The organism is Cupriavidus basilensis OR16 (assembly GCF_000243095.1).
GTDB classification, from domain to species: domain Bacteria; phylum Pseudomonadota; class Gammaproteobacteria; order Burkholderiales; family Burkholderiaceae; genus Cupriavidus; species Cupriavidus basilensis_D.
This window is the reverse complement of the sequence record NZ_AHJE01000012.1, coordinates 1-57,109: the sequence shown is the minus strand read 5'-3', so window position 1 is coordinate 57,109 and position 57,109 is coordinate 1. Positions and strand designations below refer to the sequence as shown.

Sequence of the window (57,109 nt, the reverse complement as noted above, 5' to 3'; positions counted from 1 at the left end):
CGCAACACTGGTGATCTGGCGTTCCGCGCCTGCCGCGCCGATGGAGACCTCGCCCGCGGACGTACGCGCCAGGCCGGTGACAGGATCAAAATATTTCGCGGCACCGCGCGAGGCAACCGCGTTGGCCCCGAGTGCCACCGAATCGTTGACCGTGACCGAGGCGTTGTTACCCAAGGCGACGCCCCGCGCGACGTTGGCCGTGGCACCTGTGCCGGCAGCGAGCGTGTTTTCGCCGACGGCGCTGGTGTTGTCACCCACGGCGGTGCCGCCCTGGCCTGCTGACGCCAACGTGCCAACTGCCACGCTGCCAGTTGCCTGTGCGCCATAGCCGATCGCAATCGCGTTGTCGCCCGTGGCCGCGCTGTTGGAGCCGATGGCCACGGTCTGCGGCGCGGACGCGACAGCGTTGCCGCCGATCGCCACGGATTCGGCGCCCGACGCCTGCGCGTTGGCCAGCGTCGAGTTCGCCTTGAAGTACTTGGTCTTGCTATCGGTGTAGCTGTTGGCCTCGTTCAAGGTGTTGGCGGTGGCCGTATTCAGCTGCGCCACGTTCACCGCGTCGGTATCGGCGATGCCAGTGGCCACGTTGTGGATAGTGACCGGGCCGGAGCTGCCGCCCGCGAGCGTGACCGAATTGGTCCGATTTCCGCTTGCATCCACGTCGTATTGCACGACATTGGCGGTCTTGGCGTCGGTGTAGTTGTTGGCTTGGTTCAGCGTGTTGGCGTTGGCGCTATTCAGCTGTGCGACGTTTACCGCGTCGGTGCCAGCGGCGCCGGCCGCCAAGTTGGTGACCTGGCGCTCGCCGCCGACGACACCCATGGACACGGAATTGTCGCGATCGGCGACCGACCCTTGGCCCACGGCGGTGGCGTTGTTGCCGGTGGCAATGGCATCGCCCGGCGAGCGCGGATTGTTGGTAATAACCTCCTTCGGCCCTCCAACAATACCCCCACCACCACCTGAAAGGTCGGCGACGGTAGCGACCGTATTTTCCGCATTCGCGCCGCCGTTGGCGCAGGGGTTCCCCGAACCGTTGCCGAAGTTGGATTGAATAAGGGTCGTGTCCACCCCACGCAGAGCCCATGGGGAGCCGAGGGCTATTTCGCCGAGGGTCGCTGCCCCGCTGCTTTGAGCAAAGCCTACGATAGACGCAGCAGGACTGACCCCCGCCTCCCCCCCTTGATGCGACGTATCGACGAATGCCCCGCCGAGGATCGATTGGTGACCACCTGAGCCGTAAAGCGTATCGAGGCCGGTACGCAGGGTGTCGTAACCGCCGTCGGCGTTCTTGAGACAGAGCGTCGAGGCCTGGGCGCCGCCGGCAAGTAGAAACGCAGCTGTGGCTAGAATGAGTGGGCGCAGGGATTTGCGCCGATTTGTGCGCGCGCGTACACACCGCGACTCCGTTACAATACGGGCAGCCATATTTAATGGTCCTTTAAGCTGGATTGGATATGGTTAGCTCGGGCCTGGTGCGTCAACACCGGGTCCGGGCGTCTTCGATTTCTTAGTGGGTCTCTATTCGTCCTCCGTCGGTCTGGTTCTATTCACTGTATGGATCAAGCTGAATCTGCGGGGATACGGCGGCGACCTACGAAGGCTAGCAAGCCGCCAGCGAGGAGTAGCAATGCCTCGACTAAGCTAAATGCCCCGCCGCCGCCGCCACTGGAATTGCTGCCGCTACTCGTGCCGGCAGGTGCCGTTGCCGACAGAAGCACACTGGTGCCGGCCGAAAGTCCTGAGGCGTTGTCAGTCACGGTCAGACCGAATTGGTAGTCGCCAGCCACCGTGGGGGTGAAGGAGGCAACCGCCGCATTGGCATTCAGCAACGTAACCGTCGGGCCGCTAAGCTGGGTCCAGGCATATGAAACGTTGGTGCTGCTTGACTGGCTGCCATCAAGTGCCACCGTCGTGCCAGTGGTCGCAGACTTTGGAGCGGTTGCCGCCGCCGTAGGGATGATCGCCTGGGCGGCCAGCGTGACCGCCCCGAGAGCATCCAACATGCCGGCGCCGCAGATGGACGTGTTGCAGCTCGCGTCCACGAACGGGCGAGCACTCTTCTGCAGCAGTTGGCCCACCGCTGCCGGCGTGAGAGTTGGGCGCACCGCAAGCATGAGTGCCACAACGCCGGCTACCTGAGGCGTGGAATTGCTTGTTCCTGGGCCTAAAGTTGGAATAGCTTGCACGCAATCCGGTATGGTCAATCGCACCGACGGCTATCACGCCCTTACAACTGCCGGTATTCCCAACAGCGCCACCGTCATTTCCAGCGCCGGCGACGACTACGCTTCCAACTACCACGGCGTCCTGAATCGCAGACTGAATAGTCTGCCCACATGCCCCCGAACTGCTGATACTGACGCTAATGACCCGTGCCGGGTGCGGGTTCCCCGGCGCTCCTGAGACGCCCAGGCCCGCGGCCCACCTAATTCCGTCTGCCATATCGAAATTGCTCGACATGCACTCGTCGAGCACTTTGACTGGCAGGACCATCGAGTTGGGTGCCACGCCAGCAATACCTTGGCCGTTATTGGTTGCCGCTGCGGCGATACCAGCCATGCTCGTTCCGTGATAGGCCATAGTAGCGGTCGCGCCATTCTGCAAGGCGGGATTGACACATTGCGCACCAAAGGCCGGTGGTTGGGTGTTCGTTCCCCGCCCGGCACGCGTGACGAAGCTGTACCCCGGCAGCAACTTGCCCTGCAAGTCGGGATGGGTTGCGTTCACGCCGTTGTCGAGGATCGCGATCACGATGCCATCTCCCTTGCTACTCGACCAGGCGTTCACGGCATTGATCGCGCCCTTCGCGTTGCCAGGGATGGCAGGGTCGTGCAGGTTCCATTGTTTCGGGGCGAAGTTGGGATCGTTCGGAATCCAGCCGCCGTTCAACGTGTTCGTGCGATGGTAGGTTTCCGCTTCGACCCAATCCACGCCGCGGATCGCCCGCAGAGCATCCAGGATGCGGGCGCGCTCCTGGGCACCGATGTTGTCCGGCAGCGAAATCACCCAAGCGTTGCCGGACATCGGGCGGACCATCTTGAGGTCCGCGCCCGCGGCGTTGCGAAACGTCTGGATGACAGCCTCCGCACTACCTACAGGAGTGTACTTAACGGCCACACGTTCCCCGGCGGCAGCCACGCCTGCAATAGAAAGCGCTATGCTCAAACCACCAAGCCATTTCGTCATCACACTCCATCTCCTTCACTGAGTTGTCTATGTGCGGCAAGCAATTCCAGTCCAACATTCGCATTGGGCACGGATACGGCACCCCGTTTCAAGTCGCTGATCACGGATTGGCTACATCCACACCTCTTGGCAAGCTCAACCTGCGTGAAGCCTCCAAGCTTCCGATCTGTCAGTTCTCTCACCATTTTTTTCCAGTCCATAGACCCACAATATCGGAATTACGATATTCACGCAAGCTGAAAAGTGTTTTTCATCCCGTCTAGGGTGTGCGGATGAAGAAAACTAACGAATCCAACTTTGGCCGTACCCCGTTCGGACAGCGACTCCTTCAGGCGAGACAGGCGAAGGGACTTACTCAGAAGCAGGTAGAAGCGCGTGTCGGTATTACCCAGAGCAACCTAGCGTCACTTGAGAGAGAGGGAACAGGGTCGAGCTTTACTGTTGCTCTAGCTATCCTTTACGGCGTCAATCCGATATGGCTTGCTCTTGGAACCGGCCCTACGACTGGAGCGCAACCTATACCCGATTGGCTTGCAAGACTAGCTCCAAATCAGCAAACGTCAATTCAGCGCTTTGCCGAGAGCCTTCTCGTACTGAGCAAGGATGAACAGACCTACGCCCTAGCAATCGTAGAGAGCATTCCCGCGATCCTTGACGCTCAACGAAACATCTCCGGCGCTCAAGGCTAGTCACCAACGCGTCTGTACTCCGCACCGGCGTGCAACAGATGACCCGTCTTCGGGCCAACCATAAGCCTGGTTGGTCCCAGTTCCTCCTGGATCTCCAACACGCCGTCCTTCAGCATCGCTGGGATCGCTTCTGACTCATCACGTCCGAGCAGCATGGCGTTGAAGCTTGGTCGTTTGATGATGAAGACATTTCCGTGCCTCTCAACCGCCATGGTCTCCGCACCTCGGCCAGATACCTTTTGCCATTTCCCATCATACGTATCACTCATGGCCCGGAGTGCACGCTCCCAAGAGCACCAAAGCAATCCCTGCCAATGGTTTCCTGAATTTCCTCAAAGCGTATCCTCACGACTGCCACACAATTCAATCGGCCTGGATGCGACCGCTGCTGATGACCCTCTCCCACTCGGTCATCTGCCCCTTGATAAATTTGGAGGCTTCCGATGGCGTTCCTGCCACGACCGTACCGCCCAGGCTACTCACACGTTCCCGGCTCTCGGATTCGCTCATTGCCTTGCGAATCGCATCCGAAAGACGCTGTACGATCTGCGCTGGTGTGCCGGCAGGAACAAACACGCTGTTCCACTCGTACACCTCATAGCGGGTCACCCCCTCTTCTGCCATGGTCGGTGTGCCCGGCAGGACCGCAACACGTTTGTCGCCAGTCACAGCAAGCGCGCGAAGTTTTCCGGCGCGGATATGGGGCAAGGCGGAGGCAGTGTTGGCAAAGAAGACCGGGACTTGACCAGCAATAACGTCAGCCAAAGCTGGGCCGCCGCCCTTGTATGGAACATGTAGCAGATCGACTCCCATGGACTGCGCAAACATCGCTCCAGCCAGGTGCTGTGCGGTCCCGTTCCCACCTGATGCATAGGCAACTCGACCTGGCTCCTTGCGAGCCAATGACACCACGTCACGCACCGATGTCGCAGCAAAACTAGGATTCACGACCAGGACGTTCGGGAACAAGGCAATCAACGATACCGGCGCGAACGATCCGATTGGGTCATAAGGCAGTCGCTTGTACAGGGCCGGGTTGATCGCAAACGATGATGCATCCAGCAGCAATGTATAGCCGTCCGGCTCCGATTTCGCGACCAGATCCGCGGCAATCCTACCCCCTGCGCCAGAGCGATTGTCGACAACGACCCTTTGCCCCAGTTCCTGGCTGAGAAGAGGCGACAACAGGCGTGCCATTGCATCAGCACCTCCGCCTGGCGGATAGCCCACGACTAACCGGATAGGCTTTTCCGTCGGCCAGGCCGTCGCTTGCGCGTGGCTACCGATCAGGGCACAACAAACAATTGCTACAGATGCACAGAGCGAGATTCGCATACGTCTCCAATCGACTAGTGACTTCTTCCTGACCGAGCGCTCTCCAGCGCGGAAGATGCCGCGCTCCACCCCAGCGCGGTGGTTTGCCCTTCAACGGGTTTCGGTGCGGTATTGAAACTCGTCGGCGTTCCCCAACGCCTGGCGATATTCCACAGGCTGATCCGCCATATCAAACGCAACACGAGATACCGACAATGCCGGATGGTCCTCAGCCAGGCGAAGCAGCTCCGCTTCACGCCTGCCTAGCCTTGTAAAACTCAGATCGTCGATGGCTCGACAGACCGTCACTCCGCAACGTACCGCGTAAAATGGATACAAGAGAGCCGGGAATCGATCGGGATCGAGTGCGGACAATTTTCTGAACTTTTCTTCCGGAAGCCAGATAGTCTCAAGCAATCTGACCATACCTTTCCAGCTTCGCTGTCGCGACAAGTGAACTACCTGCGCTCCCTTTTCCAACCCTAGCTTGCCGGCCACGTCGCTGGATGCGGGCAAGACCTGCCGCGAGATGATGCGAGAATCCGGAAGCTCCGCGTTGTCATCATCCCAGCGAAGGAACCGCGTCATAAAGGCACCATATAGGGCACCTCTCACATAAGTTCCACGGCCCTTCGCCCGCTCGAGCATGCCTTGATCCACCAACACCTGGATCGCCGCACGCACAGTTCCAATCGCGACGCAATAGTGCTGGGCCAGTGCTCTCTCTGGCGCAATCGCTGCACCCGACGCCCACTCACCTTCCAAGATACGCGCCTTCAGCGAACCGGCGATCCTCGCCCAGAGCGGTGTAACGCTAATGGACAACGCATCATCAAACTCAACGGGGGTTACGGTGGAATTAACAGATTTCATTACGCCAGCATCATTCAAATGTTAATTCATACTATTCCTCTATCAAACAATACGTCAAGTAAACTTCCGTAAATTCATTCCAGTCCTATTAAATTAGGACAAGTCCTATTTAGTGCTATTTATTTCTGTATTAAGTTTTAAATATTTAACTTATCTCCGTCGGACTTCCGATGTAGGAACTGTACAGAACAGATAACAAAGATATTCAGCACATATTAGGACGCGTCCTATTGATGTGGCGGCGGAGTTAGGAACAATTGTGAGGCTCATTTGGGCGAGCACCATCCCGACGCTGGCTGCCCGGCAGCGGGCCACCAAGGTCGCCATCGCCGACTGTGCCGCGGTGGCGTTCCGTGACTTTCGACTTTGATCAAACCTACCGCGTACCCGCCTACGCGCCTTACCAGGGCCGCGCTGGCGCATGTGGTAGGAGTTTTCTGAGTGATGACATGACAAATCGTATTGGCTACGCCTTCGTCGCCGGCCTGGTAGGGGCAGCCGTCGGCGGTGCCGTCGTCTTCGCCACGATCTGGACTGGTCCGGTGGCCACGCGGGATCGAGCGATCTCGGAGCTGGAGCGCACGCTGCAGGATCAGGACGCGAACCGTGACGATGCGTGCGCAGTTGAAGATGACTCGGCGCGGGCTGATCAGCCCCAAGCAGAACCGCTACGACCGATCCAAATCCAGCTTGCACTGCCCATCGAGCACGGCGACAGAACATGGCCAAAAATATTGCCGACAACCCGGCCCACCGGCTGCACGAAATCCTGCTCGAATGCAAGAACATCGGCAGCAACGAACCATGCAGTAAAGCGTGGCAGAAGATTCTGAAGTCCACGGACGAGGCCGAGCTGCTCACGCGCCTCGGCAAGCTGCTGGACCTCGCGGGCGAGGTCGTCGTGGTGATGGAGTCCGCCTTCGCCCGCCATGTGGGGCCGCTGCAGCAACTGCGCTCGCAGCTATACAAGGGCGTCGCCGAACAAGCCCTGAACGGACGGTGGAGCAGCTTCCGCTCCCACCTCGATGACAACGCCATCGTTGCGCTGGGCTTCGCCGCGGCACTGTTGGACGAGCGCGAAGCGCTACGCTCGGTCGATGCAGGAAGCCTTCCCATGAGCGGGATGACTTTATGTCCCTACTCCGCGATGTTGTGAATAGAGCGCGGGGCCGGGTAAAAAAATCTGTCCGCAAGAATTGGGAACCCTATAAGTTCATCTTGACTGAAGGTGGTTGGGCGCGGGTGCTGCAAACAGAGATGTAACTGGCCGACCACACTCTCGCGGACATCACAAGAAGGCACTACCGAATAATTCGTTTCGTTGACCCGACACGGGTTGTTCCGGGCAAGGCCAGCCGCAGAGTCTGCTCTTCGCTGAAGGGCAGCAACGGATCGGGCAGAGCCGACGGGGTAGCGGTGGGTCGAGGCCCCTTCCCGGCCATGAAGCGTCGTTCGCCTGCACCGTCATTCGGACATTCGGACGTCTGCTCCGCACCTTCTTCCCGGCATCAGGCCCAACGTCGATAGCCCCTAGCCTTGGTGCTTGGCGCTTTCCTCGACCTGTGCTGCGCGGCATGACTGCGACAGTGCATCGTTGGGGTGGCCGCGTTGAAGCGGTGAACTTCCGGCAGGCACACAATGACAGCATCGAATCGGATTATTCGGCATGCGAGCCGCTTGCCGAAGAAGCACCCAGGTATATGCCGCCCCCCGAATGCATTCGAACAGATCGGCGCAGCCAAGCAATCCGTTACTGCGCCGATCGTTGGAACGGTTGGCGATGCAGTTCGACTGAGGGCCGGCCGGGCCGGCCAACATCATCAGAAGTCGAACCGAATCTCTCCCCTTGGAGCGGAGGGAACCTTTATGAGAAGATTGTGCGCCACAAGCGCCGCGAAAGACATCCGGGTGCCGTGTTGCGCCCGGTGCTTCTCATACTTGCCAAAACCAAACCATAGGCAGGGTTATGCATTGGCGTCTTGTGCGATGTCGTTAGCAGGGTTCGCTTACGCAGCATTCATCAGGAGACTCCATGAATCCGAAGTCAGGATTGCGGTGGTTCACCGCGATTGCATCCCTTTGTCTGACGACGAGCTTCGCGCCGTCGTCGTACGCGGCTTCCGTGGCGCCGGTCGCCGCCGAGAACGGCATGGTCGTTACCGCGCAGCACCTGGCCACCAGGGTTGGAGTCGATGTGCTCAAGCGCGGTGGCAACGCTATCGACGCCGCCGTGGCGGTGGGTTACGCGCTGGCCGTGGTGTATCCGGCTGCGGGCAACCTGGGTGGTGGCGGATTCATGACCATCCAACTGGCCGACGGCCGCAAGACGTTCCTTGACTTCCGGGAGGTTGCGCCAAAGGGTGCCACCGCGAACATGTACCTGGACAAGGACGGCAACGTGATCAAGGGCGCCTCCACCAAGGGGCATCTGGCCGTGGGCGTGCCCGGCACCGTGTCCGGCATGGAGTACGCTCGCCGGAAGTATGGAACGATGAAGCGCGCGGACCTGATTGCCCCTGCCGTCAAGTTCGCCGAGAACGGCTTCACGCTCGAGCAGGGCGACGTGGATATGCTGCTCACCGCAACCAAGGACTTCCAGGAAGACCCTGCCTCCGGCGCAATCTTCCTGAACAAGGGGCAACCGTTCCAGGTGGGCCACAAGCTGGTTCAACGCGACCTGGCCAAGACGCTGCGCGCGATCAGTAACGGGGGAACCGAAGGCTTCTACCAAGGCTGGGTGGGGAAGGCAATCGTCGCCTCCAGCCAGGCTGGGAAGGGCCTGATCACGCAGGCAGATCTTGACGCCTACAAGACGCGCGAGCTGGCGCCGGTCGAATGCGACTATCGCGGCTATCACGTCGTGTCGGCACCTCCGCCGAGCTCGGGCGGCGTGGTCATCTGCGAGATGTTGAACATTATGGAAGGCTACCCGCTCAAGGACCTGGGCTACCACTCCGCGCAGGCCGTGCACTACCAGATCGAAGCCATGCGCCACGCCTATGTGGATCGCAACAGCTACCTGGGCGATCCGGACTTCGTAAAAAACCCGCTGGACCGCCTCCTGGACAAGAACTACGCCGCCAAGATTCGCGCGGCAATCGACCCGAAGAAGGCAGGTGTTTCGAAGGACATCAAGCCCGGCGTGGAGCCGCATGAAGGCAGCAACACCACGCATTACTCGATTGCCGACAAGGATGGCAACGCCGTTTCCGTCACGTACACGCTCAACGACTGGTTTGGCGCGAAGGTCACTGCGGCCACGACGGGCGTGGTCCTGAACGATGAGATGGACGACTTTACCGCCAAGGTCGGCGTGCCGAACCTGTATGGCCTTGTCCAGGGCGAGGCCAACTCCATTGCCCCAGGCAAGCGCCCGCTGTCCTCGATGAGTCCGACCATCGTCACCAAGGACGGCAAGCCGGTGATGGTGGTGGGCACGCCAGGCGGCAGTCGTATCATCACGGCTGTACTGCTGACCATGATCAACGCCATCGACTACAACATGAACGTGCAGGAAGCCGTGGACATGCCGCGCTTTCATCAGCAATGGCTGCCGGACCTGACCAATGTGGAGGACTACGCTTTGTCCCCGGATACGCGCAAGATCCTGGAGGGCATGGGGCATCGCTTCGGCCCGCCACAGCCTGCCAACCACCTGGCGACGATCATCGTCGGCGCACCGGCTCTCGGTGGCAAGCCGGTCGGCAACAACCGCTTCTATGGCGCCAATGACCCGCGCCGCAATACCGGGCTGGCGGCCGGTTATTGATTCGGCATTGCACGTTGGTTGCACGCTTTGGCGGGTAAGAAAGATGCAAACGGCGCGAGACCAGTCGGCTCACGCCGTTTGCTTTTCAGCGCCGCTCATCGCTGGAATCCGTTGATGCCACGCTAAGGGCGCTTTCCTATAGCGGCCATTCGACGCCGCGGCGTCAAATGGCCGAGAAGGGTCGGCCAGGGACGATCGCCGTGGCCCGGCGGGCATCTGACTGAACCCGGTTGAGGATTCATTCACCGCTATGTTCGCTGGCCCGGCAGCCAGTACGCCCTGTGCGCCAGGGCCTGCCTTGCTTTGTGGCCGGTGGGCGCCGCAAAGTGCAAGCGGCTCAGAAAAGAGACAGCCCTGCACGCCCGGTCGGTTATCATGCCCCCCTCTCCGAAGTAGCTCCTTATGATCCACTCCATCATCAACAGGCCGCCCAAACCCGCATGGTTAAAGGGATTGGCTGTGATCGGCATGGGACCTTACCGTCGCTTTTACCGTCAGCCGCGCTGAGCTTTTGCTGGTGCGGGAGATGGAATGATTTGCGGGGCGACGACTCTAGCGACACCATGGTCAATCAACCCAGAGGATACAAAAAGTGGGCAAATCTTGTCCGCCCGCCCCCGCCCAGCTGCGCCCATCCCTTTGACAGGTCCTTCTCTATCTGCTTGGGCGCCGGCTCGAAGATTTGCCTGATGACGGGGATACTCCCCCACTATCCTTTTCCTTAGTTGACTTCTTTGACACCGACACTTTGGTGACTGGTCTTGCATCCCCGTAGAATTTCTTCAACTGTTCCGGTGAAGACTCTTCTCGCATCGTATGCAACGTGCGGACGAAACCATCCCTCGCCCACCAACGACACTCTTCTCACCGGCAATCACCCAAACGCAGGATAGCGCATCACGTTCGAGCATCTGCAGGAAGGCATCGCGACCCACTAACGCACCCGGGGGGCCATGTAGGCTACGGCGGGTTCCATCTCGTCATTCGAGATGTCCGATTTTTATCGCCGACCGACCGGACGGGATGCGATAGGTTGAAGTCCGCAAGTCGCCGTCACCGCGTCAAAATAACTATCGAGTCAGCTTTGTCACTCTGGGTGTTGCCGACAGTAGCAATTGACAACAATTAACGGCTGCGCGATGGGATTCATTGTAACGGTAAGCAACATTGAAGAGTCGCGGCGGGCTTCCTGGAGCCCCGTTTGCCATCGACGAGGACCCCTCAATGCCAACCTACGCTCCGTTCGGCCTCTCAACTCAAATTGAGTCAGATACTTTCTTAGCTGGAAGCGCTTGCGGCCTCGCCCTCAATGGTCTGGAAGAAGTCAAGTGCCGGTTGGTTACGCGGGTGGTCACAATGACATCGTCGCCAGTACGTATTGACTTTGATTTTTTTTACGTCAGAATTAAATAACACTTTAGACAGGTGGACCGCTCCCTGCGCTTGCAAACGAATTCCAGCAAGGCCGCACGCGTGACGAGGGTCCTGCCATTGTCCAAAGCGAACAGACTACATTGAGTTGAATTCAATCGCATGCAGATTTAGACCGGTGACCCGTACGTCGGACGATGTAAGTGGAGACAGGAATGACGACAGCCCGAGCTGGAACCAAAGGAGAAGCCGTTAGGCTCTTGGCGGCAGAAGGGATAGCACGAGTCGAGCTAGATTACGAGTCAGGTTGGCAGGATGCGATTGAACTCGGACGTTTGGGCCAGAAGGTTGGCATCTGCGTGGAGTATCGCGGGCACGAGAACATCGCTGTGAGGTCCCACACTGCACTTATCGCGGGTCAGTTCGCATTGACCGAACTGACAGCCAAGGACTTGGCGACCTTGGAGATAAAGGCAATGAAGCTTGGAGACTACATCCTGGCTGGGCACCTACTGCGGGTGGTCGATACAGTTTGGGCCTGAGCACGGGCAAGCGGTTCCCTCCGCCCGCGTTTTTCACAGCGGCAAAGAAGATGCACGTTTCCAATGGCGGTTGAACCAGACCGCATCGACCTCCCGGACGTAGCGCCCTACCAGCCTCCGGTTCGTGGCACCGCCGTCCTTGGCTTAAGGATCTGCACGGTTCTCATGGAAAACCCCAGCAAGCGCGCGCTCATGGCTTGAACCGCAAGATTCGGCTATGCTGGGGGGCGCAGAGCGCATTCGGAATGCCGTCATGTTGTCCACGAAGTCCATGTACCGTTCCGCAATTTACTTTTGTTCAACGTGCTGGGTAGCTCTCTGCACCAATGCGAGGACGAGATGGCAACGGGAATCGTGAAGTGGTTCAACAATGAAAAGGGCTTTGGCTTCATTACGCCGAATGATGGCGGCAAGGACTTGTTTGCGCATCACACGGAAATCCTGGGCACTGGATTCAAGTCCCTGGAAGAAGGTGCCAGAGTTGAGTTCGAGGTCACGCAAGGCAAAAAGGGTCCGCAGGCTTCCCAGGTTCGCAAGCTCTAACTCCCGCCGCGCCTCTAGAACAAACGAAAGCTCTTCGCCATTGTGAAGGGCTTTCGTCTGCTGCGCTCGACGCCATTGTGGCCCGGCCATCTCTCTTGGTATTCAGAGGCAATGTCGTCATCGACTCCGAAGCCGGCTTGGCTTTGCGTGCCAGCTCGGCGACGTTGACGATTTAGCGCCCAGTTTGCCAGCTAGACATTGGCGCTGACCTGCGCAATGCTAGTCGGTGGAGATTTTTAGTGTCCTCCGCACGCCGAATCGCCGCACGAACGACCTGGAAAGCCTTACTTCCTCAGGCATCGATTTAAGCTCGGCAAGCGAAAAATCGCAGTGATTAAGAAGACCGAGCCGCCCAGCAGTGATGAGTACCGCTTTGGTACAGCCATCTGCGCGTGCGCACGTCAGTATGCTGCCGATAAGGCGAGTCGCGATTTGATGACCACGATACTCTTGAAGCACACCGACGGATCGCACGACAACCGTCTCTCCATATTGCTCAGCACAAGCACAACCTATTACGTTCTCGCCTAATGTAGCGATATGAAAGGCGCGCGTTGCTTGGTTGACGACGTCGTTGGGCAATCCGCAATATTCAAGCACATCTACAATGGCGAGCCAATCATTTTCTCCCGCCGCCCTAATCTGCACGCTTCTCATCATTCCCGGCATCTCCTCGTGTCATATTGCGAGCTGAATATGGGAGGGAACACATAGATGTAACACCCGAACGTGTCGACTTCTAGGCTAACACCTGCGTCAGAAAAATGAAATGCGCGGGGACAATGCGGTACCAGCGTAGGTCAAGTAGTCTCTACTTACCCTATGGATGTCCGCACTCCCGCTCACGCCTCTGGAATCAGAAACTTGTCGCGATTCTTACCGATCCAAGCCGGTGCCCGACCACGTCCGGTCCAAGTCGCCCCCGTCTTTGGGTCTTGATATTTTGGCGGCAGAGATGACTTGGATTTTGCCGAAGCCTTAGCTGCCGCGCCTGCTGCGGGACGGCCACGGCGGCGCTTTGGAGCGATGTCGTCGGCTGTCAACTCATACTGCGCCATCAGGGCTTGAATCTGTTCGATAACGCCAGCGACTTCTGTTGCGCGCACTTCAACAAGCTGAGCCTCAATTTTTTCTTTTTCCGCCAGCAGCTGTTTGTATGTCGCCATTGTCTTTCTCCATTTCTGTAGTAACCAGAGCATCGTACATTATTTCGGAGATTGCAACACGTTCAAACGGTATATCGACGTCCGCACCAATCAATGGATATAGTAGCGCTATCTGGGAGTGGTGCTCCCAGACATGCACGGCCTCTTTATTAAAATCCGGCGGCCCCAACAATTTGTACTCACGTGCGTTGGAAATCTTACCGGTACGCCTAACCAGGTCGAAGCTGGTAATAGGCGTGCTGACGCGTCCGGTGTTGTACTCAACGCGTGTATCGCGCTCGGCCTGCAGCCCTGTCCGCTCCTCGGCGCCGACCACGGCGGCGTCTTGCGCTCGTGCATGCATCGCCGCCAGTTTGGTGAGGAGGCCGCCACCGCCTGCTCACCCTTCTGGCGCAGCGTGCGCTCTTGGTCTATCTCGCGCGGCGCTCGGTGGCGGTGGCGCGCTCCTGCGCCACCGCCACCTGCTCGGGCATGCGTTCCGACTCCGTCGAGGACCGGGTATGCAGTTGCAGGAACTGCCGATCGAGCGCCTCTCCCCGACCATCCACACCGCTTGGCCACGCCACGCGCAACGCCGAGAGCCGCTGGCGCGCCAGTGCGCTTTCGGCTTCGCCCCGCTCGGACCGTTGCACTGCCGCGGCCAGCGTGGTGCGCACCGTCTCCGGTTCGCTGCCTGCCGGCCCTGGGTACAACTCACTCACATCGGAAACGCCAGCGCAGGAGGCCAGCGCGGCGGTGCCTGTCTCAGACTTAATCCCCCTCGTTACCCCGGGCTTCAGGCTCCAATTCCTGTGTCAGGGCCTCGACGCTCGGCAGGCTTTCCTGCAATTCGGCCGGCAGCTCCGCCACCAACTGATACTGGGCGACGCCAATCGGATTTCCCATGCCGCACAGTGCGTATTCGACAACCAGCCGGCTGTGGTCCTGGCATAGCAGTAGCCCGATAGTAGAATTGTTGGCTGCCGTCTTCATCCCGGCATCGACCGCCGACCAGTAGAAGCTGATCTGTCCCGCATACTCCGGCTTGAAGGCACCTGTCTTCAATTCGCATACGATGTAACAGCGCAGCTTACGGCCCGCGCCAAGTCCGACTGCGGCGACGGCAGCTGGGCGGTGAAGTTGTTTGGCGCCTGTGCCGCCCGGTCAGCCAGGCGAGTTTCAATCTGCGCCACAAGTACGGCGCGGGACCAGTCGTGCGCGGTCGCTTGCTGTGCATACCACTGGCGCTGCTCGACGATTTGAGCTTCTGCAGCAGCGTCTGGTTGTGTCCCCAGGGCAATTCACCTTCGTCTGGACGCGCATCCATTTCCTCAGCGCCCCAAACGACGGCGGCCCAGCGCATAGTTCTAGGCATAGCGGCCTGACTCGATCGCGCGACACCGAGACTGTCGCAGACGTGGGCTTGATCCTGGTCACCCCTTAAAGGGAGGGCATTTGAATTTAGCCTCGACGACTGACTGCTGGACTAGGCAGACCGCCTGCTCCGCGGAGATCCCGCCGCCCACCTGCTGCTGCGCGTCGGCCATCTGCTGGTCCTCGCCGTCGGCGCCGAGGCGCTGACCGCCATCCTCGGACCCGCGCACAACGCCAGCGGCGCACGCAAGCGCGATCGGGCTGATCAGTGCGCCTTGGGAAGAACAGTGCGCCTTGGGAAGAAATCCTGGCCTGGCGCGCCCTCTGACTTACTTGCGTGGCACTCGCGCGACCGTCCGGCTTGGCGGCATCGCCAACTTGTCGAGCGAGATCAGGTTGCGCAATCGCCGCGGTCCTGACACGCGTACGGTAAGCGGAGATGACAAGCTAAAGCTGCTAGTAGAGCGCAGCATGTGGCCTACACTGAATTGACCACAAGGAGTCGGACCAGAACCGACAATGACGGCTTCGCTGCGCCCCAATGCTCACCTTTCATCTCATGCTTCTCGGCGGCACTCCCAACGAGATCATTCGGTTTGAAGCTAACGGTAAGTACTCTACCGGCCACTGCGCAAAGGGCCCGTTTGCAGACAGGCGGACACTCCTCGGTGCGGCCGTGACGGCGGAGGGCGCTGCATGAGAGCCCCGCGTTTCTGACCTAGTGGCGCTGCGTAGTAGTAGAGGCTTGGCAGTAGAGATCAGCGTGACCATCGGAGCTATCGCGAGGGACGGCGTCATGCGAGGGATCGTCTTCGCGATGCAGTTGACGCGCCAACTCATGGCGTAGTGACCGAGCCGGCACCGACGCGGTTCGGCGACGCGAAGGGAGTTGGCCGGGGGCCGGGCCAACTACTTGTGACGCCAAGACGCTTCGCACATTGCCCACAGGGCAACGGCCACGACTGATAGGAACAGGGTGTCCTTGCTCATAGGGGTGTCCGTGAGACCTACAGTTGCATCTGTGACATACAGTCCAATGACAAGTAGGGACAAGGTGCCGGCGAGCCGGGCGAAAATCTGCGCGAGGACGTGGCCTATGTCGGCCATCGCATTTGGGTTGGTTTCCATTTTCAAGGGGCGCGAACCATAATGCATTTGCCTTCCGGCAACGCCACCGAGGGGAGTGGCAGTTGAATGCGGCGGCGCAGGCCGCCTGCATCCTCGATGATTAAGTTGATGCCATGGCGGGTTGCTATGGTATTTCCGAGGCTCAGTGCCTCGTCGTGACTGTCGAATTCGAGAATTGCGATGGCTTCGCCCCAAACTTCCAGGACCCAGCCGGCACGAACGGCACAAATGATCAAGTCCCTTCGCATCTCAATTCCTCGCGTGGGAGATACTTGAAGCGTAGGAGAGGCAGGAGATAACTGGCATCGGGCACCGTCCTACCTAGCGGACTGCACCTTTGCATGGTCTTTGGCGTTTTCCCGTGACGCCAGGGGCGCTGGCTCGGCGTCCATCAAATCGGCAGGGAACACGGTCGCGGCCTGATTGCATGAGTCCCATCTGACGACTGAGCACGATACAGAGGCGATCGGGTTGATATTGGACAGGAAAAGAAATGCCCTCAGCGCGAGACGCTGAGGGCACAATTTTCTAGTTTCTATCTTCCCGTTTCACTGCCCCCTCAATGCAATGCATTCTAGTCCGGTGGCTGTGCATGCGGGAGGTAACGTGGAGTAGCCGTCGGCGACGATGCGGAGATTGAGTGAGTGTGTGAGATCATTCCAGCGGCGAGGTGCAGTGCCATGTAGCATCGAATGCTTGGCGCACAACTAGGTCGACCCGACGGCAGACACCTTCATGAAGGAGGGCGGCTGCGATGCTGGAATTGCAGCATGCATCGCTACTAGATCAGGCCTGCGGGACGCTTCACTTAGCCCGTGTCTCACTTTACACGCTTGTCAATTGCCAAATACTGAGAGGCGTGCTCAATTAGGCCTCTCGGCCTCGCATTGCTATCCCCGATAGCAAATCTGCGCTGAACACTCAGCGAAAAAAAAACCACCGACGTTTTCGAGATCTTGGCGGCACTGCGGCTCGCTCTGGCTGATCTAAAACCGAGGAGTTTCCCCTAGATGGCCAGAAAAGGGCTTGAAGATCCGGAATGGGGCGTATTGAATGCATTGGCCCAGCGCAAACATGGAGCGCCTGGCGGTCAAAGACCTCATCGGAGGTTGCCGCCTATGCCGCCGAGCGATAGCGCCTTGATGCAATGGTTGCAATTTACGCTTCCCAGCTGCCGTTCAAAAATATGTGAGGCAAGCATGCTGAGCCCCCATGAAGTAGCGACTCTCATCTTAGTCCAGGGCGCCCCGGATCACACTGAACTAGATCGAGCGGATTTGGAAGCGCTCCGCGAGCATCAACTTGTCAACTTGGAAGAGATCGCTTCGGGACGCCGACCCTGCATCACGCCCAAAGGCGGTGCTGTCCTTGAGGCTATCGCCCGCATACGCTGAGGGTCGAGATCGCAATAGCGGGCCGGCCGAGGTTGCGACCACTTGACCAGCGACAACCACCTCGGCCGACCGGCCAAGATGTTCGTCGGTAAACCGGACACCCTGCTTGACGCTATCCACCACTCGATAGTGGCCTGGGCAACTGACCTTCAATATTCCGAAGACTGAAATGCTCCCCCCGCGGGCAGGTCTAGCATGAGACTGCCTGTCTTCGCCTCGCCGCGTCCTTCTGTCGGCGGGGCGTTTATCTAACGCGCCGACCTGCCGCTTGGGTCCGGCCCAGCAATCTCTGCCTGTTGTAGGACACATTCCCATAGCGACGTCTTCATTCCTGATCTAAAACCGAGGCATCAGCACCAACACCAGCATGGAGACCATCATGCAACCAGGGGTAGAGGCCACGCGCAACATAGAGGGAGACTTAGAAGACCTCGACGGGATAGGGCTATCGAGCGCTCGGGGAAGCGCATTGAGGCACAGGATCAGCGCATTGCGCACTTGAAGAGGGACGGCGTAGATAGCAAAGGCGCTGAGAAGCTGCTAGCCGACATGCGCGACAGCCTCAAAACTCATCATGCACCGCGCACTTGTCGTCAAGACAATCACGTGCCGGCAGTGAAGAACCCGCAATTGCTGGCCTGTTGAGGTGATCCACGCGCTTCGGCTCCGGCGTACTACTTGTGCGTGCATTGTGCGAAACGTCCTGACGACGCGAAGGCCAACCGGACCGCTCAGCATCCAAATTTCGAGTGCAGGAGTTCGCGACCTGCCCTCCTTCAGCGCCCGTGTCTACACGACAGCGAGCGCTTTTTTTGGCGCTGACGCGCCGCCCGAGAACCTCCGGATTCTACTTCGTCGGCTACCGTTGCAGCGCCCGCGCCTCGTATTGCTTGGCAGCGGACGGACTGCCCCCCTTTGGGGTGACCATCTGCCCTTTGCGGATCATGCGCATGGTCTCGATACCACCCAGAATAATGCGGGCGCAGCGAAGATTCCGAAATCCCAGCATCGGCCTGGCTCGGCGTTTGATGGACCGGTGATCCTGCTCGACGAAGTTGTTCAGGTACTTGTTTTGCCGGAGCTTGATGGAGCTTCCCTTTTGACGTTGATGGCCTGCCGGGCTGCCCGATTGGCTCCACTCTTGTCCACCGTGACCGTCTGCGGAACCCCGTTCTGGGCGATGCCCTGCGCGAAGAAGCGCCGGGCAGCGGCCGCGTCACGGCGTGCACACAACAGGAAATCAATGGTCTTGCCGGCCTTGTCCACAGCCCAGTAGAGATACTCCCATTGCCTCTTGACCTAGATGTAGGTTTCGTCCATGCGCCAGCTGATGCTCACCGAACGCGGATGCCTGCGAAATGCCTTTTCGAACGCCGGTAGGAGCTTGATCACCCAGAGATGCACGATGGAATGGTCCACCGGGATACCGCGTTCGGCCATCATTTCCTCCAGATCGCGCGGATCCTATGTGTTCGAACCCTGAGCACGCACCGCAGGCGCACCCGAATCGAGCCCCCCAAAAAGCTACCGGCGCGGCTGCGTCAACGTGGTCCTGGATTGCGGCAACGCCAAGGATTTGCCGAAAAAGCCCTAGCGGTAGACGAGGACGGGGATCGTGCAATGCGTCAGGACCTTCTGCGTTTCACTTCCGACCAGCAGGCCGGCGAGGCCACGACGGCCGTGGGATGCCATGAAAATCACATCGCAACCGTGTCGGGCGGCAGCCTCCACGATATCCATGTACGGTACGGACGAGATCGTCATATCGGTGTCACAGATGACACCCTCCGCCTCTGCTGCGACGACGACCTCATTTACGCGAGCACGCGCATCCGTCTCTGCGTGCTCCTTGAATGTCTTACGTGTCTGGTGACCCGCATCGCTCGATTGCAGGAAGGGATATTCATCCATGCAAGTGAAGGCCGTGATCTTCGCGCCGATTGACTTCGCAAACTCGATTGCAGCGCCGGCAGCCTTCCTGGATAGGTCGGAACCGTCGGTAGGTAGCAGGACGTGCTTGAACATCTGTAGCCTCCTTTTTCGAAGTGCGCGAGTGGTATTCCCTGAGAATAGACCTCTTTCTCGACGCCGAGAGCGGAGCGCATGCGCGTCACTCTCGAATTAGAGCCAAATGGCCGGCTTCGGGCATCCATCAGGTGTCGGCGGGCGGATGCTGCGCTGCGCCTGCAAGCGGTGCTGGATCTGGTCGAACGGCACAGGCGGAAGTGGTCATTGCCGATCGACGCGCGGATCGTCGTGAGCTACGAGGCCGGTCAGGACGCGTTCTAGATCGATCTCGTCGGTTCGCACTTTGCCGTCGAGGTGCACAATGCCGTTTTCGGTGCTCACCCGAATCCGGGCTGATCGAAGTCCGGCAGCAAGAAGCTGCGCTCTCACCTTCATCGAGATCGCGCTGTCGGTTAGTCTCTCCCTATCGCTAGGTACTTCAGGCGGGCTGGGGTTTCCTGTAGGCGGCTGATCGGCGGCGCGCCATCCGCTACGGCAAAAGGCACCTGCAACGCGGCTGCGCGCGGCGCGTTCCATTACTTGACGCTCCACGAAACTGGGGAGTTCCTGAGGTCTTGGGATATGTCACGCGCGGAAATGCTTGCCCGGCTCCACCGCCGCGCCCACTGGCAAGCGGCTACGACAGCCTCCGGCCGGACCTCCCTTCTGCTGTGGCTTCCCGGCCCTCGGCCTTGGCCAGCCCTTAGCAGACTGCTCGCCCGCTTCCGCCTTAGGCGCGCTCACGGCGTCGTTCGCCTTGCCCACGTCGGTGGTGCAGCGCTCATTTGCGGCAACGACCAGCGCCTTCTGCGCCAGCTCGGCGGCATCGTGCCGCGGCGAGTGCCAGGGCGCCATACCGCCGGCGGCCAGCAGCAGTCCGGTCGCCAGCGCAACGACGGCGCGCCATGGGAATTTGGTCGCCAGCATCACCGCACGCCCACGCCCGTAGCATACCGCCCAAGCTGCCGCGCCCAGATGCCAGAGCAGTGCTTATTGCCGGGCATCGAGCAGTCGCAGCCCGCCGAGAACTTTTAGAGCAGCAGTACCTTGAACCGCTTCCTACGCGCCTACCTGCATACCTACTGCGCCCCGTCCTTCTACACAATTGAGAACGAACATCCCTACAAACTGACCGCTGCCGACTTCGCCAGCCGTCGATCGAGCGAGGTGCAGTCATGACTTGCAACACCATCCCCGATGCTACAGACGATGAATCTCGCAGGCCTCTCCTTCTATTGGCCGAGCGAGATGAGCAATTTGTCGATGTATCGCTGCGCCCAGAGAATTGCGTGATCCTGTGCCTCCTGGCTAGTTGCATAGCATCCGAGGTCCTCGGATGCCACAGAAAAATGCGGACCACCTTGCCCCCCACTCTGCACAATTCCGTGAGACTCATACATGCCATCCCCAACCGGCCTCGCGAGACCCTCAATCACGTAGCCTCTGTACGCTTCGATCGACATTACGCTGCTCCCATACAAATTAGTCTGGATACTTTGCGCCGGGCCGGGGGCAGCCTGCACGTTTCAGGAGCCATCCTAGTCGCTCATCGGAGTGTCAAGCAAGTCGCAGCGATGGTACGAAGACAGAAGGCACAGCGCTTGGCATGTTAGTCCCTGCCATTAGGGGGTACACACATGACCGGCGACACCATGTGCCAGATCGAAGGTGACAGCCTGGTGATCTACATCCCCGTGCGCGTGATCGCTATGGCCACTGAAATCGGCCTACCAGAGCTGCTGCTTATCGACGCGATGTTGTGCGAGAGACATCACCGACGAACGCGTGTGGGCCCAGGTCGTCCACACGCGGCTCGAGTAGAAGGAAGACGGCTCAACCCGTATCACCGAGATGTTTGACAAGGCCGTCCTGCGCGCGCTGACGTATGGCGCCGAGGTATCGAAGTCGAGGAGGTCAAGGAGGCTGACGATGAATGACCACTCCATCGAGAAGCCAAACCAAGTGACGATCGCTGGAGCCGGCCCGCATTCGATCTCGCACCGTCGACCGCCGTTCAGATGTCAAATTCAGCGCCGAAGGACCCGTGTGCGGCGCGCCATCGACCACCGTCGAGGGCACGGTCCGGCAACCAACGAGGAAATCACCAAGGCGATGGGCATCGAGCCAGGTGCACACCCCCGTCGTATCTGGCCGGCGCCGTGAAAGATGGCCGCCTCGACACTCGAAGCGGCCGCTACCACCTGGTCACAGACAAGCCAGCCGCAATGCAACCGCTGCAGGAGCCAAATCCTCCGCTGGTACCGGAAGCGATGTGCCAGCGATCACCCTGCGACTGCATCCGCCTGTCTGCCCCCGGTAACCGGAATCGGAAAATATGTCCATCTCATCCCCTTGCCGCAGTTCCTTGGCAGGGGCAGTGTCATGAAAGTTTGCGGTGAGATACAAGTCCGGGCCGCATGCCGGTATCGGTGGGCGGCCCGGACCGGCGTCCTCTTCGTGCTCAGAAGCCGAATTCGCTGGAACGAATTGCCTGGCGAGATGGGTTGCGGCTCTGGAGTCGATCGCTGGCGCCGGCTTTGACCGTCTCCTACGGATCGCTCGAGCGAGACTGCGCCCGATTGGGGAACCAGCAAGACCGCCCCCCTCCGAGTGGGCCCTTCCCGGCTCGCGCTTGTGCCCCGCTCGCCCACCCGGTGCTGGTGCGACGGTCATGGATATGGCGTGTTCAGGATCGTCAACTTCTCCAAGTCGCTTTCCACTTTGCCATCGAGATGCACAACACCGTTCTCAGTCCTCACTCGAATTCCGGTGGACTTGCCCCCTCTCGCGGTGAGGAGTTCAGCTTTTACCCTCGTCGTGATCGCGCCGTCGCTCAGTTTCGTCGTCGATTCCGCTGACGATGCGGGTTTCGCCATGCCTCCAGGGTCACCTATTGGCAATGTCCTATCTCTAGTTGCCTCAGGATGCCCCGGCGTTCCAGGGGGGCTGCCCACGTTCTCCAGCGCGGCGGCATCATCCGAAGCGGCGAGCAATCCGATAATGCAGGCAAGACAGAACTTCTGGACTGGTTTCATCGCTGTCTCCTACTGTACTACGGCAGGCCACATGGCATGCCGCCAACTCACTTCGCGGCACTGTGCTGCCGTTGTGACTTCGTCTATGACGACGACCATTCGCCAAGCACCCGAGTTCCCCGAAAGCTGGATACGATTGAAAGAACATCTCCTACATCAGTAGGAAGCCGCCATGGACTCAACGTCGCAACGCAAGGTACACGTAATCCCACACATGACGGGGTTGGACGTTGTCTATGAAGGTGAGAAGGGTGAAGGCGCTCACTTCCTCAGCCAGGAAGAAGCTATCCATGCTGCCACGGTGATCGCACAGCGGGAGAAACTGGAACTGCTATTACATGGATAACCGGTTACCGGTGGGAACGATCTTGCAGAAGTGCAGGCTCGACTTTCGCAACCAGGGCGAACTGGAATTTGACCTCCAGGAAGTCGGGCACGGTATAGCCTGGGATGGCAAACGTGCCATGCATCACATCGGCTGCACCTTTGTCGCACTCGCGCCCGATCAGCGGACCTCCCTTCTGCGTTTGGTCGACCACATCGAACTGGCGGGCCGCGAATGGCCAGGATGCGCGCCGAACCAGCTCTAATTGCATGTTTCCCGATCCGCCGCTTACCAAGTGCGGACCTTCGTTCGCCAGCGACCTTGAAATTGGTCATCAGTTCTAGTCCAGTCGGGCCTAAAACGAGTGGCTACCCTTGATCCACACCGGCGACTACCCCGGTCGCCTGCGTTTGGTGCCGGTGGCGGGCCTTTCCTCGCAATTGAGCCCGCTAGGTCGGCGGACGCAAAGTATGGCGGCGCCGGCACCGCCGCCCCGGGCGCACCACCGCGGCGTAGCGGCGCTTTGAAAAAGCCGCAAGGATTTTGTAGTCTTAACGCAAAGTAAGCGTGGCATCGTGAAACAGGAAGACATACCCGAATACCCTTTGCTCCGAGTGCCGAGGCTCGATGGAGCTAGTCGACGACAGGCCCGGCTTTATGCGCGGCCAATCGGCCGGTAACGGAGGACGAATGTCGGATAACAGCAATCCATCTCCAACAGCGGAGCCGACGGGTACCGCGGCCCGGTGGCCGACTGCCCTGCTGATGGGCCTGGCTGCTGATGGGCCTGGCGGCTGCCGCTTTGAGCGCTCGCGCGCAGACACCGTCGCCGCTGGCCGAGTGGCAATATTCGGCCGGTGTCCCGTTGATGAAACTGTACGAGGCCAAGGTGCCCGACTGGCAGGTCCAGGTTGGGGCCGCCGCCAGCGTGCGACCGTATTATGAAGGGACCCAGCGCTATCACGTGCTCGCGGGCCCCAGCTTCGATATCCGCTACCGCGACCTGTTCTTTGTTTCCACCGGTGAGGGCATCGGCGTGAACCTGCTGCGCGCGGACCATTGGCGTGCGGGGGTGGCGATAGGCTACAACCTGGGCCGGCGCATGGCCGACGATCCCGGTCGTCTCAACGGACTAGGCAACATCAATTTTGCGGTTGAAACCAAGCTCTTTGGCGAGTATGTGGTGTCGGCGTCATTCCCCTTGGTGGTACGCATCGATGTGCGGCGCAGCCTGGGCGGCACCGACGGCTGGATCGGCGATATCGGCGCCTACCTGCCGCTACCCGGCAGCTCGGAGAGCTTTTTCTGGTTTGCCGGCCCCACCGTCACCTTCGGTGATGCGCGCTACATGAGCCGGTGGTTCGGCGTCACCTCGGCTCAGGCGACGCGCTCTGGCTATCCGCAATACAAGGCCGATGCGGGCCTCAAGTCTTACGGCGTGGGCATCTCCGCGATCTGGTTCTTTCGCGAGCATTGGTTTGTCACCGGCGACGTTGCGGTCGGCCAGCTCGCGGGCTCAGCGGCACACAGCCCGATCACGCAGAAGGCGACCAATACGGTCGTCGATCTTTCGCTGCACTATCAATACTGACGTGCCCTCGACACCCTCGCTGCACCACTACACTACCGCGGCTAGCCGCCAGCCAGCATCGTGAGCCACGCCGGCACCGACGCGAAGGGAGCGGCCCCAGGGCATCAACCTGGCTTCCGGGGCCGCCGGCGCGTTCCGCTAGCCAATAATTTCACGCACTTCATCATGCATCTGCGTCAACGGCTTGCGGATCTTGGCCAGGGCCCGTACAGCTTCCGCCAGCTCTTCCAGCGTCATCGGCTTGGGCAGGAACGCATCGAAGCCTGCCTCCCGCGCCCCGGGCAGGGTCGCCGGCCTGTGCTGGCCCGTGCAGGCGACCACCGGCACGCGCGGCGTACGCGGCGCGCAGAGCCCTCAGCAATTCACAGAGGCATTTATGCCGAATACCCCGATGACCGTTGTCGCTGCCGCTATTGGCGCAGCGACTCTGAGGCGTGAGGCGGTCGAGCCGCACCATCCGCGGGGAAGCTGTCCACCTGGATGACTTTGTAAAGCGCGCGTAGGAAAGCAAGGGCATTTTGGGCCGAGGAGGTCGCGGCGATGTCTTCCAGCGTTTTGAGTTCGCGAATGGCGCCGGCCAGGCGCTGGCTCTCCGTCTCGCCGAGTTCCTGCGCCAGCGCCAGCAAATCATACAAATCGCGCAGGCCCCCTGCCCTTGGCGTTTCGATATCGGGGCACAGTCGGCGGATCACCCGCGTGTCGCCGAGAGCATCAGCGATCGCAATCTTTTCCGAATCGCGCAGTCGGTGGATTGGGCTGAGTCCCTGTAGCGCGATCTTGCCGGCTATCCTCAACACTGGATTCGATACGTTGTCATAAAGCCCATGCAAGGCTTCGCTGGCGAGCCAGATCTGGTGCCGGATGGCGCCGCGCACGATAGGAGCGAGTTCGGCCTCCGGTTGCCCGGCGTAGCGCCACAAGCAGGCGCATGCCATGTAAAGATGAGATAGTGCATCGCCCAGCCGCGACGACAGCAGTTCCAGCCGCTTCAGCTTGCCTCCGAGTACCCCCATGCAAATGTCGGTGGTGAAGGCGAACTTGGCGGCAAGCCGGGCAATCTTGCGCGCCTCGTGCGCGAATCCCGGTGGGACATTGCCCACCCGCGACGCATGGGCCAGACTGCCCCAGAAACAGTGCAACAAGTGACCGCCATGCCCAAGCACAGCGTCGCCGAGCGCAATGACGTTGCGTTGTTCGACTGCCTGGATTTCCTTCAGCACATAGGGATGGCAGCGCACGGCGCCCTGACCGAAGATGATCAGCGCACGCGTGAGGATGTTGGCCCCTTCGACGGTGATGGCGATCGGCGCATGGCGGTACGCGGTAGACAGCAGATTGGACGGGCCGGCACAGATCGCCTTGCCGCCGAGAATGTCCATGCCATGGTTGATCGCGCGGCGACCTGCTTCCGTCAGATGGTATTTCAGGATAGCGCTGGCGACGCTGGGCTGTTCGCCTTGATCGAGCGTGCTGGTTGTTAGCCGCCGCGCAGAATCGGTGGCATACAGGTCGATTGCCATTTCCGCCAACGGTGCGGCGATGCTGGGGAAGCGCTGAATTGGCAGACCAAATTGATTGCGCAGCCGAGCATAGCCGTTGGCGACATACAGCGAAGTTTGCTGTAATGCCGCGCCAATCGCAGGCAGCGATATCCCCCGGCCGGCGGCCAGGCATTCCATCAGCATCCGCCAGCCCCTGCCGATGTTATGACTGCCGCCGATGACCCAGTCAAGCGGAATGAACACATCTTCTCCCTGCACCGGGCCATTCATAAACGCACTGTTCATCGGCCTATGGCGTGCGCCAATATGCAGACCCGGATGCGGCACCGGGATCAGCGCGCAGGTGATGCCCAACTGCTGCGTGCCGGCGGGACGGGTCGGGTCGATGGCGTTGAAGGCAAGGCCAACCAACGTAGCTACCGGCGCCAGCGTGATGTAGCGCTTGGAAAAAGTCAGCGCAAAGCCCTCGGTCATGGCACCGTTCCATTCGCGCTGCGTCAACACCCCGATATCTGGAATTGCGGCGGCGTCCGAGCCGGCATACGCAGAGGTCAGTGCAAAGCACGGCAAATCCGCGCAACGCGCCAGGCGCGGCAGGTAATGGTTCTTCTGTGCCTCGGTACCGTAGCGAACCAGTAGTTCGGACGGGCCGAGCGAGTTCGGCACCATCACAGTAACCGCTGCAGCAATGTTGACGCTGGCGATGCGCGTCACGACCGCGGCATGGGCGGCGTGACTGAATTCGAGTCCGCCGTAGGCGCGCGGAATGATCATGCCGAAGAATCGATGCTCGCGCAGATAGTGCCAGACTTCCACCGGCAGATCGTGCGCCTCGTCAATCGCGAAATCGTCGAGCATCCCGCACAGTTCCGGTACGCGCCGCTGAAGAAATTCCTGCTCCTCCTCAGTCAACTGCTCGGCCGGAATCGCTGCAAGCCTCGCGAAATCGGCCTTACCTTCGAAAAAGCAGCCTTCAAAGCCAACCGTACCGGATTCCAGTGCGGCGCGTTCCGTCTCGCCGATCTTCGGCAAGGCATTGGTGAATGTCGGCATCAGGAGGCTTCCGAGCAGGGATGACAGCATCTAGCTCCGCCATGTTCGAGTATTAGTGCGATCAACTTGCGCCGGCCAGCATCCTAACGTGCGTCTGCCCGAAGTTGTTGAGACGATTCGAGCAACGGCATTGATAGCGCAAAGAGCCCGAACGCCGCACAGCGAATTGTGGCAGGTTTCCGTTGCCGGAGAGGCACGCCGCCCTCCCCCGCCAGCCGGCTGCTCACTCATGCTAGCGGCCAGCCTGTGTTCTCGTTGCGCGCGTGCGCGCGGCCTTGCGAGCCGCTTCGGAGCGGCCGGCTGCCCCCTTGGTTATGGCGGCCTTCTTGGCGGAAGCTGAGCGATCCGCCGCAGTGCGCGTGCTTGCCGCGCGCTTGGATTGAGCGGACAGCGCCTGACGCGAAGCACCGGCCGTGCCCTCCCGCTTGAGTGCCTCAAGCGCAGCGCGGGCGCGCGTAGCCTTGCTTTCTGAACTAGCCCGTCGCGGCGCCACCACTGACTTGGCGCTCGTGGACTTGGTCCCCATCTTTGTAGCGCCCCTCTTCGGTGGCACCTCAACGCCAGCGCGGCGTGCTTCCGATAAACCGATCGCTATGGCCTGCTTGGCCGAGCGCACGCCGTGCTTACCCCGGCGCACGGCTTCGATCTCGTCGTGAACGAAATGTCCGGCCTGGGTAGTCGGCGCCTTGCCCGCCCGCTTATCTGCCCTGGCTTGCGCTATGCTCGATGCTCTTGGCATGGTCGTCTCCATGAGTGCCCGCGGTCATCCGGCATGGGCCAACGCAGATGCGATGTCCGCGGCGCTGATCGAGCCCGCCATCTGCCGGCGGGCTAAAGAAGTCCCACGCAAAAGCCGTTCCAGGCTCGCCACCTGTGCGGCCACTGTCACTAGCAGAGGAGGCTGTAGTGGTTAAGGCAACCTTGGCTGACGCTAACGGCAACTTCACCCTCTCGCCGATTGAGCAGAGCAGCACCGCCGGCAATGTTGACGTGTACAGCCGGCACGATCAGCAAGCAGCTGGCACAGGCGTGTACCCATAGATGAGAGAGCGAATGCGCGGGTAGACCTCAGTGCGCCATCTGGTACCGGAGAAGATGCCGTAGTGGCCGCAGCCGCGAGCCGTCAGGTGATGCTTGCGGGAAGCTTCGATACCTGTACAAAGATCGTGCGCTGCTCGGGTCTGGCCCGGGCCGCAAATGTCGTCGTGCTCACCTTCCACCGTGATCAGCGCACTGGCCCGGATATCGCCCGGGCGCACGTGCTCGCCACACACGCGCCAGGTGCCGCGTGCCAGCCGGCATTCCTGAAAGACCACCCGCACCGTGTCCAGGTAGTATTCGGCAGCCATGTCGAGCACGGCATTGTATTCGTCATAGAAACTTCGATGCATCTGAGCCGCCTCTGTGTTGCCTGCGGCCACGTCGAAGTAATAGTTCAGGTGCGATCTCAGGTGGTGATCCGCTTTCATCGCCATGAAGGCCATGCGCTGACGAAAGCCCGGACAGACCCTGCGGCCCGCGCCAGGGTAGTGGGCCGGCACCGTGTCGATCATTTCTCGTTCAAACCAGTCGAGCGATTTGTTGACGGCTAGCTCGTCGACCGTCGTGGGCTCGCGCTGCGCGTCGACCGGGCCGCCGATCAGCGTGAGGCTCCTCGGTGTGGGCTCGCCACGGCTTGCCATCAGGGAAACCGCGGCGAGCACCGGCACGGTCGATTGGCATATCGAGACGATATGGAGGTCCGGTCCCAGGTAATCGATGAACTCGCGCATGTAGGCGACATAGTCGTCAAGATGAAAGGCGCCCGCGGCGAGCGGGACTTCGCGGCCATCGCGCCAGTCGGTTAGAAAGACGTCGAAGTCTGGCAGCATGACCCGCACCGTGTCGCGCAGCAGCGTGGCGTGGTGGCCGGAGAGCGGCGCGACGAGTAGGACGACCGGCTGGCTATGACGCGTTGCGCGCTCAAAGTGGAGCAGGCGGCAAAACGCCTTGTCCAACACCACGGTTTCGGAGACCGCAACGCGGTGGCCATCGATCAACGTTTTGGCCAAGCCGAACTGTGGTTTGGGATAGCGCTTCCATAGCCGCACCAGCAGTTGAAATCCAGCAGCGAGATGGCGGGTGGGGACGGCTGAGGGCACGTTTTCGAAGGCTTCCAAGAAGCTGGCACTTGCCTGCAGCCAGGGAAGGAAAGGCGCCCACGCAGCACTATGCAGTTCATACAATTGATACATGGCTGTACTCCACTTCAACCGCCATGATTCCAGCGTAGTGTGGGAAGGCCATCTTTTTGAGTGGGTGGAGCCGCAATGTGTTTTCGGAACTTTCTGTTTCCGTTGTAGGAATAGACCTACATTGGAAGCCCGAGGATGATTAGCTCAAGCGCCAGGGGGCGGGTGTCCCCCGCATTCCCTCGTCAGGCCATGGCAAGGAGCATCTCGAAGGTGCGGTTGCTCAGCCTCTCCAGCACCTCCGAAGCCTCGGCCAGGTCGCGGGATCAGAGCGTCAACAAAGAGGTTGGTCTGGCGCCAGGCCTGCCGGCCAGGCGCGCTTCGGCTCGGGGAATCCACCGTGATCCTGCCTTGCCCTCCAACTCATTCGGCGGTGCACAGGTGCTCACCGAAAAAGCTCAGCGCATCAATGCCCTGGAGGTACGGCAACCACACAGTGGCTCGCTGGTAGGACGCAACGTGGCGGCCAGCATCGGGTAGCGCCGCCATCGTGCCCGGCGCCGACATGCCATACACCCGCCTGATCGAAATTACCGACACGAGCCTCTACGCGGCCACGCACGGCCTTCCCAATTGTCCCACCCTGTGGGAATTGTCCGACACGCGTTTCGGAGCCTGGACGGTGTTCCAAGGGCAGCCCCGCACCTATCGTTGCATTACCGCTTGCGCAGGTGCTCGTTTCCGCAAGCGCGCTACAACCGTGCCGCAACAATGCAGGCGGATCCCCCACCGCACGGTGTATTGCGCCGCGCACCGCGTTCCGGGCACCCTGCATCGCCAAGTGATGATGGACAAGGCGGCATATTTTTTGCTGTGGGATGACCATGGATTGTCGCACCGACGCTTGCAATCAAGGATGCCGCCGGCCGGCGTCTACATCACAAGGAGGCAAGTATGTTCGGTTTCCGCAATCACAGTAGCAGGAAGAGCGATGAACAACGCCAGCGCAACCAGGAAGCGGAACGGGAGCGCCGGCACGAGGACCACAACCCCGGCCGCGGTTCGGAAGACTGGGGGCAGGAATGGGGCGAAGACTGGCGCGGCGGGCGCGAAGCGCGCGGCGGCTCCAGGTACCAGCAGGACACCCCCGCAGGACAGGAGCGCGGCCAATGGGGCCGGCGCGAATACGGCGCGGCCGACATGGGTGGCGGGGACTATCCATACAGCGGCGGCTACGGCGGCTACGAGCCGGCATCGGAGGAAAGCGGCTATCGCAGCCACCCCGAAGATTGCCCGCGTAGCGATGTCCGCGGAGGCCGTGCCATGCACTGGCGCGAAGGCATGGAGCGCGACCGTGCGCAGAGCGGTGGCCAGCACAGCTTTGGCGGCGGGTACTTCAGTGACCTCGGCCAGGGCGGCCAGTCATACAGCGGCGGGCAGCGCGCCTATGCGGACGAACCGGGCTATCGCCAGCGCACCGCCCAGCCCGCAATACGCCGCCCGGTCGGGCCCAAGGGCTACCGCCGTCCGGACGAGCGCATACGGGAAGATATCTGCGAACGTCTGGCGATGAACCCGTAGGTGGATGTTGGCGACGTCACCGTTGACGTTGCCACCGGTGTGGTCACGCTGGGCGGTACCGTGCGCCAACGTCGCGAGAAGTACGTGATCGAGGAAATCGCCGATGCCGTCTTCGGCGTGATGGAAGTGGAGAACCATCTGCGCGTGCTGCGCCCGTCGGGAGCCGGCTGGGCGACGGGTTCGGACACTGGGGACGACGAAGAGGCGCTGCGGGGCGCGGATACGGTCCCGCCTAACCGGACCCTCAACAAGAGCTGACCCCGCGTTCGCGCCCGGGTCGTCACTTTGCGTGAGGACGCCAAGGTGATAGTGCCGCTTGGCGCCCTGCCTCCCACCTAGATCAACATTTCCGCCGCCAGGCATGCAAGCTGCCGGGCCCCGCGGCGTCCAGCGGGCCGTGCGATAACGTGGCCCGTTGGGCTATTGCGCCGTTGCCCGTTGCAACAGCAGTTTCAAGAGCCGCGCCTCGTCAGCACGCAGGCCGTTGATGGTGGCAATGCGCGCACAGCCGAGCAACTCGTCATTCATGAACGCCTCGATTACGTCAGGGTGGACATAGCACTTTCGGCATACCGCAACAGTATTGCGCAGGTGCTGCGCAACGGCCCTGATAACCTCCGCCACCTGCTTCTTGCGAGCGATCTCGCCACTGTGGGCGCCGGCCGTACGCAGCATTGCCAGCGCGTGCACGCTGCCGGCCCAGGTGCGAAAGTCCTTGGCGGTGAAGTCTCCGCCGGTTGCCGCCTGCAGATAGGCGTTGACGTCAGCCGAGCCGACCTCGCGGATCTCCCCGTCGCTGTCGCGATACTTGAATAGATGCTGGCCGGGCAGGTCGACGCAGCTGCGCACGATGCGGGCCAGGCGAGGATCATTGATCGCCACGTCGTGGCTGATGCCGCTCTTCCCGGTGAACTGGAAACGCAGGCGGCTGCCACGCACGGTGACGTGGCGACGGCGCAGCGTGGTGATACCGTAGGTACGATTCTGCTGCGCATAGCGCGGGCTGCCAACACGCACGAGCGTGACATCGAGCAACAGCACCACCGCCGCGACCACTTTCTCGCGCGGCATGCCGTTGCGCCCCAGGTCGCGCGCCACGCGCGCGCGCAGCCGCGGCAGCGCGGTGCCGAAGGTCGCCAGGCGCGCGTACTTATCGGAATCCCGCAGTGCCCCCCCAGTCGGGATGGTAGACATACTGCTTGCGGCCCCGGGCGTCGCGTCCGGTGGCCTGGAGATGCCCCGCCGAATTCGCGCAAATCCAGACCGCTTCATACGCCGGAGGAATCGCCAGCGCCGCGATGCGTGCCAGCGTCGCGACGTCGCGCACCCGCTTGCCGCTCGCATCGAAATACGCAAAGGCGCCACCATGGCGGCGGCGCGTGATGCCCGGCGCACTATCATCGACATAGCGCAATCCGGCTTCGCGCAGCACTCTGCGCTGGGATTCGTCGGTGCCGGAGCTACCGGAGGTACCGGACGGCAGCGTGGTCCTGTCCACGACAGACGCCTCCTTCTCTCGAGAGTGGTGTGCACCGGATGCCGGAAGCAACGGCGCTATGGGTCTTCGCCGTGCGGTCCGGCCTTCATCGCGGATGCCACCGTGCCTGCAGGATGGGGCGTCTCCGGCCGCACGGCATCTCCCGAACCGTGCCCGGCTGCCGGGCCAGTAGGCTCAAGCCCCGTCACTGACGGATCGTCGTGCGGCGGCGCAGCGGACGCAGGAGGTTCCGCCGCCCGTTCGGTCGCCACCGGACCCACACGCGCTCCCGTGACCATCTCGCGCAGCCAGTTCACCAGCAAGCTGCTGTAGGCGCGCTGGCTCTCCTCATCGCTGAGGCCGTGGTCGGCGTCCTTGATCACGCGATAGGTCATCGAGTTCGCCTGCACGCAGGCATCCACGTAGCTGGTGACGGCAGCATGCGGCACGATCTGGTCCTGCTCTGACTCGATGACTAGCACATCGCCTTGGAACGTGGTGCATGCGCGCAAGGCGCGATTGGTATCGGCCGGCACCACCTGCCGGCGATACGCCACCAGGTCCTGGTCAAAATGCAGCCGGCGCTTGGGCAGTTCCCAGCCTGCGTCCATGTACAGCGCCGGTGCGCGCAGCGCCATCCAGCGCAGCGGACGCAGTGAGCTCAGCACCGCGGCCAGATAGCCGCCGTAGCTGCTGCCGACCACTGTGATCGCGTTGCGGTCCACCTCGGGTTGCCGTACCAGCACATCGTAGGCGGCCACCACATCGGCCAGGTTGCGCATGCGGCTGACGGTCTCGTACTGGCCGCTGGTGCCGGCATGCCCGGTCAGGTCGAAGGTCAGGCACACACAGCCCAGCCCGGCCACCTGACGCGCGCGCGCCAGGTATTGCAGCTGGCTGCCGCCCCAGCCGTGTACAAACAGCACGCCGGGCAGCTTCGTGGCCGGCGTGATCAGCGTGCCGGCGATGCTGCCGCCTTCGGACTGGATTTCCACGTTTTCTTCATGCGTTGCCATTTGCGTCAGGCTCCAGTAATGCGTATTTGGTCAATGCCCCGACGTGGCGGTCTTCGCCCTGGAAGTAGATCTCCGCGCCCGGCGGAACTTCAGCGCCCACGCCATAAATTTCGCGGGTCGAGGCCACCACGCGCCGGCACTCCGGATGGGCCTGCAATGCCGCCAGCGCAGCCAGTTCGGCACCGGTGGCGCCTCCAACACGCCATGATTGCTCAAGGACGCCAAGCAATGTATGGGCATTGGCCCTCACGCCATTGCCCCCTGCTGCACGTCCGGCAGCAACGTCATAGTTGCAGCGTGAGAGGAACATGCCTGGAAAGCAGGCCAGTGCCGCTTCATGATAGATCGTTGCAGCGCGCACCGCCGCCAGCGCGCGGGCATGAAAGGGCTGTGCGAGTAGCTCCTCAAATCCACCTCGCACCACCGTCAGCGTCGAGCCGCCATAGACGGGGTGGCCGCGGTTGTTGCTGGTCAGATCCTGCGTGCCGCAGTAGCTGGCGCGCAGGCCAGCTACCTCGATTTGGCCCACGCTCCAGGTCCGCGGCTCGTCTAGGTCACGCTCGAGCACGATGCCATGCGTTTCGAGCGTAGTCCGGTCCATTCCGGCCAGCGCGCGGTCGAGCGCGGCAGCGTCTGCCACCACCTGCTGGCCCAGCCCGCCGATCCCGCACGGCTCTTTCAGGCGCACTAGTCCGTCTTCGAGCAGCCTGCGACCGGCAAGCGCCGCATCGTCGCGAGTGAAGGTGGTAAAGCCGGGCAGCACGATGTTCTGCGTGCGTTCCGCAAATCCACTGCACCAGCCCTCGGGCGCAGCGGCTCCTGGTGCGACCAGACCGTGCGTGATCGCCTTGGTCGACACGAAAGCAAACGGCACCACGCCGCCGAACAGGTCGGCTGCGCCTTGTATGCCAAGCATGGCAGCATGGTCGAGCCCGACCACCGTATCCGACGGAACGAAGTAGAACGGCAACACCTTTCGTTTTGCCTCTGCCTGGCGTTCCTCCCCGCATGTCTCGAACGCACCCGCGAATACATAGCCCGCCACTGCAGCGATCTTGCGCGCGATCTGCGCAAGCGTCACGCACTGATGGCTGCCGGCATCGGCGTAATCGGGGCAGCCGTACAGCACCACGCGACGGCACATTGCATCGCTGCGTTGCTTGCTGATCTCTGCCACGGCGGTCTCCTCGCAGGGGTATGGACGCCCGTTTCAGTGTGCGAGGATTTCGCTGCCGCCACGCACAACGCCGCCGCCCGTGCCGCCGCCCGTGGGCCGCGCCGCACGTGCCCTGTGTTTGGCCGCATGGTTCTCGCGGGCTTCGTCCAGCGAGTGGCTGCGCTTGAGCCCGCCTTCCTCGTCGGCAAGTTGCGCCAGCTGGCGATAGAACGTGATCAGTTGGCGCAACTCCTCCTCGTCGAGCTCTTCGATCGAGATCAGCATGTTGCTGGCTTCCTTGTGCGAGGCCAGCAGCTCGTTGAGCTTCAGGTGGACGGCCACGGCGTCCTTGTTCTGGCTCTGCTGGATCAGGAACACCATCAGAAAGGTGATGATGGTCGTGCCGGTGTTGATCACGAGTTGCCACGTTTCGGAGAAGCCGAAGATGGGCCCCGTTATCGCCCACGCCACCACGATGCCTACCGCCAGGACGAATGCCGTGGCCGAGCCCGCCTGCCGCGTGGCCGCCCCGGCAAATCGATCAAAAGCATGCAGTACGGGATATCGCCTGTGCAGTGCTGCGGGCGCGCTGTCGATCCGATGCAGTGTGAATGCTGGCTTGCCCATCTTCCGCTCCTGGCTGTTGGCTGTTGGCTGTTGGCTGCCGCCGCCGGCAACGCGCTGCTTTCATTCTATGGAGCGCTCCGTCAATGATTCAGCGGGCGCTGTCCTACAACGCGGGCTGCACTTGCACACCGCCCTCTGGTGCAAGGACGCGCGTTTCTACACCGTCCGTAAAATCTGCCCAAAGGCTCGCGGCGCATCTGGCGCTCCCGCCAACGCTGACGCGCATTCTGGCAGCGGGAACGCTTCTTGCGCTTTCCTTGCAAGCACCGCTGGCGTGCTGGCGGCCCTGCTCAACCCTACCGACTACCGACTGGAGAACGCCATGATGCAATCCCCCTCTACCGTGCCCTGCGCGCCCCGGCGCGTTGCCGACGTCATGACCCGCGGGCCGGCCTATCTCAATTCGGACGAGACCATCCTGCTTGCGGCACAGCTGATGGCTGATCTGCAGGTGGGCGCCCTGCCTATCTGCGATGGCGGCCGGCTAATTGGCATGCTGACCGACCGCGACATCACGATTCGCTCCACTGCCAGCGGTCAGACCCCGGGCGCAGCGCGCGTGGGCGATGCCATGACCGCCGACGTCAAGTGGTGCACCGAAGGAGAATCGCTCGAGATTGCGCAGCACAAGATGGAAGCCGCGCGAGTGCGCCGGCTACCCGTCGTCGACCAGGATCATCACCTGGTGGGCATCGTGTCGCTCGGCGACCTGGCCAGCAAGACTGGCGATTCACGCGATTCCGGCCGCACGCTGGCCAGCATCTCCACCCCCTCCGCCCCGGCGCGCTAGCCGCTCAAGGAGACACCAAGACTAGACCACGTTCTCCTGACTCAACCGGATCGCCGGTGCAGACCTTCGACACGCGGGTGCGCGACGGCATCGCCTAAGCATTCGGCGGGATGTTTCCCGCCAGCGTAATAGTAAAGGTGGCGGACTGGCCGAAGCCGGGGTCGCCGAGCGGGCGATAGAAGTACGCCGCCAAACACTCCGGTTCCCGATTCGCGTGCTCGCAAATCGAAGGCATGGTCGCCACCGGTCGGGAATGCGCCGTGCGGCCCTGCGCCCGCAGGCGGCTGGATGTGGTCTCGGCACGGGCGGAGCTACCAAAAGGCCCTGCAATGATCGACGACATGCCGGCTCCTTCCTTATATCGGCCGAGGTTCGCGGTGGCGGTCACTTGCGGTCAGTGGTGCCCTTACGGTGGCCGGCAGGCTTGGCGCCGACAGGCTGGTGTTCGCTGCCGCGCTTGAGCTTCCAGTCCACATCGTCGCGCGCAGTCTGCGTCTTCTTCTCGGCATGCATGGCTGCACTGGGCGAAATCGGGTCGCTGGCCGGGAAGGTCATATTCAGCGAGTCGTCGACGGCGGCCTGGTAGGTCTTCGCGCGATTTTCCTCGCCAGCGGCATGGCGCGCGGCAGGCGCTGCGTGCGACTTGTTCGCACGCGTCTTCGACGCCTTGTAAGCCCTGGACGATTTGTGGGCGTCTGGCATGGTGGGGTCCTCCTGGATGAGATTGCCACAACCAGTGCAATTGGCGGGCCAGCCAGCATGTGTGAGGCGTGCAGCGATGCGGACCGCACAATCACGGCCGCGCGGGCGCCGCGACGTCCGCAAAGCTTGCCCGTTGCGCCGAGAGCGGCGCGCACTTTGTGCGCGAGCCGGTAAAAACTACAGGCCGGCGCAACGGGAATGCGGAGGAATGCTGCTGCCGGACACGAACCGGCCGCGAGGCGCTTACTCCGGTACGGCGTGGCGGGGAAACTTCACTGAGATGCAGACGATGACTTTGTCGCTCTCGCCGGCGAGGCTTTCGGCGCTGGGGATCGCGCCAAGCAGTTCCAGCATGCGGCGCGTCAGCAGCAGCGCGGCGCTCTGCCGTGATGTCTGCGAACCCTCCCCCGGTACGCGCCGCCCAAAGAAATCGGACAGGGTGGTCTGCCGCGTGGCGCTGCGTTCGCGATCGAGCGGCGGGCTCTCGATAATGCGCAGCTTGACGTGATCCGGCTCGTTGCTCAGATGCACCCCCACCGAGCCGCCGGACTGCGCACGCCAGATGCAGTGCACGAGGAGATGGCGCAGCAGGGGCACTAGGCGCGGCATGTCGCCATCGATCAGATAGGCGGATCCCGGCGCGCCGTCGGTCTCCAGCGGCGGCAGCAGCACGCCGCGCGCTTCTGCTGCAGGACGACGGTCCGCGATCGCCTGCTCGGTCGCAGCCTGCAGATCCAGCTGCTGCCATTGCGGCGGGCTTTCATCCGCCAGCAGGCGCACCGCCTCCTCCATTTCCTCGATCAGCGCCAGCTGTTGCTGCATGCCCGCGTGTATGCCGTCAAGCGCGCGCTGCGCGGGCGCCGGGGCGGCATCGACCGCGCGTTTGAGCACATAAGTCCAGCTCTGGATGGCATTGAGCGACGAGCGCAGGTCATGGGCGGACTGTTCGATCAGTGTGCCGACCTCGACCACGCTGCGCACCCCGAGTGCAGTCACCGCTGCCTGCCGATCAGCTGTAGCGGTGCTGCAGGCGGGAGAATCATCGGATGGGTCCGGCTTGGCGGACGGCGGTGGTTGCTCCATCATTGCTCTCGACCAGGTTACCTGCTGGGTGTACTCATGCAAGAAGCGTGCTGCGCGGCGCCGCCGCACCGGGGCAATTGCGCTGGCGTCACGCGCCAGTTGTACGAAGTCTACAGATTGATGCCGAGGATCTCCGCAGCGTGCGGCACGGGCTGTCCAGCACGCTGCCCGCTTTGGTGGCGACAAACGCCAGGCCGCGAAGGGGCTCGGCATCACCCGGCTCGAACGCCTAGTGCTCCGGCTAACGGATGCCCTCCTGGATTGGCCGGCTTGCCGGTGTCGACAGTGCCCGGCGCAGCGCTTCGATGCTTAGTGGTTTGACCAGGTGGAAGTGGAAACCCGCCTCCTGCGAGCGGCGCACATCGTCGGCGGTGCCGCGCCCTGTGAGCGCAAAAAACTGCATCGATCGCCCCAATGGCGAGGCCTGTAGCGCATCCAGGACTTCAAAACCGTTCATGTCCGGCATTTCCAGGTCGAGCAGTGCGCAGTCGGGTTGGAACTCGGCAGCCAGCTCAAGCGCCTGCGCGCCGGTGTAGGCCGGTCGGGCATCGTGCCCGAGCAGACTCAGCAACTCGGCCATGCTGTCGGCGGCATCGGTATTGTCGTCGAGAATCAGCACGCGCCGCCTGCGTCCGGTATCGGCATCAGCGTGGCCCGCTGGCTCGCCACCTGCGGCCACCTGCGGCAGGATCACGGTGAAGGTGCTGCCCTTGCTCGGCCCCGGACTGTCCGCCTGGATCGCTCCGCCGTGGGCCTCGACTACGGCGCGGGCAAGCGCCAGCCCGATCCCCAGCCCCCCACGGCTGATACCCTCGCGTTCCTGTGAGAAGAGATTGAAGATGCGATCCAACGCGGCCGGCTCCATCCCGTGGCCGGTGTCGGATATGGTCGTGACAACGCTGCCGTCTTCCACCACGATGTGGACAGTCACGGTACCGCCGCGCGGCGTGTACTTGGTGGCATTGCTGAGCAGATTGATCAGTACCTGCCCGAGCCTGGCCGCATCGGCAGACACATAAGGTGACTTCGGCGGCAAGGACACCACCAGTTGCTGGCCGGCGGCCTCCAGCACCGGACGAATAGATTCGATGCTGGCCGTGACGACGTCGTTATAGGCGGTCGGCGTCAGCTCGACCTTCAGCTTGCCGGCCGTGACGCGGCCCACATCGAGCAGGTCATTGACCAGCCGATCGAGCTGGTGGAACTGGCGATCGATGATCGCGGCGCAACGTTGGATGCGCACGTCGACCGAAGGCGTCAGCGCGATCACATCGACCGCGTTGCGGATCGGCGCCAGGGGGTTGCGCAGCTCGTGCGCAAGGATCGCAAGGAAAGACTGCACGCGCCGGCTGCCCGACTCCAGTTCTTCCAGCCGCAGGGCGTCACTGATGTCACGCGCCGTCCACAGCATGCCGGGCGGGCATCCGCCCGCATCACGGATCAGCGCGATCCGCGTCTGGCAGTGCACCATCGAGCCGTCCTTGCGCACCAGGCGCTCATCGCCGTCGCACCGGCCGCTTGCGCGTGCGGCTTCCAGGCCTGCGCGGTCCTGGCCGCAAGCGACGTCCTGCCGCGTGTAGAGCAGCGACAGCGGCTGCCCGATCGCCTCTTCCGGCAGGTAGCCGGTAATCTCCTGCGCGCCGGCGTTCCAGCTGCGAATTTCGCCATCGGCGCTCACCTCGAAGGCAGCGACGCCAGGCAGAGTTTCAGCCAGCAATCGCATCTGGTCGTCGGCAAGGCGCGCGTGCTCCTCTGCCGCGAACTGCACGGTGATATCGCGGCTCGCCACCACGAAGCCGCTGACAGCGCCGGAGGCGCCGGCCATGGCAGTCATGCCGGAGGCTGCCCAGAGTTGGCTGCCGTCGCTACGCACCCGCCAGCCGTCGTCCTGCGCACGGCCTGACTGCCGCGCGGCCTCCAGCCAGCGCTGCGGCGCGCCGGCCTCGATGTCGGCGGGCGTAAACAGGCACGAGATATGGCGGCCCGCGATCTCTGCGGGTGCATAGCCGAACAAGCGGATTGCGGGCTCGGGCCAGGTTTGCACATGGCCGTCGGTGGTGATTACGAAAGCGGCGCAGCCTTCCAGCGCGCCGAGCATCTGTCGATAGCGTTCGATTTCAGGGTCGGGGGCCGGCGTACCCGGTTGCGGGTCCGAGTGCACGCTCACCTGCCCGTCTGCCTCGCCGGTTGTGTCAACACTGCCGCTATACGTGGTTGCGGCCGTGGTTTGACCGGGCACCGTTGCCCCTGCCGGGCGCAGCTCTGACATGGGAACGCGCTCCTTTCCTCAAAGGCAATTTCAGATTGAATGGCCGCAGGCGGTACCGGAAGTATGGGCCGCACTTTGGCAATTGCCGGCAGCGATACCGGATTCAATCAAAAACTGCCACCTGGCAATTGCGCCGCATGCGGAGGCGTGTCCGCTCAGTGCCCGAAACGGGGCCGCGCCGCCCGTCACAGACTGGCATGCAGCCATTACATGATAGGCGCTGGCGGCTCGTACGCCGCATGTTCAGCAAGCGAGGAAGGAGAAAAGTGGTGTCAGGCCGATACCCTACCGAGTCGCAGCGGGGCGCACCGCAACTGGCGGTGGTCCGTGCTCATCATGGAAGTTGCGCGCAGGCCGGTCGCCCGGCTGCTGATTGCGCCGTTCCCAGCCGGGTTCAGGCATAGCTCTCCGGCGCGTGACCGGACGGCGCGGCATCGGGTGAGCCATACGCATCACCCAGTCAAGCCGTCGCGCCCGCGGCGACTCGGAAGGCCTGACGAACAGGTCGCGGCGCGAGTGCTTCACCGCATGGCAAGTGCCGAATCGCGCACCGGCGGCGAAAGCTGCGGTTCCGATGATTGCGCCGCCGTACTCGCGCAGATACGTGGTCGCGGCCAGAGATGTTCGGCACACGCGTCCCGGCGCCGTGGAAAGGGCCCTGCAACCCGGCGCGCTGCCTGCTCTCATCTGTGCAACAGCCAGAATCATGCAAAGCGTGTTCCTCCCGGCAGGGAGCCACATCCGGCGCAGTACTGCAGCACCAGGATTTACAACATCCGGTAAAAACCACATGCGAGTCGCATAACCGTGCTTGTAGGAGCCAGGGGCCCGATTCCGCTGGCAGATCGGCGCGCTGCTGCGCCGTCTGTTCGAAAGCGTGTCGATCCTGCTCGCATGGGATGACCTGGACGGGCTGCGCAGCGCCGCATCACGCCAAGCGCACAGCTGACGCTTCGGCACGCTTCTTGCCTTTTTCTGGCAAGAACACCTTTTTCGGGTGGGCCAAGGGGGACACACGCCATGTCATACCGATTCGGGCGACTGCAGGAAGCCGACGAAGCCATGCGCCGGGCCACAAACGAGGCGCTTGGTGTCTGAATGCCATGGATACGCCCGCCATCACGAACCGCCCGCTGATCCTCAATGTGGAGGATCGCGACGGCCCTCGTTACGTCAAGAGCCGAATCCTGAACCGCGCGAAGTTCTCGGTACTTGAAGCCACCACCGGCCAGGCGGCCCTGTCACTGGTACGCCAGCATTCGCCAGCGCTCGTGCTGCTTGGCGTGAAGCTTCCCGATATGAGTGGCCTTGAGGTCTGTCGGCTTCTCAAGCGCGATCCGGCCACCGCGCGCACGCTGATACTGCTGACATCGACCGGGCTGGCAGATGCACGACAGCGTGTGCAGGTGCTGGACTGTGGCGCAGACAGCCATCTTGTGGAGCCTGCGGAACCGGAGGAAATGCTGCTCAGCATCAACGCACTGCTGCGCCAACGCGAGGCCGAGGATGCGCTCCGGCACACGACCCAGACGCTGCGCGAAAGCGAGGGCATGTTCCGCCAACTGGCCGAATCCCTGGCCGACGTGGTGTGGATTCTGGACCCCGACGAGAAGCGACTGCTGTTCGTCAGCCCTTCGGTTGCCGCGCTCCTAGGCCACACGGCCGAGGAAGTCTTGGATAATCCAGGCCGCTGTCTCGACCGCGTGCCGCCGGCAGACCGGCCGCGCGTGGAAGCCGCATTCGCGGACATGCTGCGCAACGGCAGGATGGAAATCGAATTTCAGCTGACACGGCCGGGCGGCGAGATTCGGGAAATACACGCGCGCGCGTTCCCGATCCGTAGCCGCCCCGGCGCAGATGGCCGCTCGCTGCCCGTGGCAGGAATCTGCCAGGACGTCACAACGCAGAACCGCGCGTTGCGCGCGCTGCGCGACGAGCAACGCCGCAAGGATCAGTTCCTCGCCATGCTGGCACACGAGTTGCGCAACCCGCTGGCGCCGATGCGCAGCGCCGCCGACCTGCTGCAGCAACTCTCGCCCTCGCGCGAGGACATGTTCCGCGCGCGCGACGTGATCGGGCGCCAGCTCCATCACCTGACACGGCTGGTTGACGAACTTCTCAACATCTCGCGCTTCAACCAGGGAAAGATCACGCTGCGGCAGGACCTGGTGGAATTGCGCTCGGCGCTGAATACTGCCGTGGAAACCGTGCGCCCGCTCCTTGATGCGAACGGCCAAATACTGCGCCTCGCGCTGCCGGAGCAAGCGCTGCCGGTGCGGGGGGACCTGGTGCGTCTCACACAAATTTTCAGCAACCTGCTGCAGAACGCGGCCACATATACGCCCGCAGCCGGGCAGATCTCCGTGGACGCCACCACGCAGGAGGGCCAAGTGACCGTGCGCGTGCGCGACAACGGCGCGGGCCTATCCGAGGCCATGCAGCGGCGACTGTTCGACCCGCTGGCACCGGACGACACCATCGGTGGCGAAACAGGTGCCGACGCGCAGCGTGGCTCCGCCTTACAGGACGGCCCCGGTATCGGTCTGACGCTAGTACAGAAGCTGGTGCGCCTGCATGGCGGGCGCATCCACGTGGAAAGCCCCGGCCCCGGCGAAGGCAGCACGTTTATCGTGGTGCTGCCGGTGGAACCCTGGCAGTGCTGGCATCCCCCCAGGGGCATGACAGTGCCCCACAGCGGACCGCGGCGCACCGTCATGCTGGTGGACGACAACATCGATGCGCTCGAAGCGATGACGATGACCCTGCAGGCGCTGGGCCATACTGTGGTTACCGCTTCGGACGGTCAGAGCGCGGTGGCGCGCGCGGCCAGCGTGCGCCCCGACGTGATCCTGCTCGACCTGGGCATGCCGGCGATGGACGGCTTCGAGACCGCACGGCGCCTGCGCGCGCTGCCCGAACTGAGCGGCGCAAAGCTGGTGGCGCTGACGGGCTTCGGCCAGCCCGAAGACAAGCGGCGCACGCTCGAAGCGGGGTTCGACCTGCATCTGGTCAAACCCGCGGACCTCGACGAGCTGACGCGACTGCTCGACGGGCTCGACGCGTGAGCGCGTCGTCTGCCAAGCGTCACCAAAAGCAAGGAGCCAACCCCGATCTGCCGCCGCCTCCTCCGCAGCGCGCAATCCGGGCTATGCAAGGAGTTCCGTCGCGTCACGCATCATCTGGAAAGGTGCCATAACCTTCTGGCTCGCCGGCATACCGATCGTGCTGTGGCCGGCATAATACGTGCTGCTGATCCCGGCAGGCCAATGTCGAGGCCACGCAGACAGTCGATATCGTCAACTTCGTGGTGGTGGCGGAGAAGATTCCACCTTACTACGTCGATACACCCTACTCCCTCCGACCTGACAAGCGCGGCGAACGCGGCTATGCGCTGGTGCTCAACACCATGCGCTTTGCCGACGACGTACTACCGATGTTGGAACCGTACCTGCCCAAACTCGCCACTGGCAAACCCACCGGCGCGCATGCGTGCGACATCGTCCTACGGGAAGCGCCCTCAGCCAGGCGTCTGACCGCGGAAGTGTCGCGGAAATGAAGGAGCGGCACGAGAACCTCGAGGCCAGGATCGTGGCCTTAGGCTCCGTGCCGCTCAGGTGAGTCTGTCCTGCCGGCTATCCCCCAGCAGAGCGGTAGCGGACTAGCGCGGTAACACCTTCAGCTCGTCGTTCACCGAACTCACCCCCTCAACGCTACGCGTGGCATCAACTGCGAGCTGGTGCTGTTCCTTCGTCGGCACCGAGCCGCGCAGGTTGACCGTGCCATCCTTGGTCTTCACGTGAATGCCCGTGGACCTCAGGTCCTTGGTGGCAAGCAGCTTGGTCTTCACTTTGGTCGTAATGGCGCTGTCGCTGACGGATTGCTCGACCTTGTCTGCGCTCATTTCAGTGGTGGCCGCAGGCCGCTGGTCGCGGTCACCCTCGGCGCGCGCCGGCACGCCAGGGACCAAGACGGGTGGCACAGCCGGGGGGGTGTCGGCGGCCACGCGCATGAAGCCGCCTGTATCGAGCGCAAACGCACCGCCGGTAGCCGCCGCCAGCGCAGCGGCGACACAAGTCATCCGCAGAGTAAGTGCAGGAATTTTCATCGCTCTCTCCTGATAGCATGGTCAGGTATGACATGAGCCGCCACACGAGTGGAAACCATGAGTTTTTGCGAACCAGATGAACGTGACGCGCAAGAAGCGTACCTGCTGACAGGGCGCGAAGCAGCAGTGAACCGCCGTAGATGTCACGCCTTCGCTACGCCGCAAAGTGTGTAACTCGGAGCAGGAATTTGTAATTCCAGCCGGCGCGCATCGAAGCCAAGCGCCTCTGCACGCTGGCATGCGCCACCCGAGGCAATAGAGGAGCGACGCGAGGCTGGCACGCCGATTGCAGCTACGTTGATGCGGCAAGCCCGCCACGAGCAAGGTGGCGGCCGGATGAGCAACCAGGACAAGGGCCAAGACCAGCAGCAAGATCGCAGTGGCATGCGCGAGGCAAGGTTGCTGGATTTGCCACGCGGGCTTGGCTCTGACGGCATGCGCGACGACCCTGCTGGTACCTCGCGCCGCGCCCGCCGCGCGCGATGACCTCATGCCGAACGACCGATTCTCAGGAGCACGACGAATGGAAACGCAAGGCAATACCCAATCCTCCGTCCAGAACGAATCACCGGGCATCGCCGGCAAGTTCGGCACGGCAACCAAGAACGTCCTGGACGCTGCCAAGGACGCCAGCAAACAGGTGGGCGCGGTCGCTCGCGACGAAGTCTACGGTCTGAAGCAGGAACTCGATGACCTAATCCGCCGCATTCCCACCTTATCCGGCGCTGCGCTGGACGAGGCCAAGGAAGAATTCCTGAGCAAGATGAACGCGACCAGGGATGCCGCAAAGGGCGTCTCGGAAAATGTGCGCCTGCAAATATCCCGGCGAGCCGAGGAGACCGCCGCCTATGTCCAGGAGCAGCCGTTGCGGTCCATGGGCATGGCGGTCGGGGTCGGCATTATCCTGGGCCTGTTGATGGCCAACCGAGGTGGCGGCCGAGGCTCGGACTGAAGGTAGACTGAATCGCGGACCAGGCCCGACCGCCTTGCGCGCCGGTACCCTGGTCTCGCGATCGCGTTCTGTTGCAACCGCCATCGCCCTGGCGCGGAGGACTGCCTCCGCGCACCCATCCTGATTGGCCCGAGCGGCAGGACGCAAATTCGAGGCGGCAATTCGGAACCCTCAATGCGGGAATCTGCAGGCTGCCATACACAGAGCTCCCGCCGCCTGCACCCGCCTGCATTCTCTCACGCACGCCCACGCCGACGCCTCTACTCCATCTGATGCCGCTCTGCCGCGCAGGCCGATTGCTATTTCCCTCGCTCCGCTTTGCTGGCTCGCAGACCTGACGCACCTTGGCGTTGCGGTCAAGGCATATCTCGCCTCCATTTAGCAAGCGAAACACAATCTCGTTGTCAGCCTTTGGCTCGCGGAGACGCAAGTGGACGGACAAGCCGTTATCCAGTTGAGATCGGACGTCGCCAGCGACGTGCCTCTCATCATAGCTGCCCGGTCATCAGGTATCCACCGCGGTTGATGGTGAAGAAGCGATCGAAAGCGCGGTGAAGCTCCAGCCGGACGTCGTCCTGCTCGCTTTACGGCCCGGTGCGCAAGGGCAACATGGGCACGCCGACTAAGGCGTTCGCACAGTTCTGGCAGGAACTGTGCAGAAAAATACATGTAGCTCCTGGAAAGGAGCGGCAGTCTAGTGCCGATGGCGCGCGGCGGCGCAAGGCCAAGGTTGGCGCTCTTGGCCGTGACGTCGCGCTTGATGTGTCGGAATTGTCTTACGCGGCTTTCGGAGCCAGACGCCTGCTTGCGGACACGGTTGGTGCGTAATCTGTACATATGATGTGGGCAGATGCGGGCGCCTGAGGCAGTCGCCGACAGCGGGACCGCTCTCCACAATATTTCACCCCTGAAATGGAGCACGATATGATGAAGACATGGCTAACCACAGCAGCAGTGTGTTCGATGGTGTTTGCCGGCCCTGCCGCCTTCACGCTGGCGCAGGCGGCGCCGGCAGGTTCCAAGGCGGACTATGACGCGGCCGTAAAAACCGCCAACGCCAACTACAAGGTTGCGCGCGCCCAGTGCGACAGCCTCAAGGGCAATGCGAAAGACGTCTGCGTGAAGGAAGCCAAGCGCGATGAGGAAGTGGCCAAGGCTAGCGCGGAAGCAACGCTCGACGGCACCGCCAAGGCACGCGCCAGGGCGGACAAGATCAAGGCCGATGCCGACTACAGCGTGGCCAAGGAGAAGTGCGAAGACCTCAAGGGCAATGACAAGGATGTGTGCGTGAAGGAAGCCAAGGCTGCCCACGAACAAGCCGTGGGCTCGGCCAAGGTCGAGAAGGCTGCCGCCACCGGTACTAGCACCGACGTGGCTGAAGCGCGCGCCGATGCCAAGAAGGACAGTGTGGACGCCGCCTACAAGGCCGACAAGGAAAAGTGCGATGCCATGTCCGGCGATGCCAAGAGCAAGTGCCAAGCCGACGTGAGAACCAAGTACGCCAGGTAAGTTGCGCCTAGTCAGTTGCCTTCGCATGTGCTGGCCCGGCACGCCGGATCAGCATGGCACCCATCCACCAGATAGAGGAAACGACTATGAATTGGGATCAGGCCAAGGGCAAGGAGAAATGAGACCAGCTCACCGACGACGACCCTGAAAATAATCGAGCGTCTTTAGTTAGCATTCTAGCGCCCGTTTCTTCCCCTTTTTGCACATCAACTAACGTCCCCCTGGCGGTGAACCTTACCGGGATCCCCAGAACAACGCACAGTCGTCCCATCATCAAACATCGCCGGGGGAATTTGTGAATGGTAAAGCGCTGGCTAGTTCGAAACGCGTCACGCGTGGGCCAATAGCGATGGGTGGTTCCATAAGATTAAATGTCCATAGTTGCGCCACTTCTGGAACGACAAACGAGATTCGATCTGGCCTCCATCTCAGAGCAACCAGATATTGGGCGGCCACGCCGCGCACTACGCCTCAAGCAGGATGGATCCCGTCACAGTGGTAAGCATGGGCTTGTCAGTCCTATAAGCGCCTCGGCCAGGCATTTATTCGCCAATGGCGAGGACGGCGGCGTACTGCAACTCTCGGGGTCCCCAGACTGCCATTCTAGTCGCCATCGGCGACGCTAAGTAGGCTAGCGGGAACTGAAAACCACCAAACGAGCTAGTGCCCCACATAGGACTCGAGACGACTGGCTGCGTCGAGATAGTGTTTCCGGGGTCGGCAAGGTCTTGCTAAGCGTCGTTGAGTCCCTACACCATACCTCTCGTGTGTATTCTTTAGCTGGGCAGCAGGACAGCTTGCGGCAATGCCCCCCTTGGGTGACAGACATGCATTCCTATCAGATATCAGGAGGCGATCCACATCTGTCCGTGGGTCCTATGGGGGTGTTAGCCGAGATCATCGGGATCACCGCCGCAATCGGAAGGCGGATGACTTGCGATCTCTGCCCTTTCGCAATAGGTTCTTCGCAAAAAATGCAATTGATCGCCTTGACGCTTCAGCTCTGCATCCTATGGCCGGCGGCAGATGCAGTCTCCGCCCGTGCCGCGTCATCCGAGAGCAGTGTGCACCCCTCCGCTTGCACGATGTTTATCGATATCATCCGAGAGAGCTTGCGATCGGAGCTTGAGGTCGCGTGCGTTTCCGCGGCATCGTCCCGGTGTGAGGATAAGAACATCGTGGTGAGATCGATACTGATTTACATCGACACCCAACGATTGCGCAGCAAAGACGACTGCGATACCGCGCTTGAAGCACTTGAACGGCTGCGGGAATTGCCTTCACAGGACCACTAGCTGGGAGCCAACGCGCTATGAGCCGTGGCTAAGTCACCTTTCGCTGATCCTACGCCGCGTTGACCGGTCCGGCCAACTGCCACAGCCAGGACACCAGCCGATTCCGGGTATCCTCCCGCGAGCTTATTCTGCATGTCGCCCCTCGTAGGTAAGCAGAGTGCAACGCGAAGATTATGGCAACTCAGCGCTTGGCTCGAAGTCCGCGATCGATTTTCGACTGGTTGTAGCGGTACGATAGTGAATCCCTTCGTGGTCGCCTGGGCGCTGTTGCGGCGGGCCGGGCGTCGCAATCGCTTTCCCTGGGCACGTCACGCGATCATGTGGATATCGCGCCATTTCCATTGAGGCTACCTGCAATCTTTACAACCTCTGCAAGGGTTGCATTGACCCACGGCCTCAGTGCCGCGACAGGCCAGTGGCGCCGCACGGTACGAATCTTGCCACTTCCTGATTACTCGCCTGCGGGCCGCGCATCTGTCGCTTCGCCATCCGCATATGGCGCCAAATCCACATTGTCAGGAAATCATCATGAGCTACTACCATGACGAACGCGAACGCCACAAGGCGTGGGATGACGACTGGCTGCCCGAATCCGAACGCGAACGCTGGCAGGCGCAGCGCCGGCGCCAGCAAATGACCCCGGGCCAGACCAGCTACGGTGGCCCCGCTCGCCCGCCCGAAGGCTACAGCGAGCAGTACGGTGCGCGACGGTATCCCGAATGGCCGTCGGGGCGAGACTATGAGAGCCGCTACGGCAGCCCCGACGCGAATCGCGATGGCATCGGCTATGGCCGCCGGGAAGACGGCCGCTACGGTCGTCGCGAGGACGGCCGCGAGCTGGGCCGCTCAAGTGACAGCTACGGCAGCAGCTTGCGCTATGGGCTGAACGGTGGCTACGGCAGGGGACACGCCGCTGAATGGGGCGATCCGCAGATGCGGCGCGATAGCGTGTACACCGAGCGCCAGCGGCGCGAAAGCGCAGAGCGCCCGCGCGAACCGCATGAATCGGCGCGCTCAGGCGACCACGATCCCTACTTCAGCGAACTGCGCAGTGACACCCGCTACCGGACCGCCCCAAGCGAAGACTGGGACGAAGGCCAGCGCTACGGCCGCAGTTACGGCCGCGAGAGCGCGCGGCGCCGCGGCGGGGAGGCCGATGACGACCGCGATCACGAGCACGAGGATCGTGGCGTGCTCTACAACGTTGGCCGCCGCATCGGCGAGGCCGTGGGGGACTTGTTCGGCAGGCATGAGCGCTACCGCTACCAGGAGCACGAATCCTACGCCGGTCCGCGTGGCTATCAGCGCAGCGACGACAGCATCCGCGACCAGATCTGCGAGCGGCTCAGCTGGGCGCGCCGCGTCGATGTTAGCGACGTCAGCGTGGACGTAAGCAACGGCGTGGTGTCGCTGTCGGGCACCGTGCGCGATCGCGGTCAGAAGTACTACATCGAAGAGGTGGCCGACGATACCTACGGTGTGATTGAAGTCAACAATGACATCCGCGTGCGCCGCGAAAGTACTGGCGTGATCGGCAACACTGGCTCGCCGGGCAGCATCCGGGACGCCTGATGCTGATGCGTCCGGGCAATCTGGCGATGCGCCGCGCTTGCCACTCTGAGCCTGTTTTCGGCCAGCTTTTACGCCGGGCCTTTCCGGCCGCGCCACGTTGGCTCGACGGTCGCCGTCATCGGTAACGGCGATTGACTTCCTGCAAGACCTTCTCTAGATGTGGCGAAAATACACGCAGGATGAGCAGTTCTTACGCGAGTTGCCCGGTCCGCATTCGGCCAAAATGCAAAAGGAGGTACATATGACGGCTGTGCGGCACATTGGACGTCTGGTATGCGTGTTGCCTGTTCTCTGGCACGGACCAGTCGCACCCAGGCGTTGCGCCGCGCAGTCTTCCCTGCGTGCAGGCTGACCGTGGTCCTTAACGGAGGAAACATGACTAACAAAACACTGATCTGTGTGATGCTGGCTGCCACCCTTGGCAGCCTGGGCGGCTGCAGTGCGACAGGCACGGCATCGGGTACAGGAGGCGGGTCCATAACGGGCTCGGGCTCGGTAAGCGACAGCAGCAGGCAATCGCCGCAGTATGGCGGTCCCGCAGCCGGTGGCAGCACGTCGGGTTCCGGCACCGCCACCGGCAGTTCCTCGACCACGACAGCGCCGCGCTAGGCGGTGCCCCCAGCAACAGCGCTCGCAAAAGCAGCCCCCGCCTTGATGGCGGGTGCCTGCGAGACGCTTGCAGGTCGCCGGGCGTATGCGCCTGGCGGCCAGCGTCAAGTAGGCGTGGCGGCGGCCCAGGGCGGTGCTCTGCCACGTGCCTGTGACGCGTGGTGCCAACGGTTGAGACGGCAACCCGAGAACCTGTGCGGTGCCTTGCCGCCGAGCTATTATTATTGAAACCGCAATCCAACTTGCTTCGATGAAGCAGATCAGGGGCTCAATCCGCTGGTTGAATTGTGTAGCGGGACTGGTTGCGGGACTGGTTGCGGGATGGAGTGGCGCTATCCGACTGGCTCAGGCCGGGAAGAGTCTAGATTGGCGGAAGGTGCGCGATGACTTCGATTAATAACACAGAAGGCCACTATGGAGTTATAGCGATCCTTTTCCACTGGTCGATGGCTTTTCTCGTTATTGGACTTGCAGCATTGGGCCTCTACATGGTAACGCTTCCGGATGTCGGCTTCAACACGAAAAAAATCGTTCTGATTCTCTACCATAAGGAGGTCGGAATACTCGCATTTGTTTTACTTGTCGCCCGATTGGGCTGGCGTGTCACGCAAGTACTTCCGCAACTGGTAGCACATTTGCCAGACTGGCAGAAAATAGCTGCACGATTTGTCCATCTTTGCTTCTATGCGCTGCTGATCGCGCTGCCGATCAGCGGCTGGGTCATGTCGTCTGCGGCTGGTATTCCGGTATCGTTCTTTGGCCTCTTCACCCTGCCTGATCTCGTAGATAGTGACGACTATCTGTTTCATCGATTCATCGAATTACACAAATGGCTGGGATACGTGCTCATCCTTTTAATATTCGTTCATGTGGGCGCAGCACTAAGACATCATTTTGTATTCAAGGATGATACCTTACGCAGAATGTTGCCTTAGTGTGCCTTCTCGATCGTAAATTTGGCGAGTTCCCGCAAGATGCTCGCCATCGCTTCATTGGCCGCCACGACTCCCGCGTAGGGGGTCAGATCCCGCAAGGGTTGCTGCACCGACAGTTCCTTGGTCGCAATAACCTGGGCCGCTACCTCCCGACTCAGGTGAAAACGCATGGTAAGTCGCAGAATCGCGGGGTTCGAGCTGAAGTCCTGATTGAATTCTAGGATCTCGGTGCGCAGGGCGTATGTGTGACTGCCGAAATATGGAGACGCAAAAATCTCGCTGAAATAGTGAGTTTTTTGAAGTGTCTCGACGATCAAAGGTTGAATCATCTGGGAAGGTGTCTCCGCCCATTCATTGTGACTGAAATACGCGATCTGATAGGCCTGTCTCGTGTAGGCCATCTGCGTTGTGGCATAGGTCGGATCGGTCTCTGGTGCCAGAACCAATAGAGTTGCAGAGTGGGTCAGCTCGACGGGAAGATCGATCGGAATCTTGTTCAGCACATATTTTTTTGTATCATTATTGACTGGCGAAATCAAGGCGCACCCCGAACACAAGATGACACATAGCGTGACAAAAATCGCTCTGCTCGTAAATTCATTCATTTCTTCTCCCCCGGTCCCGGGGGTGGCGACGCGATACCACGGATCAAGCTTGATGGATCTCGATTGATCTTGGTAGTGAGGTCCGTAAGGGAGGTGGACAGATTATCAATGTTTGCCAGAGCCTTGTACGCTTCTGGCAGGATTTGCGTCTGGAGCGCCCTCACTGTGTCGTGGCTCGATTGCAGGAGCGGCTCAAGGCGTTGACTGGCGCGTTCGGTATTGGCAACAATTGAGTTCAGTTTCTCAGTATTCTTCGCCAGCACATTGGTTGCTAGCTGCAAGCTTTCGGCAGATTGCTTCAGTGAAGCCACAGTCTTGGTATCGAGTATCGTTACCAGCAGGTCGGTAATGATCTGAAAGTTCTCCTTGACCTGATTTAGCGTCGTGTCAAGCGTGATGAGGTTCGACGGTGCCGTCGGGATGATCGGATAGGGCGCACCCGGCCGTGTGGTCAGCGGCCGCGAATCGCTGCCGACGTCTTCGATTGAGATGTAAACGTAGCCGGTAAATCCCCGTGTCGCGAGCCCTCGTGAGGTAACCGTCGCGACACTGGCCGAAGTAACCGGCGCATCTTTGTCGATACTCACGACGATGCTCACTGAACGCGGATTGACGAGGCTGATGCTTTTCACCTTTCCCACATCGACGCCGTGGAATTCGACTGGGGCATCGGCAATGAGACCGGTTACCGACTCTTTGGTATAGATTTGGTAGGTCGCGTAATGACTTACAGAGAAGGCATACCAGGCCGCCCCAACGGAAATCGCAATCAGCACGAACACCACAAACGCGAGCCTTGCCTTCGTGTTGATGCCGTTTTTCATCGCGCATCACCTTCAAGGGATGAGGGTTGGAAGAGGTTCGTGCGGAATCATCCTGCCATGGTATATCTGAACGAATACGAGTCGGTTTGTTAGACCACACTGGCGATCGCCATCTGCCTGACGGCGTGCAACCGGCACAGGCTTCACCCCCTCGCCCGGCAACAGGCGCATGCCAGTTAGGGCGGCTCCCCCACCACGCGAGGGTTGCGACATGAGGTGCCAACAGGATGCATGGGAATGGTCACCGACGTGGTGCCGTCACATGACCTGTGCAAGCATGGATCGAGGTACGCAAGCCGGCGTCTCGTAGCGCCACCGGCCCGAAACCGGATGTCCACCTACGGAAAACCCGCCCTGTCCGAGCGGGTTCGAGTCGGGAATGAGGCACGACGTTGCCCCTTATCCAACCAAGGCTTCCAGCTCGTCGGAAGCCGAACGCGGCAACCGACGCCCCTCCTTGGCCACATTGACCTGCAAGGCCACCCTGGCCACCTCCAGAATGTCTCTGGTCAGCGAATAGCTGCCCCTGGCCTGCAACCAGGCCAGCACGTCGGCCAGATGCCAGATCGACGCACTGCCCTCATGCACCGGTGCCGGAAAACTGCCCGGATGGGCCAGCATCAGCTTGCGCATGTTCTGCCGCGATACGCCCACGATCTCGGCCACATCGCTCAACCCAACTAGATCCGGCGCCACTTCAATCAGCTTGGCCGACGGCACGGCACGCCGTACATCAGCCAGCGCGCTGCGCGCGCGCGGCAGTTGCCCATCATCTTCGACAGCAAATCACATCCCCACGACCATGACGCCCTGATGCTGCTGTACCAGCGCGATCACAGTCGGCAGGCACTGGCGGAGCACTACCGCATCGTGGACGCGCTGGCGCTGCGCGAGGTCGGCCGCGCCGAGGCACTGATGCGCGAGCACATCCTTACCAATCGTGACGTGCTGATCCGCGCCCTAGGGACGAACAGGCTGGGCGCAGCGGCGCAGGTGCCCGGCAGCGGCGGCCAACTGCTTTCCTACTAGAGCGGCGGCATTTCCCTCGGCTCGTGCTTGGCGAGCCAGCGCAGGTGGCGATTTCGATCGACATGGTGGTGTAGGTGAAGAAATTTGGGAAAGCGCTGGATCCAGCGTTGTGTCGTTTTCTGAGCCTCCCAAGCCCATGGATGCGCCCGGCGTTCGAGAAGAAACGGCTCTGCCCTATAAAGCGCGATGACACGTCATTGGCGCGAGCCCGTGGCATTACCGGACGCCACGGTGTGAGCCCGCTTCTGAGCCTGGTCTGGGAATCGTCGGCGACAGTGGCGAGCGGCGCGAGCCGCATCCCGTTTGAGAGATAGAGTCGAATTCGACGTCTACTTGATGTGCTCAAGCGGTCGGTCAATGAGCTGGCCGAAACGCGCCAGGCAACGCGTTGGTCGCTTCTTCGGGTAGACCTGGCACGCGCGGAGCACTGCGTGAAATGCCTTGCGGCACTACGAGACCGTTGGCCGAGTAAACTCTGCGACTTGCCCACGCCGCGATTTTTTGCGCAGCACCGTCTTCCCGTGTTCGTTTGCCCCGTGGAACGGAAAATACGTTCTTGGCCAGGTCGATGACACGTCTACTCCTGCACATCAACGCCGCCATCGCTTACCTTGTAGTGCAGTGTTGTCCGTTTTCTGAAGCGACCCCGTAAATGCTAAATTTCAGTCCATCTGACAATGCAGCATCCGAAAACATGGACGGCCCGCCCGACAGAACGCTACGGCACTACCCACCATCGGATGTCCAAGTATTCACACCCAGAACTGTAGTCCATGCTAGTGGGGGACAACGAACCACTTCCCCCATAGCCGTAGTCCATTGCGGCCGAGTAACCAATGCACCTGCGTTCGATTTTTTGCCCCCATAGTTGTAGGCCATCTCGCACAAGTCAAGTTATCCACAGGGCACTTAAGGACACCATCCATGGGTGTAGGCCATGCCCCATGATCGTAGGCTTTAGACCCCACAAATGTAGGCCGTACGGCTCCCACATCTGTAGTCTTAGAACACTAAAGCCTACGGTTATGGGCGCCTTTCATCCCACAAGCGTAGGCCAAAAACCAGAAAATTCCATCTGCATCAATGACTTAGCGAACGTTAACGATTCGATTTGATTTTTTAACTTCTATAGATTCGATCCTTTGCGCGAGACTTAACAACTCTAAACCGTCTGCAAGAGACGAGCATCCGGAACAACAACGCCCCGCACTCATCGTCAGTAATGCCCATGCATGTAGTCCATAGGGCTGTCGCAATTTGACTAACGCGCTATCAGTGGCGAAATGTGAGTACTTGCTCTCCAAACTTCGTACGGATAGCTATGCAGAAATACGATGTAAATCAATACGTTAGGTTCGTTCAGCAACAAGAAGACTACCCTTCGGCCTACAAATACCGGGCGCTGGAAGCCTCCTGACTCGCCTAGCCAGCGGCTTCGCTTGAAATCGAACCCACCGGAATTTGTAGGCGATTACTGGATCCACCCACCCGCACAGGCGCCTTTCCAAGCTAAAAGCCTCCGGAATCCGTAGTCCTTGCAGGCGCTGAAAGGGCTTTTGCCCCGTTTCCAGCCCCCTTTTTGAGCCGCCGGTGCTCCAGGCCCCGGAATATGTAGTCCATAGAGGGAGTCCCCGCCAACCTCTTTGTTCCGCATGCAGCACAACATGAGCAGCAATGGCCTACGTTTGTGGGAACGGTCATTCTTCAGATATCGACGCACCGCTATGGCTTGAAGCGGGTAGCAAAACCAACTGTCTCGTATACGCGTCGCCGCTCAGAATCGGGTATGGCCTACGTTTATGGGAAGTCCTTCCAGAGACCGATACGAGTCTTTTCCCAATCCACTGCTCCTTAGCGGTCACCGCAGGATCCTGAATCTCGGTTATGGACTACATCTATGGGGAATGCCATGCTGTACCGTAGTCCATAGACTACGGCAAGAATTTGACTTTGTAGTCCACATTGTTCATAGTCGTATGCAATAAAAATTCTGCTAAGCCATCATGACCACGAGCAAGGGCGCTCAAAAAGCTGTGCGAGGGACTGAGCCTGCTATCCAGGTCGCAGTACCCACTGCAGATTCGGCGGCGTTCGAGCTCGTTCTCTCTGACTCCAAGCCACCTGCACGCGGTAGACGCAAAGCGGTCGCCGCAGTTAACGGCGTGGAAGCCGAAGTCGTTACCCCAGAGGACCAGGCAGCACTCGAAAAGGCTCTTACATCGAACGACTTAGCCCGCTTCTACCTCTCCAACGAGAGGGAGGCTACGCAATACTACAGCCGTAGCTTAGATCTGTTCGACGAAGGTACCTCTATTATCAACGTCGAAGAGGAACTGCTGCTCAAGAAAAGTAGCGAGCGTGTGCGCTTCGTCCGACCGTTGAAATTGCTTCAGAGGCAGCTTCACAACACCCTGCTATTCGTTGCGCGACCGAACATGACGACGCAAGACACGTTCTCGGTCTCGTTGGACTATTTAAGCTGGTCGGTCGAACATAATCATAACGACACCTCCTATCTGAAGAATTCGGTCGAGGAGATGCAGCAGTCTTTGATGCAAATCTCGGAGAATTCGCGATGGTTCTCCACCCAGATCCTGCAAGACGTTCTGATCGACGGAAAGACTCTTTACTACAAGATTCCGCCGTTGCTGCGCAAGCTTTACAGTGCTCCAGAACGTTACTATCACGTGTCCATGCGCATGAATGCGCGCTTTCGCAGCAAGTACGCTCATGCGATGTACGAATTGCTGCGCGAGAACCTTTGGCGCCGCCACACCGGAGAACTACCACTTGAGGAATTCCGTGAGCGAATGGGGATTGAGGATACGGAGTATCTCGAGTTTAAGCGCCTGACCGCCCGTGTAATCGTTCCCGCGTTAGCGGAGCTTGAACAGTCCAGCGATTATTGTGCAACGCCAAAGTACATCACCAAAGGTCGAAAGGTTATAGCGATCAAGTTCGAGATCTGGGAAAACACCAAGAATCTTCTGTCAATGAATGAGGAAGGTTCGCTGGATCCCGAGCGATTCGCTATTCTGCGCGAGCAATTTGGTATAAGCAGTCCTCAAATCAGAGAATTGACCCGAAACTTTCGTCTCAAACGAATCGAGGATGTGACGGACGTCCTTTATTTCCGATATATTCTCGCAAAACGCAAATTCACTAAAGGCTATGCGCTCGTTACGAAGGCGCTTGGTGATACGGAAGACCAGTACTTTCTCACCGCCGCGGAAAAGACGGAATTGGCAGTTCATCGCGAGCGCAATCGGAATGTGGTCAGGGAGCAAGAGATCCAACGGCTCTCCGCCGATACTCGCAAAACCGCTCTTGAGCGGTTTAACGCGTGGTGGCCGCAAGTCCCTACCGCCGAGAAGTTGGGTATTTGGCAGAACTTTCTCTCCGATGAGGCGAGCGTTGCTGTTATCGGCAAGCGCAAACTAAAGATTGACGCGCCGGATTTGACTCACCCTCTTGTTCAAAGTACCTTCCTTGCGTTTGCCGCTAAGGTGGGCTTGATTCCGAATATTGCGTGATGGACAGGATCCAGGTTACTCAGAAAGTTCACGTTGGACGACTAACGACCTGAACCATGGTGTCCCCGCTCACGGTCCCGGAAGCGGGGCAAAGAAGGCTCGTCATCAATTTCCGGCGGGCCGATCTTTTGTATGCGGAACGACCCACCCGATGCCGATGCGCTCAGCATCCGCGCGGGACACAGTGGTACTTTGACTCACGCAGCCGTAGCCGTCCCCAAATGTCGCTGAGCTTGGCGGCATAACCGCCGATATGCACACATTCAGGTAAGCGTTCGACGCCGACCGTGTAAACGCGATCGCTGCAGATGACCGACCATTCGCGTGATGGGCATGTGACTGGATCGTGCCCGCGATAGGCGATCATGGACACCATCCCTCCAATTCATCAAGCTGATCATCCGTAAGCGCGAAATTGACCCCAC

General features: G+C 61.1%; 50 protein-coding genes and 7 pseudogenes (1 of these 57 cut by a window edge). 22 read left to right on the top strand and 35 right to left on the bottom strand.

Annotated features, from left to right (window positions below; translation table 11 throughout):
• From OR16_RS44400 to OR16_RS48065, 4 genes and pseudogenes are all read right to left on the bottom strand, one after another.
• Positions 1-1,428, bottom strand: partial view of a YadA family autotransporter adhesin gene (locus OR16_RS44400; RefSeq protein WP_081488661.1) — the 5' portion only. The gene continues 549 nt to the left of window position 1, outside the view; the window shows 1,428 of its 1,977 coding nt (coding positions 1-1,428); the start codon lies at positions 1,426-1,428; the stop codon falls past the left edge of the window.
• A gap of 134 nt (positions 1,429-1,562) precedes the next feature.
• The gene (gene mprA, locus OR16_RS48070) at positions 1,563-2,006 is read right to left on the bottom strand and encodes an MprA protease, GlyGly-CTERM protein-sorting domain-containing form (RefSeq protein WP_423739631.1); all 444 of its coding nucleotides are present in this window, start codon (positions 2,004-2,006) and stop codon (positions 1,563-1,565) included.
• A 99-nt stretch (positions 2,007-2,105) separates the two neighbouring features.
• A pseudogene (locus OR16_RS45285) lies at positions 2,106-3,027 on the bottom strand (S8 family serine peptidase); the annotation flags it as partial.
• Positions 3,028-3,188: 161 nt separating this feature from the next.
• Positions 3,189-3,374, bottom strand: a complete 186-nt coding sequence (locus tag OR16_RS48065; RefSeq protein WP_043418335.1) for a helix-turn-helix domain-containing protein — start codon at positions 3,372-3,374, stop codon at positions 3,189-3,191.
• Between the two features lie 87 nt (positions 3,375-3,461).
• Between OR16_RS48065 and OR16_RS40805 the strand changes: the two genes are divergently transcribed.
• Entirely contained in the window at positions 3,462-3,878 is a 417-nt protein-coding gene (locus tag OR16_RS40805; RefSeq protein ID WP_006156651.1) for a helix-turn-helix domain-containing protein, read from the top strand.
• On the opposite strand, the gene OR16_RS03840 is transcribed toward OR16_RS40805, so the two are convergent.
• The 3 genes from OR16_RS03840 to OR16_RS03830 form a co-directional block, all read right to left on the bottom strand.
• A complete protein-coding gene (locus OR16_RS03840; protein WP_141639824.1) occupies positions 3,875-4,147 on the bottom strand; it encodes a hypothetical protein in 273 nt (90 codons plus the stop codon). The two genes, OR16_RS40805 and OR16_RS03840, sit on opposite strands and share 4 nt — an antisense overlap.
• 94 nt (positions 4,148-4,241) lie before the next feature.
• Complete coding sequence (locus OR16_RS03835) at positions 4,242-5,213, bottom strand: tripartite tricarboxylate transporter substrate binding protein (protein ID WP_043418333.1); 972 nt, start codon at positions 5,211-5,213, stop codon at positions 4,242-4,244.
• A 90-nt stretch (positions 5,214-5,303) separates the two neighbouring features.
• Complete coding sequence (locus OR16_RS03830; RefSeq protein ID WP_006156648.1) at positions 5,304-6,065, bottom strand: GntR family transcriptional regulator; 762 nt, start codon at positions 6,063-6,065, stop codon at positions 5,304-5,306.
• Positions 6,066-6,786: 721 nt separating this feature from the next.
• Between OR16_RS03830 and OR16_RS03825 the strand changes: the two genes are divergently transcribed.
• The 4 genes from OR16_RS03825 to OR16_RS03805 all read left to right on the top strand — a co-directional run bounded on the left by OR16_RS03825 (position 6,787) and on the right by OR16_RS03805 (position 12,290).
• The gene (locus tag OR16_RS03825; protein WP_006156647.1) at positions 6,787-7,221 is read left to right on the top strand and encodes a hypothetical protein; all 435 of its coding nucleotides are present in this window, start codon (positions 6,787-6,789) and stop codon (positions 7,219-7,221) included.
• Positions 7,222-8,097: 876 nt separating this feature from the next.
• Positions 8,098-9,834 carry a gamma-glutamyltransferase gene (gene ggt, locus OR16_RS03820; protein ID WP_006156646.1) on the top strand — a complete coding sequence of 579 codons (1,737 nt, stop codon included), beginning with the start codon at positions 8,098-8,100 and terminating at the stop codon, positions 9,832-9,834.
• Positions 9,835-11,420: 1,586 nt separating this feature from the next.
• A complete protein-coding gene (locus OR16_RS03810; RefSeq protein WP_006156644.1) occupies positions 11,421-11,747 on the top strand; it encodes a hypothetical protein in 327 nt (108 codons plus the stop codon).
• Between the two features lie 339 nt (positions 11,748-12,086).
• Positions 12,087-12,290, top strand: coding sequence for a cold-shock protein (locus tag OR16_RS03805; protein WP_006156643.1), 204 nt, complete (start codon positions 12,087-12,089; stop codon positions 12,288-12,290).
• Positions 12,291-12,509: 219 nt separating this feature from the next.
• On the opposite strand, the gene OR16_RS40800 is transcribed toward OR16_RS03805, so the two are convergent.
• The 10 genes and pseudogenes from OR16_RS40800 to OR16_RS03755 all read right to left on the bottom strand — a co-directional run bounded on the left by OR16_RS40800 (position 12,510) and on the right by OR16_RS03755 (position 20,265).
• A complete protein-coding gene (locus OR16_RS40800; RefSeq protein WP_006156642.1) occupies positions 12,510-12,950 on the bottom strand; it encodes a GNAT family N-acetyltransferase in 441 nt (146 codons plus the stop codon).
• Positions 12,951-13,132: 182 nt separating this feature from the next.
• Complete coding sequence (locus OR16_RS40795) at positions 13,133-13,456, bottom strand: H-NS histone family protein (RefSeq protein WP_006156641.1); 324 nt, start codon at positions 13,454-13,456, stop codon at positions 13,133-13,135.
• Positions 13,413-13,772 carry a hypothetical protein gene (locus tag OR16_RS44395; protein WP_192816399.1) on the bottom strand — a complete coding sequence of 120 codons (360 nt, stop codon included), beginning with the start codon at positions 13,770-13,772 and terminating at the stop codon, positions 13,413-13,415. The genes OR16_RS40795 and OR16_RS44395 overlap by 44 nt, the downstream gene beginning before the upstream one ends.
• Before the next feature lie 94 nt (positions 13,773-13,866).
• Entirely contained in the window at positions 13,867-14,157 is a 291-nt protein-coding gene (locus OR16_RS44390) for a hypothetical protein (RefSeq protein ID WP_192816398.1), read from the bottom strand.
• 49 nt (positions 14,158-14,206) lie between these two features.
• On the bottom strand, positions 14,207-14,500 hold the full coding sequence (locus OR16_RS45280) for a PDDEXK nuclease domain-containing protein (protein WP_006156638.1): 294 nt from the start codon (positions 14,498-14,500) through the stop codon (positions 14,207-14,209).
• 1,439 nt (positions 14,501-15,939) lie between these two features.
• Positions 15,940-16,185: a DUF2188 domain-containing protein gene (locus OR16_RS03780; protein WP_006156636.1), complete on the bottom strand. Its 246-nt coding sequence runs from the start codon at positions 16,183-16,185 to the stop codon at positions 15,940-15,942.
• Between the two features lie 2,005 nt (positions 16,186-18,190).
• A pseudogene (locus OR16_RS40780) lies at positions 18,191-18,789 on the bottom strand (IS6 family transposase); the annotation flags it as partial.
• A gap of 132 nt (positions 18,790-18,921) precedes the next feature.
• The gene (locus OR16_RS03765; RefSeq protein WP_006156635.1) at positions 18,922-19,356 is read right to left on the bottom strand and encodes a universal stress protein; all 435 of its coding nucleotides are present in this window, start codon (positions 19,354-19,356) and stop codon (positions 18,922-18,924) included.
• Between the two features lie 282 nt (positions 19,357-19,638).
• Positions 19,639-19,875: pseudogene (locus tag OR16_RS47180) on the bottom strand (BON domain-containing protein); the annotation flags it as partial.
• Positions 19,876-19,923: 48 nt separating this feature from the next.
• Positions 19,924-20,265 (bottom strand): hypothetical protein, encoded by a 342-nt coding sequence (locus OR16_RS03755; RefSeq protein ID WP_006156634.1) that lies wholly within the window; start codon positions 20,263-20,265, stop codon positions 19,924-19,926.
• 120 nt (positions 20,266-20,385) lie between these two features.
• On the opposite strand from OR16_RS03755, the gene OR16_RS47175 reads away from it, so the two are divergent.
• Together OR16_RS47175 and OR16_RS45260 are read left to right on the top strand one after the other, a co-directional pair.
• Positions 20,386-20,517, top strand: a complete 132-nt coding sequence (locus OR16_RS47175; RefSeq protein ID WP_272942823.1) for a hypothetical protein — start codon at positions 20,386-20,388, stop codon at positions 20,515-20,517.
• 1,254 nt (positions 20,518-21,771) lie between these two features.
• Positions 21,772-21,876: pseudogene (locus OR16_RS45260) on the top strand (IS5/IS1182 family transposase); the annotation flags it as partial.
• Between the two features lie 131 nt (positions 21,877-22,007).
• On the opposite strand, the gene OR16_RS03740 reads toward OR16_RS45260, so the two are convergent.
• Entirely contained in the window at positions 22,008-22,373 is a 366-nt protein-coding gene (locus OR16_RS03740; protein WP_006156631.1) for a BON domain-containing protein, read from the bottom strand.
• Between the two features lie 172 nt (positions 22,374-22,545).
• Here OR16_RS03740 and OR16_RS42780 point away from each other — a divergent pair, with 172 nt between their 5' ends.
• A complete protein-coding gene (locus tag OR16_RS42780; protein ID WP_006156630.1) occupies positions 22,546-22,719 on the top strand; it encodes a DUF2188 domain-containing protein in 174 nt (57 codons plus the stop codon).
• 4 nt (positions 22,720-22,723) lie between these two features.
• On the opposite strand, the gene OR16_RS39470 is transcribed toward OR16_RS42780, so the two are convergent.
• Positions 22,724-22,969: a hypothetical protein gene (locus OR16_RS39470; RefSeq protein ID WP_006156629.1), complete on the bottom strand. Its 246-nt coding sequence runs from the start codon at positions 22,967-22,969 to the stop codon at positions 22,724-22,726.
• 510 nt (positions 22,970-23,479) lie between these two features.
• Between OR16_RS39470 and OR16_RS03730 the strand changes: the two genes are divergently transcribed.
• Entirely contained in the window at positions 23,480-24,289 is an 810-nt protein-coding gene (locus OR16_RS03730; RefSeq protein ID WP_006156628.1) for a MipA/OmpV family protein, read from the top strand.
• A gap of 138 nt (positions 24,290-24,427) precedes the next feature.
• Here OR16_RS03730 and OR16_RS03725 read toward each other — a convergent pair whose 3' ends face one another.
• The 3 genes from OR16_RS03725 to OR16_RS45255 form a co-directional block, all read right to left on the bottom strand.
• Positions 24,428-24,616 carry a response regulator gene (locus OR16_RS03725; RefSeq protein ID WP_006156627.1) on the bottom strand — a complete coding sequence of 63 codons (189 nt, stop codon included), beginning with the start codon at positions 24,614-24,616 and terminating at the stop codon, positions 24,428-24,430.
• A gap of 83 nt (positions 24,617-24,699) precedes the next feature.
• Positions 24,700-26,874: an acyl-CoA dehydrogenase gene (locus OR16_RS03720; RefSeq protein WP_081488654.1), complete on the bottom strand. Its 2,175-nt coding sequence runs from the start codon at positions 26,872-26,874 to the stop codon at positions 24,700-24,702.
• A 202-nt stretch (positions 26,875-27,076) separates the two neighbouring features.
• A complete protein-coding gene (locus tag OR16_RS45255) occupies positions 27,077-27,583 on the bottom strand; it encodes a DUF6496 domain-containing protein (RefSeq protein WP_006156625.1) in 507 nt (168 codons plus the stop codon).
• A 161-nt stretch (positions 27,584-27,744) separates the two neighbouring features.
• Between OR16_RS45255 and OR16_RS45250 the strand changes: the two are divergent.
• Positions 27,745-27,837, top strand: a pseudogene (locus OR16_RS45250) (DUF4382 domain-containing protein); the annotation flags it as partial.
• 14 nt (positions 27,838-27,851) lie between these two features.
• Here OR16_RS45250 and OR16_RS03710 read toward each other — a convergent pair.
• Positions 27,852-29,078: a polyhydroxyalkanoate depolymerase gene (locus OR16_RS03710; protein ID WP_006156624.1), complete on the bottom strand. Its 1,227-nt coding sequence runs from the start codon at positions 29,076-29,078 to the stop codon at positions 27,852-27,854.
• Between the two features lie 891 nt (positions 29,079-29,969).
• Between OR16_RS03710 and OR16_RS03705 the strand changes: the two genes are divergently transcribed.
• Together OR16_RS03705 and OR16_RS45245 are read left to right on the top strand one after the other, a co-directional pair.
• Entirely contained in the window at positions 29,970-30,596 is a 627-nt protein-coding gene (locus tag OR16_RS03705) for a hypothetical protein (protein WP_237716922.1), read from the top strand.
• Positions 30,597-30,854, top strand: coding sequence for a BON domain-containing protein (locus OR16_RS45245; protein WP_237716921.1), 258 nt, complete (start codon positions 30,597-30,599; stop codon positions 30,852-30,854). It abuts the gene before it with no gap.
• Positions 30,855-31,016: 162 nt separating this feature from the next.
• On the opposite strand, the pseudogene OR16_RS03700 reads toward OR16_RS45245, so the two are convergent.
• The 4 genes and pseudogenes from OR16_RS03700 to OR16_RS03685 all read right to left on the bottom strand — a co-directional run bounded on the left by OR16_RS03700 (position 31,017) and on the right by OR16_RS03685 (position 34,872).
• Positions 31,017-32,025, bottom strand: a pseudogene (locus tag OR16_RS03700) (DNA topoisomerase IB).
• 125 nt (positions 32,026-32,150) lie between these two features.
• On the bottom strand, positions 32,151-33,089 hold the full coding sequence (locus OR16_RS03695; RefSeq protein WP_006156623.1) for an alpha/beta hydrolase family protein: 939 nt from the start codon (positions 33,087-33,089) through the stop codon (positions 32,151-32,153).
• Entirely contained in the window at positions 33,076-34,221 is a 1,146-nt protein-coding gene (locus OR16_RS03690) for a DUF3182 family protein (RefSeq protein WP_237716920.1), read from the bottom strand. The genes OR16_RS03695 and OR16_RS03690 overlap by 14 nt, the downstream gene beginning before the upstream one ends.
• Before the next feature lie 78 nt (positions 34,222-34,299).
• A complete protein-coding gene (locus OR16_RS03685) occupies positions 34,300-34,872 on the bottom strand; it encodes a low affinity iron permease family protein (RefSeq protein WP_006156621.1) in 573 nt (190 codons plus the stop codon).
• Between the two features lie 322 nt (positions 34,873-35,194).
• On the opposite strand from OR16_RS03685, the gene OR16_RS03680 reads away from it, so the two are divergent.
• The gene (locus OR16_RS03680; RefSeq protein ID WP_050982887.1) at positions 35,195-35,662 is read left to right on the top strand and encodes a CBS domain-containing protein; all 468 of its coding nucleotides are present in this window, start codon (positions 35,195-35,197) and stop codon (positions 35,660-35,662) included.
• A gap of 94 nt (positions 35,663-35,756) precedes the next feature.
• On the opposite strand, the gene OR16_RS43360 is transcribed toward OR16_RS03680, so the two are convergent.
• The 4 genes from OR16_RS43360 to OR16_RS03665 form a co-directional block, all read right to left on the bottom strand.
• Complete coding sequence (locus tag OR16_RS43360) at positions 35,757-36,005, bottom strand: hypothetical protein (RefSeq protein ID WP_141639823.1); 249 nt, start codon at positions 36,003-36,005, stop codon at positions 35,757-35,759.
• A gap of 41 nt (positions 36,006-36,046) precedes the next feature.
• Positions 36,047-36,364, bottom strand: a complete 318-nt coding sequence (locus tag OR16_RS03675) for a hypothetical protein (RefSeq protein ID WP_006156619.1) — start codon at positions 36,362-36,364, stop codon at positions 36,047-36,049.
• A 243-nt stretch (positions 36,365-36,607) separates the two neighbouring features.
• Positions 36,608-37,450, bottom strand: coding sequence for a sensor histidine kinase (locus OR16_RS03670; protein WP_192816397.1), 843 nt, complete (start codon positions 37,448-37,450; stop codon positions 36,608-36,610).
• Positions 37,451-37,688: 238 nt separating this feature from the next.
• Positions 37,689-39,716 carry a PAS domain-containing hybrid sensor histidine kinase/response regulator gene (locus tag OR16_RS03665; RefSeq protein ID WP_081488653.1) on the bottom strand — a complete coding sequence of 676 codons (2,028 nt, stop codon included), beginning with the start codon at positions 39,714-39,716 and terminating at the stop codon, positions 37,689-37,691.
• 1,103 nt (positions 39,717-40,819) lie between these two features.
• Here OR16_RS03665 and OR16_RS03660 point away from each other — a divergent pair.
• Both OR16_RS03660 and OR16_RS48060 read left to right on the top strand, forming a co-directional pair.
• Positions 40,820-42,781: a hybrid sensor histidine kinase/response regulator gene (locus OR16_RS03660; RefSeq protein ID WP_006156616.1), complete on the top strand. Its 1,962-nt coding sequence runs from the start codon at positions 40,820-40,822 to the stop codon at positions 42,779-42,781.
• A gap of 239 nt (positions 42,782-43,020) precedes the next feature.
• Positions 43,021-43,272: a hypothetical protein gene (locus tag OR16_RS48060; RefSeq protein ID WP_006156615.1), complete on the top strand. Its 252-nt coding sequence runs from the start codon at positions 43,021-43,023 to the stop codon at positions 43,270-43,272.
• 102 nt (positions 43,273-43,374) lie between these two features.
• Here OR16_RS48060 and OR16_RS03650 read toward each other — a convergent pair whose 3' ends face one another.
• Positions 43,375-43,821, bottom strand: a complete 447-nt coding sequence (locus OR16_RS03650) for a BON domain-containing protein (protein WP_043418319.1) — start codon at positions 43,819-43,821, stop codon at positions 43,375-43,377.
• A gap of 523 nt (positions 43,822-44,344) precedes the next feature.
• Between OR16_RS03650 and OR16_RS03640 the strand changes: the two genes are divergently transcribed.
• The 5 genes from OR16_RS03640 to OR16_RS03620 all read left to right on the top strand — a co-directional run bounded on the left by OR16_RS03640 (position 44,345) and on the right by OR16_RS03620 (position 50,693).
• Positions 44,345-44,773 carry a DUF883 family protein gene (locus tag OR16_RS03640; RefSeq protein ID WP_006156612.1) on the top strand — a complete coding sequence of 143 codons (429 nt, stop codon included), beginning with the start codon at positions 44,345-44,347 and terminating at the stop codon, positions 44,771-44,773.
• Positions 44,774-45,697: 924 nt separating this feature from the next.
• Entirely contained in the window at positions 45,698-46,282 is a 585-nt protein-coding gene (locus OR16_RS03635) for a hypothetical protein (protein WP_043418317.1), read from the top strand.
• Between the two features lie 827 nt (positions 46,283-47,109).
• A complete protein-coding gene (locus OR16_RS03630) occupies positions 47,110-47,577 on the top strand; it encodes a hypothetical protein (protein WP_141639822.1) in 468 nt (155 codons plus the stop codon).
• Between the two features lie 528 nt (positions 47,578-48,105).
• The gene (locus OR16_RS03625; protein WP_006156609.1) at positions 48,106-49,149 is read left to right on the top strand and encodes a BON domain-containing protein; all 1,044 of its coding nucleotides are present in this window, start codon (positions 48,106-48,108) and stop codon (positions 49,147-49,149) included.
• A gap of 992 nt (positions 49,150-50,141) precedes the next feature.
• On the top strand, positions 50,142-50,693 hold the full coding sequence (locus OR16_RS03620; protein WP_006156608.1) for a cytochrome b: 552 nt from the start codon (positions 50,142-50,144) through the stop codon (positions 50,691-50,693).
• Here OR16_RS03620 and OR16_RS03615 read toward each other — a convergent pair.
• The 3 genes and pseudogenes from OR16_RS03615 to OR16_RS03605 all read right to left on the bottom strand — a co-directional run.
• The gene (locus OR16_RS03615; protein ID WP_006156607.1) at positions 50,690-51,298 is read right to left on the bottom strand and encodes an ABC-type transport auxiliary lipoprotein family protein; all 609 of its coding nucleotides are present in this window, start codon (positions 51,296-51,298) and stop codon (positions 50,690-50,692) included. The two genes, OR16_RS03620 and OR16_RS03615, sit on opposite strands and share 4 nt — an antisense overlap.
• Positions 51,295-52,122 carry an MlaD family protein gene (locus OR16_RS03610; protein WP_006156606.1) on the bottom strand — a complete coding sequence of 276 codons (828 nt, stop codon included), beginning with the start codon at positions 52,120-52,122 and terminating at the stop codon, positions 51,295-51,297. The genes OR16_RS03615 and OR16_RS03610 overlap by 4 nt, the downstream gene beginning before the upstream one ends.
• A gap of 399 nt (positions 52,123-52,521) precedes the next feature.
• Positions 52,522-52,872 (bottom strand): annotated as a pseudogene (locus OR16_RS03605) (helix-turn-helix transcriptional regulator); the annotation flags it as partial.
• Positions 52,873-52,884: 12 nt separating this feature from the next.
• Between OR16_RS03605 and OR16_RS03600 the strand changes: the two are divergent.
• The gene (locus OR16_RS03600) at positions 52,885-53,151 is read left to right on the top strand and encodes an FCD domain-containing protein (protein WP_006156604.1); all 267 of its coding nucleotides are present in this window, start codon (positions 52,885-52,887) and stop codon (positions 53,149-53,151) included.
• A gap of 2,003 nt (positions 53,152-55,154) precedes the next feature.
• A complete protein-coding gene (locus OR16_RS03595) occupies positions 55,155-56,684 on the top strand; it encodes a replication initiation protein (protein WP_081488650.1) in 1,530 nt (509 codons plus the stop codon).
• Positions 56,685-57,109: the final 425 nt, after the last annotated feature.

Excerpts from the sequence above, each read along its gene's own strand:
- mprA (WP_423739631.1), bottom strand. The coding sequence starts at position 2,006 with ATGTTGGATGCTCTCGGGGCGGTCACGCTGGCCGCCCAGGCGATCATC.
- OR16_RS48065 (WP_043418335.1), bottom strand. The coding sequence starts at position 3,374 with ATGGTGAGAGAACTGACAGATCGGAAGCTTGGAGGCTTCACGCAGGTT.
- OR16_RS40805 (WP_006156651.1), top strand. The coding sequence starts at position 3,462 with ATGAAGAAAACTAACGAATCCAACTTTGGCCGTACCCCGTTCGGACAG.
- OR16_RS03840 (WP_141639824.1), bottom strand. The coding sequence starts at position 4,147 with ATGAGTGATACGTATGATGGGAAATGGCAAAAGGTATCTGGCCGAGGT.
- OR16_RS03835 (WP_043418333.1), bottom strand. The coding sequence starts at position 5,213 with ATGCGAATCTCGCTCTGTGCATCTGTAGCAATTGTTTGTTGTGCCCTG.
- OR16_RS03830 (WP_006156648.1), bottom strand. The coding sequence starts at position 6,065 with ATGAAATCTGTTAATTCCACCGTAACCCCCGTTGAGTTTGATGATGCG.
- OR16_RS03825 (WP_006156647.1), top strand. The coding sequence starts at position 6,787 with ATGGCCAAAAATATTGCCGACAACCCGGCCCACCGGCTGCACGAAATC.
- ggt (WP_006156646.1), top strand. The coding sequence starts at position 8,098 with ATGAATCCGAAGTCAGGATTGCGGTGGTTCACCGCGATTGCATCCCTT.
- OR16_RS03810 (WP_006156644.1), top strand. The coding sequence starts at position 11,421 with ATGACGACAGCCCGAGCTGGAACCAAAGGAGAAGCCGTTAGGCTCTTG.
- OR16_RS03805 (WP_006156643.1), top strand. The coding sequence starts at position 12,087 with ATGGCAACGGGAATCGTGAAGTGGTTCAACAATGAAAAGGGCTTTGGC.
- OR16_RS40800 (WP_006156642.1), bottom strand. The coding sequence starts at position 12,950 with ATGATGAGAAGCGTGCAGATTAGGGCGGCGGGAGAAAATGATTGGCTC.
- OR16_RS40795 (WP_006156641.1), bottom strand. The coding sequence starts at position 13,456 with ATGGCGACATACAAACAGCTGCTGGCGGAAAAAGAAAAAATTGAGGCT.
- OR16_RS03780 (WP_006156636.1), bottom strand. The coding sequence starts at position 16,185 with ATGCGAAGGGACTTGATCATTTGTGCCGTTCGTGCCGGCTGGGTCCTG.
- OR16_RS03765 (WP_006156635.1), bottom strand. The coding sequence starts at position 19,356 with ATGTTCAAGCACGTCCTGCTACCTACCGACGGTTCCGACCTATCCAGG.
- OR16_RS03755 (WP_006156634.1), bottom strand. The coding sequence starts at position 20,265 with ATGCTGGCGACCAAATTCCCATGGCGCGCCGTCGTTGCGCTGGCGACC.
- OR16_RS03740 (WP_006156631.1), bottom strand. The coding sequence starts at position 22,373 with ATGAAACCAGTCCAGAAGTTCTGTCTTGCCTGCATTATCGGATTGCTC.
- OR16_RS42780 (WP_006156630.1), top strand. The coding sequence starts at position 22,546 with ATGGACTCAACGTCGCAACGCAAGGTACACGTAATCCCACACATGACG.
- OR16_RS39470 (WP_006156629.1), bottom strand. The coding sequence starts at position 22,969 with ATGCAATTAGAGCTGGTTCGGCGCGCATCCTGGCCATTCGCGGCCCGC.
- OR16_RS03730 (WP_006156628.1), top strand. The coding sequence starts at position 23,480 with ATGGGCCTGGCGGCTGCCGCTTTGAGCGCTCGCGCGCAGACACCGTCG.
- OR16_RS03720 (WP_081488654.1), bottom strand. The coding sequence starts at position 26,874 with ATGCTGTCATCCCTGCTCGGAAGCCTCCTGATGCCGACATTCACCAAT.
- OR16_RS45255 (WP_006156625.1), bottom strand. The coding sequence starts at position 27,583 with ATGCCAAGAGCATCGAGCATAGCGCAAGCCAGGGCAGATAAGCGGGCG.
- OR16_RS03710 (WP_006156624.1), bottom strand. The coding sequence starts at position 29,078 with ATGTATCAATTGTATGAACTGCATAGTGCTGCGTGGGCGCCTTTCCTT.
- OR16_RS03705 (WP_237716922.1), top strand. The coding sequence starts at position 29,970 with ATGTTCGGTTTCCGCAATCACAGTAGCAGGAAGAGCGATGAACAACGC.
- OR16_RS03695 (WP_006156623.1), bottom strand. The coding sequence starts at position 33,089 with ATGGCAACGCATGAAGAAAACGTGGAAATCCAGTCCGAAGGCGGCAGC.
- OR16_RS03685 (WP_006156621.1), bottom strand. The coding sequence starts at position 34,872 with ATGGGCAAGCCAGCATTCACACTGCATCGGATCGACAGCGCGCCCGCA.
- OR16_RS03680 (WP_050982887.1), top strand. The coding sequence starts at position 35,195 with ATGATGCAATCCCCCTCTACCGTGCCCTGCGCGCCCCGGCGCGTTGCC.
- OR16_RS43360 (WP_141639823.1), bottom strand. The coding sequence starts at position 36,005 with ATGTCGTCGATCATTGCAGGGCCTTTTGGTAGCTCCGCCCGTGCCGAG.
- OR16_RS03675 (WP_006156619.1), bottom strand. The coding sequence starts at position 36,364 with ATGCCAGACGCCCACAAATCGTCCAGGGCTTACAAGGCGTCGAAGACG.
- OR16_RS03670 (WP_192816397.1), bottom strand. The coding sequence starts at position 37,450 with ATGATGGAGCAACCACCGCCGTCCGCCAAGCCGGACCCATCCGATGAT.
- OR16_RS03665 (WP_081488653.1), bottom strand. The coding sequence starts at position 39,716 with ATGTCAGAGCTGCGCCCGGCAGGGGCAACGGTGCCCGGTCAAACCACG.
- OR16_RS03660 (WP_006156616.1), top strand. The coding sequence starts at position 40,820 with ATGGATACGCCCGCCATCACGAACCGCCCGCTGATCCTCAATGTGGAG.
- OR16_RS03650 (WP_043418319.1), bottom strand. The coding sequence starts at position 43,821 with ATGAAAATTCCTGCACTTACTCTGCGGATGACTTGTGTCGCCGCTGCG.
- OR16_RS03640 (WP_006156612.1), top strand. The coding sequence starts at position 44,345 with ATGGAAACGCAAGGCAATACCCAATCCTCCGTCCAGAACGAATCACCG.
- OR16_RS03635 (WP_043418317.1), top strand. The coding sequence starts at position 45,698 with ATGATGAAGACATGGCTAACCACAGCAGCAGTGTGTTCGATGGTGTTT.
- OR16_RS03630 (WP_141639822.1), top strand. The coding sequence starts at position 47,110 with ATGCATTCCTATCAGATATCAGGAGGCGATCCACATCTGTCCGTGGGT.
- OR16_RS03625 (WP_006156609.1), top strand. The coding sequence starts at position 48,106 with ATGAGCTACTACCATGACGAACGCGAACGCCACAAGGCGTGGGATGAC.
- OR16_RS03620 (WP_006156608.1), top strand. The coding sequence starts at position 50,142 with ATGACTTCGATTAATAACACAGAAGGCCACTATGGAGTTATAGCGATC.
- OR16_RS03615 (WP_006156607.1), bottom strand. The coding sequence starts at position 51,298 with ATGAATGAATTTACGAGCAGAGCGATTTTTGTCACGCTATGTGTCATC.
- OR16_RS03610 (WP_006156606.1), bottom strand. The coding sequence starts at position 52,122 with ATGAAAAACGGCATCAACACGAAGGCAAGGCTCGCGTTTGTGGTGTTC.
- OR16_RS03595 (WP_081488650.1), top strand. The coding sequence starts at position 55,155 with ATGACCACGAGCAAGGGCGCTCAAAAAGCTGTGCGAGGGACTGAGCCT.